The sequence below is a fragment of the Metabacillus arenae genome, from assembly GCF_014773385.1.
Lineage (GTDB): Bacteria > Bacillota > Bacilli > Bacillales > Bacillaceae > Metabacillus_D > Metabacillus_D arenae.
Genome location: NZ_JACXAI010000003.1, coordinates 115,344 through 173,014, shown reverse-complemented (window position 1 = coordinate 173,014; position 57,671 = coordinate 115,344). Strand labels below are relative to the sequence as shown.

General features: G+C 37.9%; 37 protein-coding genes, 3 pseudogenes and 2 riboswitches (2 of these 42 cut by a window edge). Of the genes and pseudogenes, 21 read left to right on the top strand and 19 right to left on the bottom strand.

The window, feature by feature from the left end; genetic code table 11:
- The 3 genes in view from IC621_RS04030 to IC621_RS04020 are tightly spaced (at most 31 nt apart) and all read left to right on the top strand, a layout consistent with a single transcriptional unit that may run on beyond the window.
- On the top strand, nucleotides 1-338 hold the 3' end of the coding sequence (locus IC621_RS04030; protein WP_191155983.1) for a Ger(x)C family spore germination protein. Its footprint begins 832 nt before the window's first position; only the last 338 of its 1,170 coding nucleotides appear in the window; the start codon falls outside the window, past its left edge; the stop codon is at nucleotides 336-338.
- A gap of 3 nt (nucleotides 339-341) precedes the next feature.
- Nucleotides 342-587 carry a hypothetical protein gene (locus tag IC621_RS04025; RefSeq protein ID WP_191155981.1) on the top strand — a complete coding sequence of 82 codons (246 nt, stop codon included), beginning with the start codon at nucleotides 342-344 and terminating at the stop codon, nucleotides 585-587.
- A 31-nt stretch (nucleotides 588-618) separates the two neighbouring features.
- Nucleotides 619-1,728 carry a GerAB/ArcD/ProY family transporter gene (locus IC621_RS04020; RefSeq protein ID WP_191155979.1) on the top strand — a complete coding sequence of 370 codons (1,110 nt, stop codon included), beginning with the start codon at nucleotides 619-621 and terminating at the stop codon, nucleotides 1,726-1,728.
- A 191-nt stretch (nucleotides 1,729-1,919) separates the two neighbouring features.
- Here the strand turns inward: IC621_RS04020 and IC621_RS04015 are convergent, their stop codons facing one another.
- Complete coding sequence (locus tag IC621_RS04015) at nucleotides 1,920-2,405, bottom strand: SRPBCC family protein (RefSeq protein ID WP_191155977.1); 486 nt, start codon at nucleotides 2,403-2,405, stop codon at nucleotides 1,920-1,922.
- Between the two features lie 440 nt (nucleotides 2,406-2,845).
- Between IC621_RS04015 and IC621_RS04010 the strand changes: the two genes are divergently transcribed.
- The 4 genes from IC621_RS04010 to IC621_RS03995 all read left to right on the top strand — a co-directional run bounded on the left by IC621_RS04010 (nucleotide 2,846) and on the right by IC621_RS03995 (nucleotide 8,280).
- On the top strand, nucleotides 2,846-4,456 hold the full coding sequence (locus tag IC621_RS04010) for a GMC oxidoreductase (RefSeq protein ID WP_191155975.1): 1,611 nt from the start codon (nucleotides 2,846-2,848) through the stop codon (nucleotides 4,454-4,456).
- 593 nt (nucleotides 4,457-5,049) lie between these two features.
- On the top strand, nucleotides 5,050-5,931 hold the full coding sequence (locus IC621_RS04005; protein WP_191155973.1) for an alpha/beta fold hydrolase: 882 nt from the start codon (nucleotides 5,050-5,052) through the stop codon (nucleotides 5,929-5,931).
- A 207-nt stretch (nucleotides 5,932-6,138) separates the two neighbouring features.
- Nucleotides 6,139-7,623 (top strand): xylulokinase, encoded by a 1,485-nt coding sequence (xylB, locus tag IC621_RS04000; protein ID WP_191155971.1) that lies wholly within the window; start codon nucleotides 6,139-6,141, stop codon nucleotides 7,621-7,623.
- A 222-nt stretch (nucleotides 7,624-7,845) separates the two neighbouring features.
- On the top strand, nucleotides 7,846-8,280 hold the full coding sequence (locus tag IC621_RS03995; RefSeq protein ID WP_191155969.1) for an SRPBCC family protein: 435 nt from the start codon (nucleotides 7,846-7,848) through the stop codon (nucleotides 8,278-8,280).
- A 259-nt stretch (nucleotides 8,281-8,539) separates the two neighbouring features.
- Here the strand turns inward: IC621_RS03995 and IC621_RS03990 are convergent, their stop codons facing one another.
- The gene (locus IC621_RS03990; RefSeq protein ID WP_191155967.1) at nucleotides 8,540-9,544 is read right to left on the bottom strand and encodes a DUF3231 family protein; all 1,005 of its coding nucleotides are present in this window, start codon (nucleotides 9,542-9,544) and stop codon (nucleotides 8,540-8,542) included.
- Nucleotides 9,545-10,030: 486 nt separating this feature from the next.
- Here IC621_RS03990 and IC621_RS03985 point away from each other — a divergent pair, with 486 nt between their 5' ends.
- The 4 genes from IC621_RS03985 (at nucleotide 10,031) to IC621_RS03970 (ending at nucleotide 15,927) form a co-directional block, all read left to right on the top strand.
- Nucleotides 10,031-11,557, top strand: coding sequence for a BCCT family transporter (locus tag IC621_RS03985; protein ID WP_191155965.1), 1,527 nt, complete (start codon nucleotides 10,031-10,033; stop codon nucleotides 11,555-11,557).
- Nucleotides 11,558-11,575: 18 nt separating this feature from the next.
- Entirely contained in the window at nucleotides 11,576-12,268 is a 693-nt protein-coding gene (locus tag IC621_RS03980; RefSeq protein WP_191155964.1) for a TetR/AcrR family transcriptional regulator, read from the top strand.
- Between the two features lie 26 nt (nucleotides 12,269-12,294).
- A complete protein-coding gene (locus tag IC621_RS03975; protein WP_191155962.1) occupies nucleotides 12,295-14,352 on the top strand; it encodes a CocE/NonD family hydrolase in 2,058 nt (685 codons plus the stop codon).
- Between the two features lie 714 nt (nucleotides 14,353-15,066).
- A complete protein-coding gene (locus IC621_RS03970; RefSeq protein ID WP_191155960.1) occupies nucleotides 15,067-15,927 on the top strand; it encodes a sulfurtransferase in 861 nt (286 codons plus the stop codon).
- A 799-nt stretch (nucleotides 15,928-16,726) separates the two neighbouring features.
- Here IC621_RS03970 and IC621_RS03965 read toward each other — a convergent pair.
- A pseudogene (locus tag IC621_RS03965) lies at nucleotides 16,727-17,067 on the bottom strand (Tn3 family transposase); the annotation flags it as partial.
- Between the two features lie 718 nt (nucleotides 17,068-17,785).
- Between IC621_RS03965 and IC621_RS03960 the strand changes: the two are divergent.
- The 3 genes and pseudogenes from IC621_RS03960 to IC621_RS26325 all read left to right on the top strand — a co-directional run.
- Complete coding sequence (locus IC621_RS03960; protein ID WP_191156136.1) at nucleotides 17,786-19,015, top strand: serine hydrolase domain-containing protein; 1,230 nt, start codon at nucleotides 17,786-17,788, stop codon at nucleotides 19,013-19,015.
- 598 nt (nucleotides 19,016-19,613) lie between these two features.
- A riboswitch (ZMP/ZTP riboswitch) is annotated at nucleotides 19,614-19,692 on the top strand.
- A gap of 193 nt (nucleotides 19,693-19,885) precedes the next feature.
- A complete protein-coding gene (locus tag IC621_RS03955; RefSeq protein ID WP_191155958.1) occupies nucleotides 19,886-21,085 on the top strand; it encodes a phosphoglycerate dehydrogenase in 1,200 nt (399 codons plus the stop codon).
- A 90-nt stretch (nucleotides 21,086-21,175) separates the two neighbouring features.
- Nucleotides 21,176-21,307, top strand: a pseudogene (locus IC621_RS26325) (LLM class flavin-dependent oxidoreductase); the annotation flags it as partial.
- 185 nt (nucleotides 21,308-21,492) lie between these two features.
- Here IC621_RS26325 and IC621_RS26825 read toward each other — a convergent pair.
- The 3 genes from IC621_RS26825 to IC621_RS03945 form a co-directional block, all read right to left on the bottom strand.
- Nucleotides 21,493-21,627: a hypothetical protein gene (locus tag IC621_RS26825; protein WP_263575981.1), complete on the bottom strand. Its 135-nt coding sequence runs from the start codon at nucleotides 21,625-21,627 to the stop codon at nucleotides 21,493-21,495.
- A 167-nt stretch (nucleotides 21,628-21,794) separates the two neighbouring features.
- Nucleotides 21,795-22,682 (bottom strand): 4-hydroxy-tetrahydrodipicolinate synthase, encoded by an 888-nt coding sequence (gene dapA / locus IC621_RS03950; protein WP_191155956.1) that lies wholly within the window; start codon nucleotides 22,680-22,682, stop codon nucleotides 21,795-21,797.
- Nucleotides 22,683-22,807: 125 nt separating this feature from the next.
- A riboswitch (Lysine riboswitch) is annotated at nucleotides 22,808-22,986 on the bottom strand.
- 309 nt (nucleotides 22,987-23,295) lie between these two features.
- A complete protein-coding gene (locus tag IC621_RS03945; RefSeq protein ID WP_191155954.1) occupies nucleotides 23,296-23,688 on the bottom strand; it encodes a hypothetical protein in 393 nt (130 codons plus the stop codon).
- Between the two features lie 854 nt (nucleotides 23,689-24,542).
- Between IC621_RS03945 and IC621_RS03940 the strand changes: the two genes are divergently transcribed.
- Complete coding sequence (locus tag IC621_RS03940; protein WP_224752299.1) at nucleotides 24,543-25,466, top strand: AraC family transcriptional regulator; 924 nt, start codon at nucleotides 24,543-24,545, stop codon at nucleotides 25,464-25,466.
- A 32-nt stretch (nucleotides 25,467-25,498) separates the two neighbouring features.
- Entirely contained in the window at nucleotides 25,499-25,945 is a 447-nt protein-coding gene (locus IC621_RS03935) for an SRPBCC family protein (protein ID WP_191155952.1), read from the top strand.
- 428 nt (nucleotides 25,946-26,373) lie between these two features.
- On the opposite strand, the gene IC621_RS03930 is transcribed toward IC621_RS03935, so the two are convergent.
- Both IC621_RS03930 and IC621_RS03925 read right to left on the bottom strand, forming a co-directional pair.
- Nucleotides 26,374-27,648, bottom strand: a complete 1,275-nt coding sequence (locus IC621_RS03930) for an IS110 family RNA-guided transposase (protein WP_191155950.1) — start codon at nucleotides 27,646-27,648, stop codon at nucleotides 26,374-26,376.
- Nucleotides 27,649-28,004: 356 nt separating this feature from the next.
- Nucleotides 28,005-28,457 (bottom strand): annotated as a pseudogene (locus IC621_RS03925) (tyrosine-type recombinase/integrase).
- A 1,128-nt stretch (nucleotides 28,458-29,585) separates the two neighbouring features.
- On the opposite strand from IC621_RS03925, the gene IC621_RS03915 reads away from it, so the two are divergent.
- Entirely contained in the window at nucleotides 29,586-30,059 is a 474-nt protein-coding gene (locus IC621_RS03915) for an SRPBCC family protein (protein WP_191155946.1), read from the top strand.
- A gap of 324 nt (nucleotides 30,060-30,383) precedes the next feature.
- Here the strand turns inward: IC621_RS03915 and IC621_RS03910 are convergent, their stop codons facing one another.
- The 4 genes from IC621_RS03910 to IC621_RS03895 form a co-directional block, all read right to left on the bottom strand.
- Nucleotides 30,384-32,894, bottom strand: coding sequence for an FIMAH domain-containing protein (locus IC621_RS03910; RefSeq protein ID WP_191155944.1), 2,511 nt, complete (start codon nucleotides 32,892-32,894; stop codon nucleotides 30,384-30,386).
- 1,201 nt (nucleotides 32,895-34,095) lie between these two features.
- On the bottom strand, nucleotides 34,096-35,358 hold the full coding sequence (locus IC621_RS03905) for an efflux RND transporter periplasmic adaptor subunit (protein ID WP_191155942.1): 1,263 nt from the start codon (nucleotides 35,356-35,358) through the stop codon (nucleotides 34,096-34,098).
- A 12-nt stretch (nucleotides 35,359-35,370) separates the two neighbouring features.
- Nucleotides 35,371-36,039 carry a hypothetical protein gene (locus IC621_RS03900; RefSeq protein WP_191155940.1) on the bottom strand — a complete coding sequence of 223 codons (669 nt, stop codon included), beginning with the start codon at nucleotides 36,037-36,039 and terminating at the stop codon, nucleotides 35,371-35,373.
- Nucleotides 36,040-36,474: 435 nt separating this feature from the next.
- Complete coding sequence (locus IC621_RS03895) at nucleotides 36,475-41,013, bottom strand: phosphodiester glycosidase family protein (protein WP_191155938.1); 4,539 nt, start codon at nucleotides 41,011-41,013, stop codon at nucleotides 36,475-36,477.
- 988 nt (nucleotides 41,014-42,001) lie between these two features.
- On the opposite strand from IC621_RS03895, the gene aceA reads away from it, so the two are divergent.
- Nucleotides 42,002-43,282 carry an isocitrate lyase gene (gene aceA, locus IC621_RS03890; RefSeq protein ID WP_191155936.1) on the top strand — a complete coding sequence of 427 codons (1,281 nt, stop codon included), beginning with the start codon at nucleotides 42,002-42,004 and terminating at the stop codon, nucleotides 43,280-43,282.
- A 265-nt stretch (nucleotides 43,283-43,547) separates the two neighbouring features.
- The gene (locus IC621_RS03885; RefSeq protein ID WP_191155934.1) at nucleotides 43,548-43,853 is read left to right on the top strand and encodes a hypothetical protein; all 306 of its coding nucleotides are present in this window, start codon (nucleotides 43,548-43,550) and stop codon (nucleotides 43,851-43,853) included.
- A 462-nt stretch (nucleotides 43,854-44,315) separates the two neighbouring features.
- Here IC621_RS03885 and IC621_RS03880 read toward each other — a convergent pair whose 3' ends face one another.
- The gene (locus tag IC621_RS03880; protein WP_191155932.1) at nucleotides 44,316-45,767 is read right to left on the bottom strand and encodes a YfcC family protein; all 1,452 of its coding nucleotides are present in this window, start codon (nucleotides 45,765-45,767) and stop codon (nucleotides 44,316-44,318) included.
- A 740-nt stretch (nucleotides 45,768-46,507) separates the two neighbouring features.
- Here IC621_RS03880 and IC621_RS03875 point away from each other — a divergent pair.
- On the top strand, nucleotides 46,508-47,905 hold the full coding sequence (locus IC621_RS03875) for an NCS1 family transporter (RefSeq protein WP_191155930.1): 1,398 nt from the start codon (nucleotides 46,508-46,510) through the stop codon (nucleotides 47,903-47,905).
- Between the two features lie 228 nt (nucleotides 47,906-48,133).
- Here IC621_RS03875 and IC621_RS03870 read toward each other — a convergent pair whose 3' ends face one another.
- From IC621_RS03870 to allC, 6 genes are all read right to left on the bottom strand, one after another.
- On the bottom strand, nucleotides 48,134-49,510 hold the full coding sequence (locus IC621_RS03870; protein WP_191155928.1) for an allantoinase: 1,377 nt from the start codon (nucleotides 49,508-49,510) through the stop codon (nucleotides 48,134-48,136).
- 133 nt (nucleotides 49,511-49,643) lie between these two features.
- On the bottom strand, nucleotides 49,644-50,519 hold the full coding sequence (locus tag IC621_RS03865; protein WP_191155926.1) for a fumarylacetoacetate hydrolase family protein: 876 nt from the start codon (nucleotides 50,517-50,519) through the stop codon (nucleotides 49,644-49,646).
- Nucleotides 50,520-50,657: 138 nt separating this feature from the next.
- Complete coding sequence (locus IC621_RS03860; protein ID WP_191155924.1) at nucleotides 50,658-51,836, bottom strand: amidase; 1,179 nt, start codon at nucleotides 51,834-51,836, stop codon at nucleotides 50,658-50,660.
- Between the two features lie 34 nt (nucleotides 51,837-51,870).
- Entirely contained in the window at nucleotides 51,871-53,214 is a 1,344-nt protein-coding gene (locus IC621_RS03855; protein ID WP_191155922.1) for a uracil/xanthine transporter, read from the bottom strand.
- Nucleotides 53,215-53,398: 184 nt separating this feature from the next.
- Nucleotides 53,399-54,640, bottom strand: a complete 1,242-nt coding sequence (locus IC621_RS03850) for a pyridoxal-phosphate-dependent aminotransferase family protein (protein WP_191155919.1) — start codon at nucleotides 54,638-54,640, stop codon at nucleotides 53,399-53,401.
- 14 nt (nucleotides 54,641-54,654) lie between these two features.
- Nucleotides 54,655-55,896, bottom strand: a complete 1,242-nt coding sequence (gene allC, locus IC621_RS03845) for an allantoate deiminase (protein WP_191155917.1) — start codon at nucleotides 55,894-55,896, stop codon at nucleotides 54,655-54,657.
- A 223-nt stretch (nucleotides 55,897-56,119) separates the two neighbouring features.
- Here allC and IC621_RS03840 point away from each other — a divergent pair, with 223 nt between their 5' ends.
- Nucleotides 56,120-57,671, top strand: partial view of a PucR family transcriptional regulator gene (locus IC621_RS03840; protein WP_191155915.1) — the 5' portion only. It continues 80 nt past the right edge of the window; the window shows 1,552 of its 1,632 coding nt (coding positions 1-1,552); its start codon is at nucleotides 56,120-56,122; the stop codon falls past the right edge of the window.

Here is a 57,671-nt window from a genome sequence, read left to right as displayed (position 1 = left end):
AAAAACCTCCCACAGTACATATGCTGACTAAAATAGAGGGAGTGGTTGGTGAACTGCGATGTACATCTATAACTACTAAAAAAGAAATCAAAAAATTAGAAAATCATATTAAAAAAATGGTAAAAGAGGACCTAGAAACACAGATCGAACATTTACAGGAAAAGAAAGCAGATGTTTTTGGCATAGGGAATAAACTTTATCAACAAGACCCGGCGTTGTGGAAAAAGTGGGAAAAAGATTGGGACGACATTTTTGCCGACATCAAATTTGTAGTTGATGTTGAAGTCAAAGTTCAAGGTACAGGCATGCCCCTTGGTGAAAAAGTAACGGAGGAATAGACATTGCTTGAAAAAACTCTCGTTCTAATGATCATATATTTGGGAATGATACTTTACGACGTTCCGAAATTAAAACAAGCAAATCGCCGTGAACGGATCATTTATGGAACGTTGATGATTTCGGTCATATATTTAAGTCTTGTTTTTGTAATGGATTTAGAATGGCCAACTCTAGATGATTTTGTTCACTTTATCTTTGGCAAGCCTGCCCAACAAATTGTGGATTATTTGATGTCATCTTCTAAATAATCATATTGTTTTACAAAAGGGAGGAAAGAGGATGAGGAAAGAGGAAACGGTTAGCAGCGGGCAAATGGCATGTTTATTTCTTTCTTTTATGCTTGGTTCTTCTCTTATCAACATGCCGCAGCCTTTAGCCGATGCAGCGGGCAATGGGGCGTGGCTTTCTGTCATAATTGGGAATGGATATGGGATATTCCTTTTAGCATGCGTCTATTATTTATATCGCAAAAATCCTGATTTAACCTTTATCGATTACAGCCGCAAAATGTTAGGGAAGTGGGTTACACTATGTATTTCCATCCCAATTATACTTCTTCTTCTATTAATGCTATCGAATATCGTCGTAGATATAGGAGGATTTCTTACAAATGCTATGATGAGGGAAACACCTCCTTATGTCTTTCATTCCTTGATTTTACTTGTGTCTGCAATGACAGCAAGATCAGGTATAGAAGTAATGACGAGAATGTTTGTCATGCTTTTAATCTACATGGTTTTATTTTCAGTAACTGTGTTAATATTGAGCATTCCATTTTATCAAGTGGGAAATCTATTGCCTGTCTTTCCAGATGGAATGAAACCAGTGATTCATGGTTCTTATTTGGTTTTAGGCTTTCCCTATTCAGAACTGGTTCTTTTTTCATTAATACTTCCTTTCGTTCGTAAGGAAAAGAACAACTCATTGAAAAAATATATGTTTTTAGTCTTGCTGATACAAGGCTTCATGTTCGTCATCTCTGTTGTTTGCTCGATTATGGCTTTGGGTCCGCTCGCCAGTACCTTTAAATTTTCAGTGTTTCAACTTGCACGTTTGATTAATATAAGAGAGATTATTACGAGAATTGAATCTTTTATTGGAATAGCCTTAATTGTGGGTTCCTATATGAAGGCATCCATTACACTTTTTATTCTGAAAGAGACCCTTTCAAGAGTGTTCAAATTGCATGATGAACGGATCATTATTTTTCCTGTTTCATTTGTAGCGCTGCTGCTTTCACTCACGATGTATAAATCAGAAATTGAGCATGCAGAGATCGTTTTGGTCGTTTGGCCGCTGTTTATTACGATTGTTGCCGTACTTCCTCTTATTTTCATTACCTTAATAACGTTACTAAAAGGAAAGAAAATAAAATCAAAGGATACTTAAGTCCAATTAATTAACTGGTTCTTCTTATTCCACTTATTTTCCTTCTTTGACGCTTCTGTCACTCTAACCTGCAACCAGGTCATTTACGATGTGTAAAAATTTTTTGGAACTTCTTAGTGTATATTTATTTTAATTGATTCATAATATAATCTGCTACTCTAATAAGTAGAGTGGTTTTGAAGAATCGATGGTCACTTTTCTATCTGTTTAACTGCTATATCATACTTTTCATACCATTTTTCCCATTCACCTTTTGGAAACTCTATAAAGCGACCATCTAGCAAAGCGGAAAAAACATCAAGGCAAACATGCCAACCTGATAAATCTTTTGATGTATGATCCGTTATTGTACCTATAAACTCTTTTAATACTAACAGGCAGCCTTCAGGCTTGGGATATAACTCAAAGCGAACACGGTCTTTACCCCATTCGTATTCCAACACGGAATATTCTTCGAAATCTAAAATCTTAATATCAATAAATGTGCCGGAACCGTCTTTCATATCAAATTTGATGGTTCCTCCATTTCGGAGGTCTTCTACTTGGAGATTTGGCATCCATCTTGCCAGCTTATCATTCTCCGTTAAAGCAGCCCATACCTTTTCGATTGAATGTTTTAATGGTCGATCATACCTGGCGACATAGCCATCCTCTACTTTTTCTATTACTGCTAACATTCGTCATTCCTCCTCATCTAAAAAATGTTCAAGTACAGAGAGTCTGTCTGACCAGAACTGACGGGATGGCTCTAGCCAATTATCATTCTTATAGTGTTTTTGCAGTCAAATGGTAAATATGCTTATGCGATTCTTTGCTGGTCGTGAAGAAGGCGGCTTTACGTAAGGGTTCCAATTGATGTCGGCCTGGTTTCATACAACTGTCATTAAAGAATACTCTCTTTTTTATTATAAACTAAAATCAATTGCACTTAGCCTTATATTTAAAGCTGCGGTCTTTCTCTGTATTCAAGCTGGGAAAGTCCGCTTAATTTTTCTTTGCGAAATCTCCTTTTTCTATCTATCTGAAGAGGGTACGACAACGCAAAAAAAATCATAAAAAATATACGTGGTTTATATACATTATAAAAGTAGTCTTTCAGTATAGGGGTGAGTAAATAATGAAGATTATTACGGCATTTAATGGAGATACACTAGAAACCATTGCAAAAAAATATCGAATCCAAATAGACCAGCTTATCTACCAAAATCCCCACATTCCCGGGACCGATTTAAATATCGGCGGTCACAAGGTCAACATTCCCTCTCCAACAGTGCCAATCAGAGTTTTTCCCAATATTCCCTCCTGCACTCCTCTGTTACCGACGAAATTACAGGATGAATTTATTCCACTTGCTTCTTTAGATAAGATGGCTCAAATTGAGTATGACGTGCTCGTTGTCGGAACAGGGGCAGGGGGAGGAGCAGCTATCTGGAGGTTATGTGAGCAACTTAGGAATACTGATAAAAAGATCGGCGTTGTGGAAGCAGGACCAATCTTGTTACAAACTCATGCAGGGAACCTTCCTACTTTAGCGAGCAGTTTCAATAACTATTTCTTAAATCCAAAAATTTTAAGGCCAATTGGTTATCTTCTACCCGAGTTGCCTGGTGCGAGGGAAATTATCGCACTTGGAGGAATGACTTTGTTTTGGGGACTTGCCAGCCCTCGTATGTACGATTCTGAATGGAATAATTATCCTATAAATAGAAAAGAACTGGAGTTTTATTATAATATCGCTGAACAAATGATGTTGGTTTCAAAAACAACATACCCGCTTACATATACATTCCTTGAACGTCTTTGGGAAGGTGGTTTTCCTGAAACAACTGTTACTCCGAAAGCCCTTAATCTGGAACCGGCCAAATATGGGCCAGTCGTAAATTTCAGTTCCATTTCATTTTTAGCCTCAGCACTTATGGAACGGCCGTTTGATTTGGCGATCAATTCAAGAGCCGTACAAATACTTACTGTCCAAGAAAAAGTCACAGGTATCAAAGTAATGACTCCTGAGAAAAAAGTTTATGAATTAAAAGCGAAAAACATAATCCTTTCGGCAAATGCTTTTCAGAGCCCGCGCCTCTTGCTTTCCTCCGGGATTAAGGGAAGGGCAATTGGTCATTATTTAACCATTCATTCTTTTTTGAGATCCAGCTTCCAAGTGAATCGACCTCTAATTGATACCCAGAATACTTTACAGGTGATCCATCTTCTGATACCGCAAACGGAAAGCCATCCCTATCAAATTCAGTTTGACATCTTAAAGGGATATGAAATACTAAATCAAACAGCAGAACATAATGTTGAAACGTATGCTTTTGGCAAGGTAGAACCTCGTTATGAAAACATGCTTTTCCTAGATCCGAACAGAAGGGATAAGTACGGGGTTCCAGAAATTCAAGTTAATTTTGCCTTCAGCGCAAAAGATAAGTTGATCATTTCCCAATTGAACGAAAGTATCATTAAAGCTGCTGCTGCTTTAGGATCAAGTATGCAGCCTGAAATCTGTTTAAGCTCTCCTGGAATCGACTTTCATGTAATGGGAACGTGCAGAATGGGCGATGATCCATCCACCTCAACAACCAACCGCTTTGGTCAAGTCCATAGCATGTCCGGACTCTATGTAGCTGACAATAGTATATTACCTAACACAGGAGCTGCCAATCCGACATTGACTACAGTTGCATTAGCGATTCGAACGGCGGATTATATCGCACGGCAATTAAGTTAATTAGTTTAGTTTAAATATAACAGACTTCTCATCATTTATCGTACCAATTTAGATAAGAGGGAGAAAAAGGAGACTTGTAATCTAGTGTGATAGAATATTAACATAATAGAATTCCATGATTTTGTAACTTAAAGTAGTCAGGACATTCCTACATAAAACCGAAATCTCTTTCTTTCGTTTTTATCTCTCCCAGCCAAGACCATTGTTTTAAATCATTCGACTGGTAAAGAAGAACACACCCGTAAAATCGCCACGCTGAGCTCCATCGACCATATAGAACTATTACATTACAAATCTATCTAATTGGGGGAGTAGACAGGTGTGTGAGTTTATTGCTTATTTTTATACAAAGGCTAATTTGTATTGTTTTTATGTTAAGAAAAAAAGAAAGATACTTGATTTTGAATAAGGTGTTATTTTTTAATTATCGACGCTATCCTCTATTAAGGATATCCGCTCTTTTTTAACAAAGGTCCGAATTGTTGTGGATCACCTTACTATTATTCATATAACTGTGAAACTTTTAAAGGTTGGTTTCCGTAGAGAATTCTACAGCTATATATAGAAGGTAATGATTAAAGAGGTGTTATACAGTGAAAACATCCATTTATAAAAGTGAAGAAGGAAAAAGAAAAATTGCAGAACACTATGAAAATTATATTAAGACTTTCACTTGCGATTTCGAAAGACTTTATGTCAGGACAAGTTTTGGAAAAACTCATGTACTTGTAGCAGGTCCAAGTAAAGGTAAACCTTTGTTTTTACTTCAAGGTGGCAATTGCATTAATCCAATGACATTATCCTGGTTCTCACCTCTGATAGAAGAGTATAGAATTTATGCACCAGATACAATCGGTCACCCGGGATATAGTGATCAAAATCGGTTATCAGCGAAGGATAATAGCTTTGCTTTATGGATAACAGAACTAATGAATTATTTTAATCTGGAAAGATGTGCATTTATTGGCCCTTCCTATGGTGCTGGAATCATTTTAAGGCTTGCGGTATTTATGCCAAATAAGATTGATTGTTCCATATTAGTCTCTCCTGCAGGAATACAGTTAGGTTCTAAATTAGAAATGATTAAGAATATCTTACTCCCTTTGATCCTGTTCAATACTTTTTCATCTTCATCTGAAAAATATCTCACTAAAATGACAAGCATTATGTCAGCTAATAGTATGAAAGAAATTGATAAACTCGTTATTGGAGATATCTTTAAATATCTTAAACTTGAACAAGAAATGCCTAAATTAACGGAGAAGGAGGAATTAATGCGGTACAACTCCCCAACTTTGATTATCGCAGGAGAAAAAGATATCTTTTTTCCAGCCAATCGGTTAAACGTTGCAGCAAGAAAAGTCATATCAAATTTAACAGCATTCAAAACAATTACTATGGGACATTTTCCTTCCGAAGAAAATTTAGTAGAAATTAACAATGAAATTAAAGAATTTCTAAATACTTACTATTAATATCAAGTTAAATCGAACTTCCACAATATGAGGTTTACACGATTAATTAAAGGGGGCCACCCAGTTTTTATCTTTTAAGAACTTCTGAATAAAGTTACTAGCTAAATCGGATAATTGTCATACACATGTGACGATGATGAGGTAAAAAAGCTCCGTATCATGTAAACTTCATAATAGAGATAACAATCTAAAGGAGCGAAAGCAAATATGCAATATCTCATTGGTATTGATTTAGGGACTTCAAGTATAAAAGCAATATTAATGGATGTAGAAGGGGATGTAATTGCACAAGCACAAGAAAGTTATTTGATTCAAGTGCCCACAATAGGTTATGCGGAGCAATCTCCTAACGTATGGTGGAATGCAGCTGTAAATGTATTGAGAACATTATTGGAAGAAGAAAATGTTGATCCATCTTTGATAGGGGGAATCGGGTTATCGGGTCAAATGCATGGCCTTGTAATGGTTGATTATAAAGGGGAAGTCATTCGCCCAGCTATAATTTGGTCTGATCAACGTTCAAAATCCCAAATTGAAAAGATAAATCAACTTATTTATGAAGAAAATGCAATCGACAAAATGCTTAATTCAGTTTCAACGGGTTTTGCCATTTCATCCTTATTATGGATAAAGGAAAACGAGCCAGAAAGTTATGAGAAAACCAATAAAATTCTCCTTCCGAAAGATTACATACGCTATAGATTAACGGGAGAGCTTGCAACGGAAGCAACTGATGCATCTAGTACTCTTGCATTTGACGTTGCTGAACGAAAATGGGCCACTTTTTTAATCAAAAAATTAGGAATTAAAGAAGAATTGTTCCCACCTTGTTATGAGCCATGTGAAATAGCAGGCGAAATAACAACATGTGCTGCTAAGGAGACTGGATTAAAGAAAGGGACTCCTGTTGTATTTGGCGGCGGTGATCAATTCATGCAGGCTGTAGGAAATGGTATTATTTTTCCCGGCATTGTTTCATCAAATATTGGAACAGGTGGACAAATTGCGGTAATGGTTGATAAACCGGCGTATGATTCGCAATTAAGAACCAATACATTTTGCCACATCAAACCTAACACTTGGAATATCCAAGGTTCGAGTTTAAATAGCGGTCTGTCCCTGAATTGGTTAAAATCAAACATTTTGAGAGAGAATGACTTTCGAGCATTAACAAAAATGGCAGAAAAAATTGCACCTGGAAGTGAAGGACTTATTTTTTTACCTTATTTAACTGGGGAAAGAACCCCACATTTAGATCCAAACGCAAAAGGCATTTTCTTCGGGTTGACTCTAAAACATCGTGATGATCATTTTGTGAGGGCAGTTATAGAAGGAGTGACTTATTCTCTAAGAGATTCCTTAGATCTTATTGAAGGATTAGGAATTCAGACTAATAGAGTCATTGCATCAGGCGGAGGAGGAAAAAGTAAATTATGGCTGCAAATTCAAGCAGATATTTTCAATAAGCCCGTGTATACTTCTAAAACAGGGGAAGAAGCTTGTGTAGGTGCTGCAATTATTGCCGGGGTAGGCGTCGGGGTATACCATTCGATTGATGAGGCTTGCAGAAAACTTATTTCATATAATGAAATGGTAATAGAGCCTTTACAAGATAATGTAAAAATGTATAGTCATTATTACGAATTATTTAAAGAGTTGTATAAAAGAAATAAGGACTTATTTGTATTTTGAGTATATACTCAAAATTGTCCTCATTTGAAGACTGGTGCAACAACTAATATTTGTTTAAAGGGACACCAAAAAGTGTTCTGGCGAGTAACCAAAAATAACTCTCTTGTTTACCCTAATGATAAAAAAACTACGTCAGCATAATGAACTGGCAGGAATTACTTATTTGGACGCCGAATACAACTATGAATCTAAATTTATTATAGTGAGGCGGCGGTAATTAAAATGGAGACAGGTAATAAAGTGACAATAACGGTGGAAACCACAATTCATGCACCAGTTGAAAAAGTGTGGGAATATTGGACTGAGCCACAGCATATAACAAAATGGTGTAGTGCTTCTGATGACTGGCATGCGCCACATGCCGAAAATGATTTAAGGGTTGGCGGGAGATTTCTTACAAGAATGGAAGCTAAGGATGGTAGCTTTGGATTTGATTTTAATGGAGTTTATGATGAAGTGAGAGTAAATGAGTTTATTTCTTATACTATGGAAGATGGAAGAAAAACTACGATCACTTTTATTAGTCAAGAAAACGAAACTAAGGTAATTGAAGCTTTTGAAGCAGAAACCACCAATTCCATTGAGATGCAAGAAGCAGGCTGGCAAGCGATTCTAGACAATTTCAAAAAATATTGTGAAAATTCTAAAGAAGATTAGGATAAAATGAATCGAGCATGCAGGTTTATTCATTTTATCGTGACGTGAGAGCTGGACTTCACAATCCGCCAATGGATGATGTAACTATATATAATTTGGCACAAACAGCACTAAATAAAAATGAACATATGTAAAAATCAAATTTGTTTTACAAGGGATAAGAGGGAGCCTTGAAGGGGTTCCTTTTTAATTTGAATTGACAAATACAAAATGAGCCTTTACATAAAGGACTCCGTTCTCATTAGTAAAAGGCTCTTTCTTATGTTTTATATAAATCGTGTCTGTTTATAGGTTGCGGTAGTTGTTCCATCCATCCTCGATTAATCATCATCTCTAATCCTTCTCCGCCATAATTCATTATTTCTGGTATAAGTATAGAATAATGAGCAACTAAATCTTTTCTCATTGCAGTAGACATAGAATATGACAGCAGATAAATTCCTGCCGCAGTAGTCGAAGTTATAAGAAACAGAATGAGTCGATCGGAAAATGGAGAAACGGTTGAAGCTGTAACTTCTATACTTACGGGAATGTTACCTAGTTGCTCTTCTTCTTTTAGAATCTTATTAAAAATGTCGATCTGTTTTTCAGATAATTTTTTCCCTTTTATGAGGTATTCCTTTATTTCCTTATCTTTCACTACCTGGATTAAACCCATTATTAGAAGTAAACCTATATAATTTCTTTCAGTCGTATAAAAAATTTCACCTAACTCTGATGAATTCAACGGTTTTTTATCACTAAACCATAAACTTAGAAGAGATTGTTGTTTTTTCATAAATTCTACTTCATTAGGATAGGGAATCTTAGGAGGTCTATCATAGATTCCTTTGGATAGCATTAAATTTAGGGATTTCTTATATAACCTAGTCCTCGTTTGCAGACATTCATCAAAAAGATCGACGACGTCGGTCCTTGCTACTTTTGTAAGAACGGTTGCGTAATAAGGAACTGTTAATTGACCCACATGATAAACAAAACTTAAAGCAAACAAATCTGTATAAAGTAATGGAGCAGATAAATCTACATCCTTGTCAGAGAAACCTTTAGGAATAGGAATACCTTCCTCTGTAAAGATTGTTTCAATTTTTTTAATATAAGATTGCCCCAAAAACAAAGCTTCATCTACAATCGGTTTTATTTCTAAATCTTGAAGATGCTGGAGAAAATGTTTATAAAAACAGATTGTGGCACTATTCTGGATGTAAGTAGTCCATAGTGCGGTAATCTCCGGAGTAGTTAGTTGTATATGATGTTCTTGCATGTTTTATCTCCTTATAGCGTAATGATGTTTGTTGTTATTTTTCGGAGGTTTCTTTTATCACTTCGTTGCATGTATTCGGCATGGATTCCGTATTAATCAGCCGTTTTTCCAACCCCTTTTTATTAACAAATATTTTTTTTTATTAAATTAAAGTGATTTTTGTACGAAATCAAAAACTCTTCAATATGGAATAAAGGTTAAAATCACCAAAACCATCCTTTTACTTAATATTAATGTATCCTGGAACACTTGAAAAATTCGAACAAACCAGATTATTTCATTTTTTATGTCAGAATAGTGGATAATTTTGTCTAAAGTTCATGAAAAGAAATAAGTGATAGATAGGTCCGATGTGCACACCAATTTGACATTCTTTTTTGCTGTGATAAAATGAACGTGTTCTTTCAGTGAACATGTTCATGAATGAGTATAATAATGAAAGGACGATAGTAAAATAAATCGATTTTGGGAGGAATGTGAAGTTGTATGAATAATTCTAAGATAGAAAAATCCATTTTTTGGCCGTCCATTGTTTTAATCACACTGTTGACGGCGTTGCTTGTGATTTATCAAGAGACTGCGGGTCCTGTTTTGGAAGAAATGCTGACCTCGATAACATCCAAGTTAGATTGGGCATTCGAGTTTTTGACGATTGGGTTGTTTCTTATATTAATTTGGTTGATGGTGGGGCGCTATAGCCGGGTAAAACTTGGGGGTGCACATGATCAACCGGAATTTTCCAAGTTCAGTTGGGGAGGCATGTTGTTTACAACAAGTATGGGAACCAGTATTATGTTCTGGTCCATTGTTGAGCCGCTTTATTACTACGCTGGGCCACCGTTTGGGATTGAAGCGAAATCGAACGAAGCAGCAGAGTATGCGGTAACTTACGGATTATTTCATTGGGGAATTTCAGCGTGGGCGCTTTATGCTTTGCCAGCAGTGGTTATGGCGTATAGTTTCTATGTGCTTAAGAATCCTTCCTTGAAAATCAGTTCTGCCTGCCGAGGTGTGCTTGGAAAAAACGCAGATGGCTTTATTGGAAAAGCGATTGATATATTAGTGATTTGGAGCATGATTGGAGGACTTGGGACATCACTTGGACTTGGGGTTCCGATGATTTCTGCCGTAATTGGAGACTTAATTGGAATCAAGCCATCATTAGGGCTGAATATTGTCATCATCATTATATGGACGATTATTTTCAGTTCTAGTGCGTATTTTGGTTTATACAAAGGGATTCGCAGGCTGAGTGACTTAAATGTTTACCTGGCTTTTGGACTAGCGATTTTTGTCATTATTGTTGGACCTACTTTATTTATTCTATCTTATTTTACAAACAGTTTAGGTTTAATGTTAGATAACTTTTGGAAAATGAGTTTATACACCGATCCGATTCAACAAGGTGGATTCCCGCAAGCATGGACTGTGTTCTACTGGGCTTGGTTTGCGGCAACGGCTCCATTTGTCGGCATCTTCGTCGCTAGAATTTCCAAAGGTCGTACGATTAGAGAACTCGTCTTTCATGTACTCCTTTGGGGTTCCATTGGGAGTTGGCTCTATTTCGGTGTCTTTGGCGGGTATACGATGGACCTTGAATTGAGTGGAAAATTATCATTAACAACCATTCAAGCCGAAGCAGGTGATCCTTCGGTAATCGTAGCCGTGCTGAATTCATTGCCTATGCCTGTTCTTGTATCCATTTTCTTTGTGGTTCTCGGATTCATCTTTTTATCAACATCTCTTGACTCAGCAAGTTACGTGATCGCAAGTGTGGCAACTCAAGAGTTGGGTCAGAATGCTCAGCCAGCCCGTTGGCATCGATTATTGTGGGGAGTTGTTTTATCAGCGCTTGCCATTAGTTTAACAATGTCTGGAGGACTAAATGTGGTCCAGACGTCTTCCGTCCTCGTCAGTGTTCCCGTTTTGATTGTGTACATTTTAATGGCGATTTCACTGATTAAATGGTTGAAGAAAAATGAAGAAAAGCATGTATATGTGAAAAATGAATAAGGGAAAGGAGGTCGAAAAATGAATGAGAGAAAAGAACTTCAACGTGCGCGCATGTTGCGATATTTTCTTGATGCAGCTTCAGAAGTGATTGAAGAAGAGGGACTAGCACATATGACGATTCGCAAAGTTGCCGACCGTGCTGGCTACACTGCTTCTACTGCGTACAATTATTTTAAGGATCTTTCTCACTTGAAATTTTTCGCATCCATGCGGTTTACGTCAGAGTATATAAGTGAACTTCCCGACTACATGGCCTTAGGGGAAAATACCGTAGAAAAATGGCTGTATTCATGGGAATGTTTTTGTAAACATTCCTTTGAACAACCTGATATTTATTCGGTCATTTTCATGGACAACCTTGGAACCTCCACGCAGCAATTGTTTGATGACTATTATGCGATTCATGAAAATGATTTGATTGGCTTTCCAGAGCAAATTCAATCAATCCTCATGGAACATGACTTTTCCAAGCGAAGTGCTCTTTACATTCAAAGTGCTGTAGAGGGAGGGTTTATCAAACAAGAAAATGTCGATATACTCGCAGATATGACGCTCATGATTTGGAAAGGCATGATGAATACGTACATGAACCACAGACGCAGCTATACAAAGGATGAGGCGATCAAACGGACGCTCCATTTAGTTACAGAATGTGTCATGAATGTAGTGGAGCCGAGCCGGCGCAAGGAAATTAAATTTGATAGGTACTAGATTTATGATTGGAAAGGATGACCAAATTGGTTTTTAATATCAAGGATTCTCAAAAACGCAGCATCAAAAATGATTTTCCACGAGAAGTGGAGAAAATTGAAAATATCTGGATTCCCATGTCAGATGGGTCGAAGCTGTCTGCATGCATATGGCTGCCGGTAGATGCGGAAAAGAATCCTGTGCCGGCTATTTTAGAATATTTGCCGTATCGAAAAAATGATTTTACAGCTATCCGTGATTCTGTGCGTCATCCGTATTTCGCGGGTCATGGATATGCAAGCATCCGAGTGGATCTTCGAGGCTCAGGGGATTCGGATGGGATTTTATTGGATGAATATTTAAAACAAGAGCAAGACGATGCGCTAGATGTGTTGACTTGGATTGCTGAGCAGCCGTGGTGTACGGGTTCAATTGGCATGATTGGCAAGTCATGGGGCGGCTTTAATGGGTTACAGGTCGCAGCGCGTAAGCACTCTGCACTGAAAACGATTATTACGCTTTGTTCAACCGATGACCGCTATGCAGATGATGTCCATTATCGAGGTGGCAATGTACTTGCCTCAGATATGCTTTGGTGGGCATCGACGATGTTTGCCTACAATGCAAGGCCGCAGGATCCAGAAGTTGTCGGGGCAAGATGGAAGGAGAACTGGCGGGATCGCTTAGAGAATACGCCACCGTTCGTAGAGGAATGGCTCCGCCACCAGCGCCGTGACGAGTACTGGAAACATGGTTCAGTTTGCGAGAACTACTCAGATATTCAAATCCCAGTATTTGCGGTCGGCGGTTGGCAAGACGGGTATACCGATGCGATCTTCCGCCTTTTAGAAAACCTTCCGAAAGAAAGCAAAGGTCTGATTGGTCCATGGGCTCATGAGTATCCAGAAGTGGCAACTCCAGAACCGGCGATTGGATTTTTACAGGAAGCTTTGCGCTGGTATGATCAATGGCTGAAAGGCATCGACACTGGCATCCTAGAGGAGCCAAAGTTAACTTCCTGGATTCAGAATAGTGAGCTTCCGGCTGTAATCTACGAGGAGCGACCAGGGAAATGGGTGGCTGATCCTTCGTGGCCATCTCCACAAGTAAAAGGACAAGCATGGTGGCTTTCAGATGGACGACTCTTGAACCAAACTCTGCAAACAGCAGGGGAACAGGTATTGGTTCCGAGTGTACAGGAACATGGTTTTTATTCAGGGGTTTTCTGCCCATTCGGACAACCAGGAGATTTACCCGCAGATCAACGATTCGAAAATGGCAAGGCTGTTACGTTCACATCTGAGCCATTAATGGAAACCGTGGACCTTCTTGGTCATCCAGTGTTTCACGCTGAATTATCAGTCGACGAGGAGGATGCTCTCATCGCGGTTAGGTTAATGGACAAGGCACCAACGGGGGAATCGACTTTGATTAGTTGGGGGATGTTGAATTTAACGCATCGTGATTCCCATGAGCACCCAGAAAAACTAGAGCCAGGGAAAAAATATCAAATTCAAGTAAAACTGGATGCACTCGGGCAGCAAATTCCGAAAGGACATAGATTGGAAGTAGCAGTGTCACCCACGTATTGGCCTTCAGCATGGCCGTCGCCAAAGCCCGTTAATTTGACGTTGTATACAGGGGAAGAAACCCGTATTGAGCTTCCGGTCCGCACGCCGCATCCAGAGGATAAAAATTGCGGACGATTTGCTCCGCCAGAAACAGCTCCTGTCATGGAACGACAAGTCATTCGCAAGGAAAATCGGACGCGGGAAGTGATTCATGACACAATAGGCGGTGAGTGGAAACTGGTTGACTTTTCGGATGAAGGAGAACGCCGATTGCCTATGAACGGTATTCAATATGGAAGTAAAAATAAAAACACATGGACGATTAAAGAAAATGATCCATTATCCGCCCATGTTAAATGTGACTGGGAACTAACAATGAGCAGAGACCATTGGCAAATCAAACTAGAAACATTCAGTGAAATGTGGAGTGATGATAAAAAATTCTACCTTGTCAACACTATGATTGCCTATGAAGGGGAAAACCAAGTATTTTCTAAGACATGGGAGACGGAAATAGATCGTGATTGCGTTTAAATTAGAGTCAGTTCTAGCTCATCTAGAGTTTAAAGCGGTTGAGTGAGAAAGACTCGCCCGAGTGTATTTCATTCAGATATTAGTCATTTCATGTATTAAAGTTTACGAACTGTAATGAAACTAACTAGTGAATAATTGAAGCAGTAGAAAAAAGGGTCTTCCTTACGGGGCTGTTGACAAACTAAATAGCTTCGTGGCTAGACACAGAATATAGTGAATAAAAAAGCAGATGAACACTACATTTAGTAGAAATTCATCTGCTTTTTGTTTAAATGGGCATTTGACAACATCCCTCTTACGAAGATCCTTTTTCATTGTCGATAAGACGCAATTTGGGGTAAAGATAGCATCAGGTGATTTTGGGAAAATTCAGTAAGCTAGGGGATATTTTTTAAAAATAGAGACAATTTTTAAAAAATGAGTAATAATAATAACCAAAACACTTTTTTAAATTTTCTGTCCCTTTGGTAAATTCATCTGCAGTTTCCCCTGGAAATTGAAAGATGTCTGGGGATTGATTGAACAACTTACATTAGATAACAAAGATATACAAGAAAGAGCTGATACAATAAACTACTTAAAGAAAGAAATAAAAACCAAAAACGAATGATTTTTTCAACCTGTATACTCTAATACTTTTGCATATTCAGTTATGAGCTTAGAACGTAAACTTTGATGATGAGAACCTATATTTTTTAGATAAGGAGAATGGTTATGCAATATATTGTAAGTACAGATTGGCTTGCTTTTGAAATTGAAAGAAATAATAAAAAGCTAGTCATAGTGGATACACAATTTAATTTGAACGATCCTGAGGAAGGGTATAATCAATATTTAAAGGGACATTTGCCTGGTGCAGTTTATGTAGATCTTGAAAAACATCTTTCAACGCCAATTGATAAACACGGAGGGCGTCACCCATTACCTGATAAAGACATATTGGCGAAAAAGCTTGGTGAATTAGGAATAAGCAATGATTCCAAGGTCGTTATATATGACGATCAAGGAGGAATGATCGCTTCTCGGCTATGGTGGTTATTGAACTACATAGGAATATCTGATGCAGCTGTATTAGATGGAGGCTTGAAAAAATGGATTAGTGAAAACAAAACCGTTACTAAAGTCGTGCCTAATCCTTCCCCGAAAACTTTACTTCCACAATTAAATAATAATTGGAAATGGGTAGATCATTTAGAAGTTAAGACGAAGTTAAATCATAAAGACACAATCTTAATCGACGCTAGAGAAAATCCACGTTATCTTGGCGAAATGGAACCGATTGATCCTGTAGCGGGACATATCCCAGGGGCAAAAAATTATTTTTGGAAGGACATTTTGAACGAAGAGGGGAGCTGGAGGGAAAAGAAAGAGCTGATCGCTCATTTTTCTAAAATTCCTTTATCTAAAGAAGTAATCGTTTATTGTGGGTCAGGAGTTTCTGCATGCCCGAACATTCTAGCTCTAAAAGAAGCAGGATACTCAAATGTTAAGCTATATGCTGGGAGCTGGAGCGATTGGATTTCGCATGCAAATTATCCGGTAGCTGTAGGGAATGAAAGAGAATTAGATAGGTAGATTAACGAAATAATCAGGCGCGCTCCTATCATCATGGAATAGCGTTTTTTTTTCATGGAAATCCAAGAAATTTATCATTTTCCTGTTATTCAAGCTCAATTCTATAAAAAGATTCATCCATTCATTATGGGGTATAAACCTATGGAACGATCGAATTCTTTCCTTTATTGCTGGAAAAAGTCAGTTTATGCGCTTGCCCAGGAAATTGCAAATAGATTATGAGCAAATCCTTGGTATTTGCAGTATCCTCATATAATCCTGAGTAGATCTTATCTCTGCAAAAATTCCTTGAATAGACGCCATATTGATTTTGATCCATTCACTTTCACGATGACAGGAATGTTAATATTAATGAAAGAAACTTGAAGATATAAACTTTTATCAAATCATGCGAAGACCAGCTTGAGAGAGCTTGTTAAGAAGGTCTATATGACAGGGAAGAGGTTTGTACACTTGATAAAGGAAAGAGAAGAAATTTTGTATAAGTACATTGAGCGAGTGGAGAAGGAAGTGAATCTTGAAAAGAAATAGCCGCAAACCTCAAGAGTTAGAAGATTTGTTTGAGGAGCTTCTTGAATTTGAAAAGGACAATCTTGCTTTATAAGTTTTTCAAAACATATCTTATAAAATCAAGGATTTCTGAAGTTATGTTTAAACAAACGTTTAATTAAAAGTTGATTTCTGCAAAAGCAAACTTCTTCACATGAAGCAATGTATCCTAACAGGGGGTTTAGCCGAAATACATGTAAAAATGGGTCATAGGATTACTTTTATTTCCAGTCGATGACCCCTTTTATGTTTATACCGGTATATTCTCCTCTACTGTTTGAAGGATGTTTTGTAATCGATGACATAATCACCAAAATGTTTAATGTGCCTTGTAAGGTATGGACTCAGCATAACAAGATCTTCTCGTAAAAACTTATACCCTTCCTTCATGAGAGACCATAAAATTAGCGCTATATCACCACCATTCTGAAAAATTACAGCATTAGCAACGGGATCATTATATTTAATATGTTTTTCTTGTTTTTCCGGATCATTTTCAGAAATAACCCCATCTCCACCGAAAAAAAGCCATTTTGAAATGCCGTTATATGCCTCAACTTTATTTGGACTTGCTGTTATTTGTTCCCGTAAAGTATCAGGCTGGATATCTGATTTATTTTTAAACAATCCATCAATAACATATACAGCTTCCCAAACACCACAAGGTATAACCAAAAATCAAATGGAATGGGTTTTGGAACATGAAATAAATAGATTTTAGTAATTTTATAGAGTCAAATCTAAAAGTTCCAAAACGTTGATTTATGGGGTGAATTTATTAAGCACACACAAAAGCTGAAGAGAGCTCTTTTATTTTTGTTTCGAAACCGGTCCATATTCTGGAAAAAGGAAGGGATTTAGATAGGGCATCTAGAAAGTTAAAGTTATTCGCAAAAAATGGGCAGTATTGAATTAGATATGTAGATAGATAAAGATATATAGCTACAAGTCATAAAGGGCGTATATTTCGAGGTGGATAAAGGCAGTATTTTCCCCCTGCTCTGATCCAATGGGGCGGGCAAGACAACGGTTGTAGAATAAACGTCCGATGAACACATGGCTCTATTCTAAGTGCAGGACATATCACGATTCTGATTACCCAGAAAAGGAGGTGAGTCAGATCATTGCCAATATTCAGTCTTTTTGATGAATTGAATACACCTTTTTGACAAAGGCTTCAAGCATGAATAACAAAAGAGAATCTGTAGTTGAAAACAATAGGGCTGATAAAAAGTAAAGAGAGGGAAACCAAATGCAAAAGAATACAACAGAAAATTTTAATTCATCAGAAAAGGAAAGGAGATCCATGATGGGACAAAGCAACAGCGGCTTCTCCGAAACAGGGCTGCGCAGAATGCGCGACGTGCTGGCACGGCATGTCGATTCCGGGAAGATTCCTGGGCTCGTCGCTCTAGTCAGCCGATACGGTGAGACGTACGTGGAAGCGATCGGCACGATGCGCCATGATGGTGGCGCGCCGATGCGCCGAGACACGATCTTCCGGATGGCGTCCACTTCCAAGCTGGTCGCAGTCGCACCGGTGATGATCCTGCTCGACGAGTGCAAGCTGCATCTGGACGACCCAGTAGACACATGGCTGCCCGAACTTTCAGACCGGCAGGTACTGAAACGGGCAGACGGCCCTCTGGACGACACCGTGCAGGCGCGGCGGCCGATCACCGTACGGGATCTGTTGACCTCCACGTTCGGGCTCGGAGTGGATTTGACGTTGCAGGGCTCCCCGATCCAAAACGCGATCTTCGAGGTGGGGATATACGACACGCCACTGGAGGAGTTGCCCGAGCCGGACGAGTGGATGCGCCGCCTGGGTACACTCCCGCTGAGCTACCAGCCCGGAGAGCGCTGGCAGTACCACATCAGCAATGAAGTGCTCGGCGTGCTTGTTGCCAGGGTCACGGGTCAGACATTCGAGACGTTCCTGCGCGAACGCATCCTCGATCCGCTGGGAATGAAGGACACCTGCTTCTACGTGCCCGCCAACAAGATTGACAGGCTGCCACCCGCCTACAACCCCGATCCGCAGACTGGAGAATTTATCGTGTGGGACGAGGCCACCGGCGGACGCTACAGCAAACCTCCGGCGTTCCAAGCAGGCGGCGGTGGCTTGCTCTCAACAGCCGACGACTATCACGCGTATTTACGGATGCTGCTGAACCAAGGGATGCACGGGACCAAACGGATCCTGTCCCGGCCCGCCGTTCAGCTGATGACCACCAACCGCCTCACGCCCGAGCAGCAAGCAGCCCGAGACGCCCTGGCCAAAAACAATGTCCATTTGTCGCACGGCCAAGGGCAGCACGGCGGCTGGGGCTTCGGGATGGCTGTGCGCACCTACCGCGGCGACTACGCGTCCATCGGCCAGTTCGGCTGGGACGGCGGAAGCGGAACTGCGGCATACGCCGACCCGGACAAACAGCTCACCGGAATCCTGCTCACCCAGGTCGGGATGTCCACCCCGGATTCGATGCATCTTATCCACGACTTCTGGACCATGGTCTACCAGGCAATCGAAGACTAACACCGAGACCGCGGTTCGTCGTTCGTTTAAAAAATGGCCGGTGAATTTCATCGACCTTATTGGGGCAGAATCAGGAAGTGACGCGGAGTTGGTTGGACGGAGTGGAAGCTGGCAGGGGCATGCCCGCAAGTCCTTGGAGGTCTATTCAAAGCTTGCAATCACCGATGCACAGCAGGGATATAACGAGGTCATCAATAAATAATTCCCCATATAATTACATCTACATTGCGGGTGGTGTCAGCTTCGCTGGTATTACCCCCAATAGGGGGCTTTAGCTTAGCAAGCCAAATTAAAAAGTCGGTTCCTAAGGAATTCGACTTTTTTAGGTTGAATTTCACAATTCGTGTTTCTTTAATACTATTTTTGATATTGTGCAATTTAGAAATAAAAGTAAGCCGATGACCCGTTTTTACACGTATCTCGGCTGAATCCCAACAGGAACTGTATTTCTTTCTAAAGTTTCAAATCTAGCGGTTCAATGTTAACATTCAAATAATAGTAAATTTTACCAAATCACCGAACGAAAAGAATTAAAATTGAATATTTTTAAATTTGTGGTTGAAGTTTTGTTAGAATTTGATAAAATAAAAGAAATGAAAAGACTATGTGTAACTGGCGAAACACGGTTAACCGTGAGGGAGCACATAGTGTCGCAGCCGTTCGCCTGGGCAGAGGTAAGGGATTTTATCCCTTACCTCTTTCTGTTTAATTGGAGGGGATATCGAAATCGAAACAACTTTTCTATTCTATTTATACAGAAAATACTGATATAAAAAAATGAGAATGGCGGCAATTTCCCTTGCTTAAAATCATGTTCATTAATATCTCGGGAATTTGAAAATAACCAAAAAGAAAAGAGGAGAAAACAATATGAGCACAATTACTTTAGACAAGTTAAAAACAATCAAAACTTTAAATAATATTTCAGAAAGCGGGCTAAATGTATTCAATAAGGATAGCTTTTCGGTCGACAATAACAGCGAAAACCCTGATGCCATTGTTGTTCGCAGCTTTAACATGCATGCAATGGAATTCGGCAATCAGTTAAAAGCAATCGCGCGGGCCGGGGCTGGTGTCAATAATATTCCGGTTGACAAATGTACAGAGGAAGGAATTGTTGTTTTTAATACCCCTGGCGCCAATGCTAACGCTGTGAAAGAAATGGTATTAACTACATTAATAGCATCATCTCGCAACCTTTTTGCAGGTGTGGCCTGGACAAAAACGTTAGATGGAGAAGGAGAACAAATTCCAAAGCTTGTCGAAGCAGGAAAGAAACAATTTGTGGGAAAGGAAATTAAGGGGAAAACTCTCGGTGTAATCGGTTTAGGCGCAATCGGTGCGCTTGTCGCGAATGATGCGCTTGATTTAGACATGGATGTCATTGGGTTTGACCCGTTCATATCTGTTGATACAGCATGGAACTTGTCCCGTAAAGTACAGCGTGCGATGACCATTGAACAATTGTTTGCTAACGCTGATTATATAACTGTACACGTTCCGTTGACCGATGGCACAAGAGGAATGTTCAACCAAGCAACATTCAGCATCATGAAGCCGGATGTTCATATTTTGAATTTCTCACGCGGTGATCTTGTGAATGAAACCGATATGGAAGCTGCACTTGAAAGTGGAAAAGTAGGAAAGTATATTACAGACTTCCCGAATGAACATGTGTTAAAAATGAAAAATGTCGTTCCAATCCCACACCTTGGTGCCTCTACGAAAGAATCAGAGGAAAACTGTGCGATTATGGCAGCTCGTCAGGTGAAGGACTTTTTAGAAACAGGAAACGTCAAAAACTCAGTGAATTTTCCAAATGCTTCTCTACCTTATACAGGAAAGCGACGTGTGGCGACTTTTCACCAAAACGTTCCAAACATGGTTGGGCAAATCACACAGACTATATCAAGCTATCATTTAAACATCGCAGACATGGTGAATAGAAGCCGAGGGGACTACGCATACACAATGATTGATATTGACAACGAAGTAAACGGCGATATCATTCCTCAATTGGAGGAAAAAATAAAGCAAATCGAAGGCATTGTGACAACTCGCATCATCTAATCATATTTAAATTTGATTATAAAAGGCTGCTGTTTTTTCCAACGGCAGCCTTTTCTTTTTTTATCGGAAATTTTATTCATCTAAGATAAGCTGCAGGTATCAGTTGGCTCAATGCCTCATAAAGAAGTGATGAAAGCGATAGAGCTGCTGGGGAAAGAGGTAGCGCCGAGGGTTCAGAAGCAAGTAGCTAGGTGGAAGGTGACGGGGAAGGGAAGTATGTAACTAAAGAGTATGTAAATCTTAACGAAAAAAATCTTGCTGTAAATTACAAAATGGAATATTTTCTTCTTAATATTTGATAATGCGAATAATGTGAATTTTAAAAAGACTGAGCTCATAAAGTAAATCGGAGTTCAGTCTTTTTGATTAATAATACGATTATTTTTTATTTTTATGAATTTTTATCTTTATTTATTTGGAATTCGGTTGTTTTGACTACCGTTTCCTCTAGAAAATTCGCTCACTCCAACATCATGCCCTTTTTCGATTGCTCTTTTTTCAGCTCTTGAGCGAATTTGACGCCCATCCGTTTGGTTGCCCATGTCATCATCTCCTTTACCTCATGATCATAAATAGCATTGGTTATTTTCATGAAAATATTTATAAAAAGGTAAAAAGGGATGTAAGATATTATATGGATTGCATAAAACATTATAAAGAAGTGGGGGAATTTCTGATAAAGAGAGAGAAAAATCTCTCTTTATCAGTTTTAACAAATTACGTTAATATGACTAGCTTGCAGTGCTTTTTCAAGCGCATTTTGCTCTTCATCGCTTAAAGGTACCATCGGCAGGCGAACCCCGCCAACATGTACCCCATTCATATTTAATGCAGCTTTAACCGGTGAAGGGCTTGGTGCAGCAAATAACGCATTCATGATTGGGAGCAGATTGCGGTGTTTAGAAGCCGCATGTAGGACATCACCCTTTTTATAGAGATTGATCATTTCTTGCAGGTCATTGCCAATGATATGCGAAGCAACGGAAACAACACCCGCTCCACCGATCGCTAATATTGGTAGTGTTAACCCATCATCACCGTTGTACAGCGTAAAATCATGAGGTGTTTTGCTAATGATTTCTGCCATGGCATCCAAGTCGCCGCTTGCTTCCTTTACTGATACGATATTACTAATTTGTGAAAGACGAACAATTGTCTCTGCTGAAATGTTTACAACACTTCGTCCTGGAATATTATAGAGCATGACTGGTAATGATGTTGATTCAGCAATTGCTTTAAAATGTTGATACAATCCTTCTTGAGACGGCTTGTTGTAGTACGGAGCAACGAGCATAACCCCATCGACTCCTACTTCCTCTGCAAGTCTAGTTACGCTGATTGAGGCTCTCGTGTTATTTGAACCAGTCCCAGCAATGACGGGAACTCTTCCATCAGCAGCCTTTACAACACATTTGAATAATTCTGCCTTCTCTTCGGTTGTTAATGTAGGAGACTCTCCCGTTGTACCTGCTACAACTAATCCATCAGTACCATTTGCAATTAAATAATCAACTAATGTTTTCGTCGCGTTAAAATCAACCTCGCCATTATGATCAAACGGGGTAACCATTGCAGTCAAAACTTGGCCAAAATTCATAAGGACACACCCTTTATAAAATTTTTTAATTAGCTAAGTAAGGGCCCTTCAAATAAAACGCAAAAAAGCAACAACGAGGGACTCGCTGTTGCAGTAGAAACAATATGTATTAAAATCGTTCCCGTGCGTAAGATAGCCCTCCATATAGTTTCCTATACGACAGTTCTGCATTTATTCAATAGCAGAACCAGCTTCAAGAACATGAGATTCTTTCTGCTTCGGCAAATACCCCTTTCCACAATGGTCAATGGATCTCATTCTCCTTACATTGTGTACTCATGATCTTTGCACCTCTATCCTCACTTCAAAAGATATTGAAATAAGAAAATATTTAATTGATTGTAATGTAACAGGAAATTCCTTTTCATGCAAGGGTTAATTAAATATATCTATGCAAAATGCTAGATAACTAATATGATTTTTAATAGTTAATCTACTTTCGAGGCAAGTTTACTTGCCCTCAACTTAAGAGTGCTCTTGGCTACTTTACATTGTGGTCTACAGCAAGAACCCTGTCATCAGGCCATATATGCGATTAAAAAAAGAAAAAACAAACATATAAGGTTATTATTTGTAATTGTTTATAAATAAAATGATTATATAATACTATGAATTATACTGCTGCTTCTGAATAATTTACATAAACAAAAACTTCTTTGTTCCCCATTAAAGCCTTTTGAAATCTTGCTAAAATCATTCTTGCTTCTTGCGTTAAGCCTATCTTATTTCCTTTTGTCCCATGAGAAGCAAATAAGACAGTTCCACAAAGGACCGTATCCCAATCAGTTATTTGAGGAGAAGGATCTCTTTTAATGACTAACGTAGGATGAGGATTCTCATTAAAAAGAAATCCGTCATCATACCAAATATATAATTGGCCCAATTGAATTACACCTAAGTTACCATCGATTTCTTTCTTAAAAATATTGTACGAATCACCAAAAAGATGCTTATAGATTATACTTCCTCCAGGACTAAGGGTAGCGTAGTTGAGTTTTTTTACCATTCTTTTTTCTCTCCTTATGTATATTTTTAATGCATTTCTTAATGCTTTTCATGAGGCTTGAAAATATTTGACCATATAAAAATAGTGGTAATACCCATAACACCAGCTTGTACTAAAGTAAATACCTCTTTAAATTCTTCGATCATTTCAATCTTCCTCTCTATTATAAAAGAACGTTTTTATCGATCTGTCTAGGACTTTTTATTTAACTCTAAATATCTATTATATACCATATGTAGGAAATTTAAAACAAAAAGATATATGTAATAATGGTAAAAAAGACGTATAATCTTTAGATATATAGACTCATCTTCAACTAAATGGAAAATGATGTATTCATACTTTTTATTAATTTGTTATTGTGGAAGAAGGAGAATTGGTGGTAGTTGAATTACAAAATTTTTTACGAACAAGAAATCAGAGAGAAAAAGAAGACAGCTTCAGGAGTTCGAATATAAAAAAAGGAATTAAGGGGTATGTATGAAAAATGAAATTTCCTACATACTTCAAGACCAGAAAAGAAAAATTTAAATTATAGGAAATCGGGGAAGGTGGAAAGTTTCAATATATATGATGAAATAATGAGTTTAGATGATTTTAAGACAAATAAAGACAATGGAAGAGTACAGAAAAAGGCATATTAGAGAAACTATTTGCTAGGGAAAGCCATGCGATTCATTCATGGAAAGCAGATATGCTCGGTAACTATATATGAATAAAAGAAACCGCACAGCCAAAACGCTCTGTGCAGTTTCTAAAATTTACCCTTACCTATCTAACAGTCCGTATCTACCTTTCTTAAAAAATAAATGTTATGTTTCTCTAAAAAAGCAAGAATAGTCAAGTGATGTATTATGATGTTTGATAAATTAATTAATGAAAGGAATGATTTAATGAATGCTATCAAAAATAAGGAGTTAGAAGTTATTATTCCTATTCTTGTTTATATACAAGCAAATTTACATGATGATTTAGTATTAGATACGGTCTCGAAAAAAGCAGGATTATCTTCTTTTTACTTTCATAGAATGTTTAAAAGTGTGGTTGGAGAAACATTAAAACAATATATTACTCGTATTAAATTAGAGCAAGCAGCGTTCGCATTGAAATATTGGGATGAGAAAGTTATTAACATTTCAACTGATTTGGGTTTTAAAAATTCAGAAACATTTACCAGAGCATTTAAAAAGAAATACAATATGACACCGAAGAACTATAAAGAACAGCCAATCCACATTAAAACAGATATAAATGTTGAGAATTCATACCATCAAAAAGTGTTTAGTGAATTTGAAATTTCCGCTGTCTCAATCAAACGTCTATGTCCGATTAATGTTGCTTTTATCAGAAGTGTCGGTCCTTACGAGGAAGTTGATCCCGGATCATTTGACAAATTAATTCAATGGGCTAAAAAGAATAATGTTTATAGGAAAGATCTTCTGCTTATAGGTGTTGGGCATGATGCGCCAAGTATAACACCTTCGAGTTTATTGAGATTTGATAGTTGCATAGAGGTCAATAAATCATTTTTTTCAGAGGGTGAGATTTCATATCAGCAATTAGGAGGAGGACAGTATGCAACTTTGACATATGTTGGTCAATATGGAGCTAATATGAAGCATGCTTATCAAAAATTATATCAAGAGATACACCAAGCACGAAATATTGATTTTGGTGGACTTCCTGTAATTGAAATTTATAAAACAACATTAATCAATCCAAATTTTCATTTAAACCAGACAGAAATATATGTTCCAATAAAAGTAAAGAAATTATAATGACCAATGCTGATAATTGGAGGTACAAAACATTGTTAATAACAAGTCAAACAGAGATTCAAGCCCCTATTGAGGTAGTATTCTCTTACTTAGAAGATAATGATAAACAAAAAGAATGGATGACAGGATTAGAAGGAACTGAGTATTTAACGAAGTTTGATATTAGTAATCCTGTTGGTGTTAAGTTTAAACAAAGGTTAAGAGAAGGAAACCGTATTCAAGAGTATGAAGGACAAGTTACTGAATACAATAAAAATAATAGAATAAGTATTCAAATGAATCATCCTTCTTTCTTAATCAATGTTTCATATAACCTTCAAGAAATTAGTCCTAATTCTAGTATTCTTTATATTACAGAAGAAGTAACAGCTAAGACTGTTTCAGGAAAGATATTAAGTATCCTTTTTCGTGTATTTATGAAAAAAGGTTTAGAAAAACAAATGAAGGCATTGAAACAGTGCGCTGAAAAACAATTATAATGTTTTTTGCAGTTTGTGAAGGAAAGTTCTTAAACTCCCTCAGTATAATACGTTTATCTTACGAATGCTCGCTTATTCGCAGGATTTCATCCTCCTAGGATTACATTTAATTGATTGTAAGGAGTAGATTCTGGACATTTGGCTACGTGAAGGCATAGTTAAATAGAAGAGTAGGGTTATACTCCATATTTTACCATATAATGTACCTCTCCACGCCGCCCCTGGAGGCTTTCCCTCCCATGTCTCAACGGGTCAATCGCCCTCTCATTCCTTCGTCATGCCTATCCAAGGGGTGGAGGCCAGTCTAGCTATAGGAATGGGTCAGAGCCCTTTTGTTTAAGTAACCTGGTACTCCGTACATATTTAGAAATCCTGCGAATAAGCCAACACTCGATCTACTTTCTTTTCAAGAAACCAAAAATATTAAATTAAGCTGCCAACTCCGTTAATGGTTGAACTTTCTTTGGACAATACGATTCGTTATTTCGGGCTATTCCTACAAAAATCCTGGCCAATTTACCAACCAGTTTCATAATGGATTTCATCTTTTTCATTTTCTTAACTTTCACGTTATTGGAGTGGATGACCTTAAACTCTGCGTTGTTCACCACCAGGCTCAAAGTGGCCAGGTAAAGAAAACGTCTAAGTCTTGACCTTCCGCGTTTTGATAGGACTACTTGTCCTTTCCACTTCCCGGAACTAGCTTCAGAGAGATGGAGCCCTGCGTGGCGGAGTAATGAATTGCCATGTGAAAATCCACTTAAATCTCCTGCCTCCCCTAAAATACCGGCTAATGAAATTTCACTAATTCCCTTGATATTAAGCAGCTTATCTGCGAAAGGGATTTTAGGGAGTTCTTCCTTGATTGCCAGCTCTACTCTGTCAAGTTGTTGAATCACAAGATCATACTCTTCGAGTAATTGTTCCAGATGGAATTTGTGAGCCTCAATGGCTTGCCTGGTACCGACAGATTTCCTGGATACATTGAGAAGTAAATAGGCTTTCTTTAACCCAGGCTGCCTTTTCATAAGCGACTTCCATCCGGTCACAATCTCTTCTGGCTGCAGGGAATCTAGTTCCATTGGAGTTGGAAAAAGCCTTAGTGTAGCGATTGCCCCTTTACTAGTTATGTCCTTAAAGACTTGTCTGAGTTCGGGAAAAACAATGTCCACCCAGCGATTTAATTGATTAACCGAGCTTACAAGCCTTTTAACAACGACATCCCTGTTTGACATAAGAACTCTAAGTTTTTCAAAAGGCTCAGAAGCATGTCTGACAAAAGAGTAGTAACCATTCTTCACCATGTCGGCTATGACCAGGGCATCTTTCTTATCACTCTTTGATTGCGTATTATCACGATTTTCTTTATTCCTTTTAACTAAATGTGGATTAACTGTCACTACCTCAATATCACGCTTTATTAGCCATTTTGAAAGGTTGATCCAGTAATGTCCTGTAGGTTCCATTCCCACAATGGATTCCTCTAATTTATGTAACCTTTTAAGATTATTAATCCAGTTTAATAAAGCTGAAAAACCGTCTTCGTCATTTTGAAAAGTGATTGGATCTCCTACAACGATTCCACGAAAATTGACAGCTCTGGCTACGTGGAATTGTTGGGCAATATCTACCCCAACGACAAGATGTTTGTCAGAAATTCTTTCGATTAGTTGATTTTGTTTGTCCTGCATTTTAAAATTCATGGTAAGGGTTCCTCCTAAGTTGAGTTAGAGTCGTGTCTTACTCATATCTTACTGAGGATCCCTTTTTTTATCAAAGCTCAAGAATAACGCTCTACAGGAATGCTATAGGGTTCTTCAACATAACAAGCAGTAAAAATAAAGAGCTTAAAATATGCAAGTTTTAATGCACTACTTGCGTATTTTGTCTCTTTTTCATTCATAAAAGATATTGCCGGTTATAGCATTTTTAATTACCATATACACTGATTACCTTTCCACTGGGTTTTATCAACCAAGTACTGCACAGAGTTCTTTACAGCAAAAAGATAACTACCCTATGATGGGTAGTTTCTTTCCGTTAAGAAATGAATAGGATTTTAAAAGATATTAAACGAATCAATGGCCTTCTTTTTCTGTTCAAACTCTACATGGGTATAAACTTCTGTTGAAGTGATACTTTCATGGCCTAATAATTCTTGCAGCGTCCGTAACTCCACGTTATTTTTATTTTCCTGCAGCATTAATGTCGCAAAGGTATGACGCAAATGATGCAATGAAAAGCGAGAGGGAGGAGGACCCGGTTTCCGTAAGGCATTTTTAACTATTAAATGCAAACCACGTGGATTGAGCGGATTTTTATCTTTGTTTAAAAAAACCGGTTCTGTCGCTTGATAACCTTCTAAAGACTCATTATAAGCAGAAAGAAGGGGAATAAGGAGCGGGTGAAGGGGTAATAATCGTTCTTTTTTGCCTTTCCCCTAAATCAGAATCGTTTGTTTGGATAAATCCAGCTGCTCCCATGTTAGAGATACTAATTCTGAGCGTCTCATGCCAGTTGTAGCCAACAGCTTAAACATCGCTTCATTACTTTGAAAAAGCCGAATTTTCCTGTTAAAGCGAGTGAAACAATTGTTTTAGATCACTAAGCGGATAAATCTGCGGTCTTGGGTTTTGGTAATAAAAGACATAGCCGTTGATTAATTATGATTCTGTAAAAAGGCTAAAAATTGATTTAAATCGTATGCGATGAGTAATTTTTTTCAATTTGAATGTACAAATTTAAACCATTATCGTTCAAAAGGAGGATTAACGTTCACATGAGAACGTTAAAGATTATCAGGATGTTCAGAAGGAACGTTCCGAAGTACCGATATTATAGGAACTTGAGGGGATAACACCATTCAAGGCGAAAATTTTACTAGTTTACATAATATATATTCTAGGAAGTTAAAGACTAAAATAAGATTTTGTCTCATAATTTAAGTTATCTTGTTATATTGAGACGGAATTAATTTTTCTTATTTTTAAAGGTTCACTTTACATTGACTTAACTCAAAAAATTAGTCAGTGGTATTAAATTTTGATCACATTCTTTTGTTTAATGATTATTCCTGCGATTTGTTCTTACAGTCTTTGATATGTTTTTTATCCTCCCTTCTATCCGAATAAATATTTCCTAATTATTTCCCGAAGTTGGTTTATTTTTGGATGAAACATTTAGTATTACCTTCATTAGTTCTTGTTTGACGTCGCAATAAGGTATCTACATCGAGCGGTTGATTCAAGGCTTTGTAGTTTTCTACCCGGCGTTCCTCAAATCCTCGTCCGGATTGAGATACCGGTTAGCTCCCACCCCCCAGATTTCTTTACACCGCAATTTATCCCGAAGCATTTGCAAAGCGCTTATCTCATAATTGATCCGATTGATTCGTTCCTGTCCCTTCTCGTCTTTTTCAATAATTATTTCCTTGTATGTGGTTCGAATCCCCCATCTATCGGAATATTCAAGTGAGCAATCTGAAAGAAATCAATGCATTATTTATTTGCTATGATTGAAAAAGGAGTTGATCAATGATGTCTTTAAAACTTACCCCTTATTTAAATATGGAAAGGAATGTAAGGGAAGCTACCTAGCGATATAGGTTTCAAAAAGTCAAAGTCATTTTGGAGGGATGGACGTGAACCAAAACAACGCAACAAACAAATTCGAAACGCAAGTAGGTGAACGCGAGATTGTGATCACTCGCGTATTTGATGCTCCACTCGATCTTGTGTTTGATGCTTGGACGAAAGAGGAGCACCTGTCGAAGTGGTGGGGACCTCGAGGTTTTACGACGACTTTTCAGAAGTTTGAAATGAAACCGGGCGGTACATGGCAGTTTATCATGCACGGTCCTAATGGCGTTGATTATCCCAACACCAACGTCTTTGTCGAGGTCGTTAAACCCGAGCGAATCGTCATCAAACATGCTGTATTTCCCCATTTTCTGGCGACAGCAATCTTCGAGGATCTTGATGGTAAGACCAAACTCACTTATAGCACAGTTTTTGAAGAAAATGCCGCTGTATTCGATAAGGTGAAAACATATGCCGTCCCGGGTGCCGAACAGACCATGGATCGTCTTGAGGAGCATCTGGAAAGTATGTCTTAAAAGTAAGGGGCCAGCATAGTATTGATGTCCATCGTATTGTTTCGAGGCTTCCGTAAAACAGCAAAACGCAAGGTTTTACGGCCCAAGGACGGCACAGAACACATTCCTAAAGGCTGCCAAAACTGTTGGCAGCCTTGCTGTGCTAACGGGTAGCATAATTCACTGCACACTTGTTTAGTGCAGTTTGAGATTGGACGCCAGTGAGCATTTCCCGTTCTTTTCCGATTCATGCACGTATAGAGCATCTGTGACGTCACCTGGTGTTTAATTTTTCGGAATTACCTTCATTGATTTTTTATTTGTAGGACTACCATAATCGATTACCTATTCATTCAAGCCATTTATATCTGTCAGTAATGCATCTTTCGCCCATTGATGATCTCCTGCATCCCATCTCTCGACCTGTTTCTTCATTTTTTCAAGCTGATGCTGAACCAACTTTTCATATCCTTTGGCATCAAAGTGTTTAGCGAGGCGCATATGAACGGAAAGTTTTATATATAATTTTTTAGGAACCTTTTTTTCGTTATAGAGCTTTTCAACGTATGCTTCAAATGAATCCAGTGTTAAATCAACTTTCACTACAACCTCATTTGATAGAACCTTCTTCCCTTTCCAATCCACTTCGGCTTGAACAGTAGACTCTCCTGAACGATAAGCAATAACTTGATCATTTTTCACTTTCAAAGCTTCTTCATTGGAGGAAATGACTGTATAGTTTGTTAAATCAATTTTCTCACTATTTTTTAATATACCCGTCACTTTAAGGTTTGATGTTTGGCCCCTTGTTAGATTCGTCTTTTCCATTTCTAATTGGACACTTTGCAAGTCGTCGGAAGCATCTGCCTCCATTACCTCAATTTTTGCCATTATCGTTCTGTTATCGTACTTAGAGAAATAAATATTTCCATCCTTCCCTAAGTCAAACGAAACGGCTTTAGTCACAAACTTAAAATCTAACGTATCAGGGTTGATGACGTATAATTTCACTCCAACTAACGCATAAAGCAATCCATCTTCTGACCACTTCAGGTCTATTTGATCCCATTCAAATGGATAAGGTTTTTCTTCCACTCTTACACTCTTTTCAACCTCAAGAGTATCAGGGTTTAAGGCAAACACATAACCAGTTGAACCGCCCCAAATATAGTCATCATTTGGACCAGCTGAAAGGTCGCCAATATGAATTGGTTTGTCCAGTCCTTCAATTTCTAAGTTTTTCTCATTAATTTTTTGCTCTGTAATTGGATCCCAAGTAAATAGCTTTGCTTGTTCGGCGGTCGGAACACTGCCTAAACCACCTTTAATTGTTGTTGATCCATAAACGAGCCCGTCTTTGTATGCCAAACCATTAATACTTTGATTCTCTACAATGTTGCGAAATACTTTATGGGTTTCTCCATCATAGACAGTAAGAGCTCCTCCCAGCCGCTGATAGGTTGCTATACTGCCGATAAACAGCTTTCCATCTCCACCTGTCATGGCATGCAAGCGATCTTGTTCATTCCCTATAGTAAATAACGTCGTCGGCTTCGCATAAGGATCAACACTAGGGTCAATGACATGAACAGAGCTGCTTGGGTAAGTCCCGAAATACACTTTATTGTCCATTGAATAAATAGAATCAGCCTGTCCAAGTGATATGCTTTTATTTTCTCCAGTTAATGGATTATAAACAGCACCTGTGCCGCCAGTCATCCCGCTAATATAGATTTTATCTTCAGAAAAGGCATGAATTTGATTTGTTACGTTGGCGGTTGGAGGAATAACAGATGGATAGCTAACAACCTTTTCTGTTTCAATGTTAAAAAATACGGTTCCCCCGCTAAAAGTCACGGTCACAAGACTTTTTCCCGGTAAACGACTGTCACCTTCAATTTCTACCCAGTCTGAGCCTCTGAATCCACTTCCATATTTCATTGATGTTTCACTTACTTGAAGGTTGGTCAAATCAACATACTTTACTATACCGTCAGCTATGAAATATACTTTGTTGTCCAACGAATCCGTAACATGCAAACCATTCACATTTGTTAACTTTACGTCCAGCCACTTTTCTTCTAAAGTGTCATAAATATACATGTTTTTTGAAGCTGAGTACCGTGCAAATACGTATCTCCCGTCTACAATATCTAAGTCATAAACAAAACCCGATTCATTTAACTCCTCTGCTATCTCAACCTTTTCACCTGTTTCCACATTAAGTTTAAAGATTTTATCATGAGCCGTTCCTGCATATATATATCCGTCATGATAATCCATTGACCGAACGTATTCCTGTTCAATATCGCCAATCATTTTCCCATAATCACGAAGCTGTTTCGTCTCTTTATTGTACTGAAAAACCTTTCCGCCTTTGAAGGTTCCGATATAGGCATTGCTGTTTTCATCTACAGCTAATGCCCACAAGGAGGAATCAGGAATTTCAGCCAGCGCTTCGATTGTCTTTGTTTCAGGAGAATACCCCCAAATATGCTTACCAGCTGCTACATAAACGGTGCCATCAGGTGCTACCTCATGATGCCACGAATCAGATGCTCCCTCTAATGGAATGCTTCGAAGCAATTTATTCTCATCGAGGTCCACTACATTAAACGTGGCCGGAACACCTTTAGAGGTTGTATATAGAACATCATGTCCATCCTCTTGTCCAACAGCACCGTCATAAATGGTTGGCGAACCATTTAATGGAGTAATTAAGTCTTTTGCAGGCCCATACTCCGGAAAAGTAAATTCCTCCGCTGAAGCAGATTTCGATTCAAGTGACAGATAAGGAACAAGCAACAAGACACTAAATAAAACTGCAAACAAAAATTTCCCCTTTTTTCTCCTCATGATTAAACCCCTTTGTTTAAAAGTAATGGACCGTTTAAAATTTCAGACTGTCGACTTTTCGTCATAAACCTAAGTATTGATACAAACTTTTTCCAAGTGAAAAACATGTTTCCTTGATTATTTTCGACCAATGGTGTCCCCATCACTCGTTTGTCTATAATGGGACTATTTTTATAAATCTGGTTCTAAACTGGATCAATACTAGCTTTTGAAAAGTTCAGCAAACAATCATACCTATCGTGCGATTGAAGGTTTAAAAATACTTTCTTTTAAGAAAAAAGACTATCTCCCCTATCTACAACCCAGCTTATCTGGATTGTTCTTTTTAAGTACATAAATACTGAGCGAAACAGTTCTACCTTACATCCCTCCTCACTAAATAGTTTAAACACTGAAGGAATATTGTTGGATTATATCTGGTTCATTATTATTTTACATGCAATAGATGGTTGTTACCAACATTATTTTTTTGAAAATTTAGAAAATAGTAATTTAATCCTAAATTTACATACTCTTATAGACTTGTTTTTTAGAAATAAATAGGGATAAAGCTATAGGTGAAATGCAAATTTCAGATTAAATTTTTCATAATTTGCTCTATGAAAGATCATAAAATGTTACCGTCCATAACTCTATAACAGGAAATTAAAATTGTTTAACTCACTTTTTTCACCTATAGAAAACTAGAAAACCACTTTACATATAATAAAGTGGTCCCTTTGTTATTCATTATCTAATATTAATCATATTGTTTGATGCCTTTTCACATCCTCTTAATAGCTTTCACCTTTGATAAACATTTTTTAATTTATCGAACTGATTTTTCATAAGTTTCTTTTTCAGGCACTTCCCAAACGCGGCATTCAAATGTAAGTTAGCCTTCGTATCCCATTTGGCTTAGTGCATTAAGACCTGAAACAAAATCAAGATGACCGTGGCCAAGTTTCTAACCATGGTTGTCTGCAAAATTTACATGACCCAAATGTTCTCCAGCATTCAAAAGACTTTCTTCAATGTTCAGTTCTTCATTGATCTGGGGTTTCAATAAAACGCCAAAAAATAAAACAGCCGCCGGCGTTAAAAGCGAGGCGGGTGTCCTCATATTCCGTACGGTTGACCAGCTTTGTCTTGCCTCCCAGATTCTCAGATTTTATCACTATTCCCGCCTCGTACCTCTCACAACTAAAAAAACACTCCTTTTTTATCGATACATCCCATTAACAATCAGCCTAGCGATTTGTTCTTTCGTATATAATTTTAACGAACTTTTATTTACCTGCTTCTCTTCTATCGGCATAAATATTTCCTGATTATTTCTCATTAAATTTGCTGGATTTGCGATAATTCGATCATTTTTGGCAAGACCTTCGGTGATTTCTTGTTTACCGTTTATTATCATACCTGTTTTAATTGCTTTCCTTTTCAGCCGGCCTTTTTCAATGACATATACATATTTTTCTTTTTGTAATGTTTTACTGTAAGAAGTTGGAATGACCACCACATCTTCTTTTTTCTCGAGGATGATTTCTACGTTCGTATGAAAGCCCGCCAATAATTCTTCTGATTGTTCTTTGAGCTCTGCAGTATAAGTATAATAGCTAGTTGCTTTATCAACAGAAGGTTCAGTAAGTGGAGTTGTTTCAATTTCCCTTATGGTTCCAGAGTGCTTCTGCCCTGGCTTTACATTAGGTGCTGCTATTATCTCTTGCCCTTCTTTTACTTTAATGATCTCTTCTTCTGTTAATTTACCGGTAATTAAGAAAGGACTATCAGATCTTATCGTCATAACAGTTTCCCCGTCACCAGACGCGTATGGATTCACTTCCGTGACCGTCCCGCTTAATTTGCTTGTAATCGTATAGGCTTCCTTTTCACTCTCTTTCATTGTGATTTGGTTCTCTACTTGCAGTCTTTCTTGTTCTAATTTTTGTTGTTCATTTTCTTTTTTTTGAATGGCTTGATTCAATTGCTGTTCTTGCATTTGTAAAGCTCTATCATCATCTTCATTATCTTCTTCATCAAATTCAGGTTCTGTATTAAACTGAGATTCTTCAAAAGTATATAGGTCGTCTATTTGCGATTGTAAATCGGCTATTTCGGTGTCTACCATTGATTCTTGAGTCTCTAGCGACTCGATTCTTTGCTCTAATAGCAAAATTTCCTGGTCTATTTTTTCTGAGTTATATTCTATAAGAGCTTGACCGCTTTCCACATGATCTCCTTTATTAACAAGCACAGAAGAAATCTCTCCTAATTTACCTTGAGTTGGAACAGAATATTCTTCTTCAGGCTTAACAACACCTTTTGTTGTAAAGGATTTTTTCAGATCCTCATGCTTCACTAATTTATAGGACTCTATGTATTGGGACCGCTTTACATTATCATTGGTAATAATAAGTACTATATTAACTGCTATGAATAGAAATAGAACGGATACTAATACATTTAAGATGACTTTTTTCAAAACAGTGCTCCTTTATATGATAATTCTTAGCTCTTCAATTATTATTCTAAAAACGGTGCCGCATAAGATGTATAATAGGTTCATACAAACTACTATAGTTAGACAATATTTTACAGACCGTTGTGATAGCTTGATTAGTGAGATAAGCTGAACCATAGCTGCCCATATAAAAAAGATTGAAAAATAGCTGATAAAATGAAGCATAAAGCTATGATCTGTGAGTAATTGGGTTAAAACACCCAACCCAAATGGTGAGCTCTCTCTCCCAATTCCAAGAAATAGTTGCAAAGGATAGAGCAAATATTTTTCTATTAATAATAAAGAAACAGAGAAAAGTTGTACAAAAAACATCTTTTTAAATGGGATATCATGAAAGAAAATCCAATACATGACTGTGAAAAAAAACATATAAACAAGTGGGAATAACAAGGATGAAACAAGATGGCCGATTCCAAACAAAACCTTCGCCATCTCAAGCTTCTCATTTTTAGTGGTATCCATATACCAATGAATCTGCTCTGTCCCAATTCCAGCATAACTGCTTATTAGAGCGATGATTATTGACAATCCTAATACAAGCATAAGTTTAGTAAAAAAACCTTTAATGTGTTCACCATTTCTAAATTCTTCGAAGTAAACACCAGGATTTATTATCCCTTTGAACAATCGAATTTCAATCAAATTTTTATCCTCCTTATGCATCCCAAGCTGTGTATATATCATTCTCATTTTATAGCAAAAATCAGCAAGATAAAACAAATTATTCTAATAATTAACAAGATTTTAAGGATATAAGACTTTTGGATTATAGGATAATAACTTCTTCCATAAGAAGACGCAAGAAGCTATTCTTTCGGTGGAAAGCGAGCGGCTGAAAGGTTGTCCTATTACCTTTAAAGCTGAATTGGCTTTTGACCCGAGGGTCTTGAAACGAAAATTTGCAACCATTAAAAAGAGGCAGTCCGAAAAGGACAAATTCATTAACAATTAAAAATCAAGAATGTAAGAAAACAGTTTTCTGAAACATGTAAAGGGGCAGCCAATATCCGAAAAATCGACTTATGGACAGCCCCTAATTACTTTTGATTATTCGTTTTTTTTGCTTATAATAAGCTTTTATTTTGAATGAGTTTTTTCTTCTTCCTTTGTAATCATATGCTCGTCAATCACACGACCATCTCTTGCTTTTGCAACAATTTTTATTCCGTCATCACTTACAGAAATATTAGAGTATACTTGTGTTTTTTCTTCAAAATAAACATCCATGTAATCCTGCGGAACAGCGTCGTAGAACTTGCTGCCAGTTGATCCTGCAATTAAGTAAGTAGTACCTCCATTCGCTTTCTTTCCATCTTTCAGAGGGAATGTGCGAACGTACGCGTGATCATGTCCCGAGATGGCAAGATCCACCCCAATTTCGTCAAAGACTTTTGGCCAAGCTTCCCTCACACTTTCACTTCCTCCTTGAGGATTAGAATAGTATGGAGAGCGATGATAAAGAACGATCTTCCATTTCTTTTTCGTCTTTTTCATATCCTTTTTAAGCCATGCTGCTTGTTTTTCAAGTCCTTTTTTGTCAGTTTCTGTATTTAAAACAGCAAAGTGAGCATTTCCGTAATCATATGAATAAACCGTGCCTTCGTAACCGTCGGGACCGTTTTGCGGCATGCGAAACAGATTCTTGTAGGTATCCACTCCATTTCCGATATTTTCGTGATTGCCCACTGCTGGTACGAATAGAGTTGAAGCTCCAAGTGCAGGGTCCTTCATCGCTTCAAAAAACGCGCTCCAGTGCGAATAAAGGTTTCCATCATCGATCATATCTCCTACATGCATCATAAACGCTGCATTAGGATATTCCTGTTTTGACTTTTTAAACAGCTCAGTAAAAATTCCAAACCCTGCTTCAGTCTGGTTGGGAGGAGCCTGTGTGTCACCCATTAACACAAAATGGAATGGTTCATCTTTTCCCTTCTCATTCATAACAAGGGAAGCTGGTTCGCTCCATCCCTCATCTGTCCCATCTCCAACACGGTATGTGTATGACTCACCAGGTTTTAGTTTCGTAACCCTTACAGTATGAGATTGGATTTCCCCTTCATTCATAGGATGCGGATTGCTATCGCCTTTAACTGTCTTAATTTTTCGGCCCGAAAAACCATTCCGTTTATAATCCTCTGTTCGTAAAATTTCAACAATTGACTTTGTTGTTAAAGGGGAGGTGGTCCAGTTAATGTTGCGGACATCCTTTTTATCGTCAAATGTAACAGTTTGACGCTCAGGTATATTCGAGCCAAGGTGCTTTAACACATTCAAGTCAATCACATGGCTGTATTTTTTTTCTCGACTTGCTTGAATTGATACATCCCCAGGAATAAGGGTAAGCTTTTCGGTTTTTAATTTTCCGCTCCGATCCGTAATACCCAAGGACCAGTCTGTAACCTCTATATCACTCGCCCTCACCCATCCAACACTTGTACCCAGCTTAATTTCCAGCCAATCCTGCTCTTTTTTGACTACTAATAGATGGGCATTTTTCTTAAGTGATGTAACAGTCTCCGATGTGGAATTAGATTCCTTGTATATTGTTGTTTGTTTGGCTATTACTTTACCTAGCTCATATTTCGGTGAAACAACTTGTATCTTAGCTCGATCTGCAGGCTTCCCATTTTCATCTTTCACTGATAATGTGGAGGGAAATCCTTGTGAAACTCGATCAACTGTCATTTGATAGTGAGCTTGGATTTCTTTTTTGATATCTGGAAGGAAGATAGAAGATTTCTCATGGCTTCCTGCAAGTTTAATTAACCCTTCTTTAAATTCAAGAATTGCCTCACCCTTCCCAGAGACAGGGATTGTAAACGGCACGTTACCCAACACAGCCTCTTCCTTAGTTTCAATGCTGTTTAAACCTTTTAGCTCAATTTCAATCGTTCCATCTTGACTAATTTGGTTTTTTACAATCATTTCATTTGTAATTTGTTTTGAAAAATCAACTTTATCCTGTTCTGGCTTCAAATTAGCTGGATTCACTTTCAATTTTAGCTTTAAATTGTCTATTTCCTTTAATTTCGTGGCGTTGAGTGCAATTGGAAAGTCTCCGCCGACATAAGCTTTTTCAGGAGTAGACAACATTATCCCTGGTTGACCTGCTTTTGTCTTGAACATCCACGTTTTTATTGTTTCATTTCCAAAATTGTCTTGAACGACTAGTGTAGCGATATGGTGACCGTCCAGCAAGTCGGTTTTTGGCTGGTAAGTAACCGAACCTGTCTTATCCTCATATTTATGCTCAACCTTTTTCCCATCTACAAGCAATGAAATTCGGCTTGAATTTATACCGGTTTCTTCATCCTTTGCGACAGCACTTATCACTGGTTTAGACTCCGATACTTCTGCTTGGTCTGCTGGCTGTTCGCCTGTAATGGCAGGATTTATTAGGTCGTCGTTTGTCTCTCCATAAACAGCGCGAATATTATCAACATAAATGGTACCAGCGTTTTTGTTGTTATTATTTGTTTCCATTAGGCGGATAGGAAGGTCCATTTTTAATGGCAGATCCTTTCCTGCAGGCAGGGCAGCTTCAACATATTTCCAGCCTGTCCAATCCATTTTGGCGGCAAAATCAATGGGAAAGGCACTGCCATTTCCGTCCCTCATTTGCGCTCTGAGCCAATGCCCCTTACCGTCTCCGTATACCCACATACCGATTGCTTCAGGGTAATCCTCAATCTCTATCGGTTGTTTCCTATGTGCATAGGCACCAGATGTGCCAATTGTCCCACTAAAATCGTAATTTAACTGGAGTGAGTGGTTATCAAATCGAGCTGGTTCCGGATAGGTCGTTTGTCTTATCGAGATCGATTTATAACGGGCTCCACTGTATGTCCAATTCTGAAAATTTTCTTCAAAATCTTCCAAAATGATCGGCATTTTCCCAACTTGGATTTCGATAGTATCAGTGACCTCTCCATATTTAACAGTAATCGTTCCATTTCCTGTCTGATTGCCGGCCTTGAACTTACCATTATCATCGATCTCTCCAATGTTGCCGGAAACCTGCCACTCAAAAAGATGTGGGTCTGCATCAACCTTTTTACCATTTAAAAGAGCAGTCGGTGCCAGGTTGACTTCGCTTCCCCGCTTAACAGTTAAGGAATCTTGCGGAAACTTTAACTCGCTTAGTTTGTCTGTTACGGTAATGACTGATTCCCCTTTTGAACCATTTGCATCTGCTACTGCAGATGCTTTCATCGCTGTATTTCCTGCAGTAAATAGACCTTCTGCATTCACACTGCCCAGCTTTTCATCGGATACCGACCAGTTGGGTTCCGTTGTTAATTCTTTTGGAAAATAGTTTTTATCCATTCCTTTTGCGTTTAGATCCTCTCGGCTTCCAGCAAGCATCAAAAGGTGATCGGGCTCAACTGCAAGCTGGCTCAATGCGGATGGCTCCGCAGAAGTAGTAACTAAAAGCGAGTTGGCAACAGGACGCTCGTTTCCATCTGAAGGTTGATTAACGACGCTGAGCCCCTGATTCCCCGGCTGTCTCACCGCAAATGTAGAGGAACCACCGCCATCAAGGTTCAATGCATCAACAGCTCCAAGCTCATACATCATATCTCTAAGTTCAAAAACAGTTGTTCCTTCTGAATAACCCGGCTGGCGTCCATCTAGTACGACAAAGAATATGCTCCCATCTGCACGAATGCCGACGGCAGTTCTTGGGGCGACTGCTGTCGTGAAGCTATTTGAAGGCAAATCCACTTTTTGGCCGCTTTTAACCAGGGTGTAATTACCGCTTATACCTTCCACAACATCCTGCCACTTTGCGTCAATCGTTGTTGTTATTTCTAATTCCTGTCCGGAAGTTAAAGATTTTACAAAATCAGAGGAGGCCCCATGTCCGGATATTACCAGTTTGCCTTCTTCTATTGCCTGATTTCCCTCACCGGCTATGGTTTTTTCGACTTTAGCCTTAACAATTCCTGGTTTATGTACGTCCCCTTCAACATTTGTTAAAACCGCTTCTGTTCCTGATGAATTGGTGCCCGTTGTTTTTAGCGGAGCTGAAAAAAGGACAAGCTGATTGGTTTCTCTTGAACCATTTATATGGTTGATTTCCCGATTAGTTCCATTTACCTGAAGGTCAATTTGCACATTTGGGACGCCAATTATAGCTGATCCATCTTTTTTGATACCGATTGTCTCATTGTTGCTTGATTTCAGAATCCTGCCATCTTGAATGACTGTGCCATTCGGAATACCTGTAGACATATTATAAAAGTCACCGTTAAATCCTCCTATGACGATATTTCCCGGCTGTGAAACAGCCTCTGCCTGCTTTCGGACAGGTTGCATGCCAAAATCTTTGCCATTCGGCAGTCCGGTTTCAAGAGAGAGATTCTCTTGGCTCGGGTCCACATTCATTATGAACACTTCTTGTCTCCCTCTTGTACTCTCAATTGTCATCGTTTCTTGCTCTGCCCCTGGTGCAATCATTTTTTCCCATTCATCAATAACTTGTCCAAGAGAATAGGACTCTGTTGTTTCAGCCTGGGCAATCTCTTGCGTGAGAATGAGACTGCCTAACGACATCTGGGTAAATAGTAATAAGGCAAGTAATAATGGTAAAAGCTTTTGTGACTTGATCACAATTATCCCTCCGCATAGTGTGTTTTAAATGCCTTTTCTAAGAGATTGTTGCTTTGAATGAGATAAGCGGAAGCCGATAGGCAAAAAAGGTGTTCTTTAGGCGGATTGCCTAATACTAAGAGGTTTAATTGCGCCTAAAGCTGGACAACGAAAGATTACTCTAAAACATTAATAATTTACTAAACTGCTATTATTACAATTAATAACGTAAAGGTAATCGCTCTATCGTCTATGCTTCTAGTCCCACATCTTACCACTTACCTGTTGGATTAGTTGGATTGCCCTCGCAACAAAATTAGAAAACAGCATTTTTAGAAGATATGACTCTCAAAACCTACCTCCTTTTACCAAGTTACCATCCAGAGGTTTTTAAAAGTTGAAGTCAATATTAAATATTTGTAAATTAAAGAAAATTAAGGAATTAGACCTAGAATGATGATAGTAAACACCTTGAAAAGAAAAATCAACAGAAACCCCGCTTTCATTTTTAGAAGGATTGCATTAAAAATCGGACGAGTTGTTGAATTTGAACACAGAACAGACGTTACGAAGCAAAAAATTAAAAGATTCATCCACTATTAACAGACATAAAACGTACGGCAACTGAACTTCCCCCTATCAAGCAGAAAATAAAAAAATCTTTTTCACCTAAACAACCCAATGCTTTGCTTTGTGTTGCCATTCACTCAATCCTTTTTACATAAAAATTGGTCAATTACTCTTTTTAAGCCAGATAGTATTTTTTTGAGCGATTCTCTTCCTCATGCTGGGTGATTTGAGCTAAATTTTACTTTTCCGTGCCAGATCATCCTTCTACGCCTATCGTTATAAAACGATCAATAAATATCATGAATATTTGGCTTTTTAAGGCCAGAAAAAATATTTACACAATTTTTCAGAAAATTGTTGACACTTTGTTTTTATTTGTTATATAACAATAAGTGAAATATAAATTTGTATTATAACAATCAAAAGGGTGTGGAGAGAAATGAATCGTAATGAACAAGTGAAAAGGCTGGAGGAAAGTTGGAAAGATCATAATCGTTTTAATGGGGTAGAACGGCCTTATACGGCGGAAGAGGTCGTCAAGCTTCGCGGATCTGTTCAAATTGAGCATACTCTTGCAAAAAGGGGTGCAGATCGTCTCTGGAAGCTGCTGAACGAGGAAGATTACATTAACGCACTAGGAGCATTGACCGGAAACCAGGCAGTGCAACAAGTAAAAGCAGGATTAAAAGCGATTTATTTAAGTGGCTGGCAGGTGGCTGCTGATGCGAACCTTTCAGGCCATATGTATCCTGACCAAAGCCTCTACCCTGCTAACAGTGTTCCTTCTGTTGTTAAACGGATCAATCAGGCGCTTCAACGGGCAGATCAAATTCAGCATATGGAAGGACAAGGAGAAATCGAATGGTTTGCACCGATTGTGGCTGATGCTGAGGCCGGTTTTGGCGGACCCTTAAATGTTTATGAATTGATGAAAGGTATGATCGAAGCGGGAGCCTCAGGAGTACATTTTGAAGATCAGCTTGCTTCTGAGAAAAAATGCGGCCACCTTGGTGGAAAAGTGTTAATCCCAACCCAAAATGCTGTGAGAAATTTAATTTCCGCCCGTCTCGCTGCAGATGTAATGGATGTTCCAACTGTTTTGATCGCAAGAACAGATGCAAATGCGGCGGAATTGATCACAAGTGATATCGACCCTTATGATCATGAGTTTATTACTGGTGAACGAACCCCTGAAGGGTTTTACCGGACAAAGACAGGGCTGGACCAAGCGATTGCCCGCGGACTTGCATATGCACCATACTGCGACCTAATTTGGTGTGAAACAGCTGAACCGAACCTCGAAGAAGCTCAGCGGTTCGCTGCCGCCATTCACGAGCAGTATCCTGGAAAATTACTTGCTTACAACTGTTCACCTTCCTTTAATTGGAAGGCGAAACTCGACGATGAAACAATTGAAAAATATCAAAGAGAACTTGGCAAAATGGGCTACAAATTTCAATTCGTTACACTTGCAGGATTCCATGCGCTGAATCACAGCATGTTTGAACTTGCTCTTGACTACAAAGAACATGGGATGGCAGCTTATTCCAAGCTGCAGCAAGCGGAATTTGCAAGTGAAAAAGATGGTTATACGGCAACAAGACATCAGCGTGAAGTTGGAACTGGTTACTTTGACGAAGTATCACAAGTGATCTCTGGGGGAACATCAACAACAACGGCGATGAAAGGATCGACAGAGACTGAACAATTCACTCATTAAATTGTTAGGTTGATAACGAGTAAGTTTATCAAGCTAGCAAACTGATTTTGAATGATGATGTTGGAGTTCCGAAAACTTTTTTAAAATTTTGTGATTGTTATGACTACTACAAATAATGCTTGTAGTAGTCATTATTAAACATTATAAAATATTATCTCAAAAAAATAAAATAATGAAGATGTTCGACAAAATCCCCCCCTTCTCAAAAATAAAAAACTGTTATATGATAATATGATAGTAGTATTCTTTTGAAGGGGGGAGAAAATTGAAGCAAAATCTTTTCTTTTTAATGTGCTGTTCCATGTTATTGTTTGTTATTGGCTTCAATACATTACCCCATTCTCAAATGAAACAACCTACTAAAGCTTTTATTGGAGCAGAGTCATTAGAAGGCACACACGCTTTTATAAAAAATGGAGAGGAAGAAAAAAAGGATCTTAACTTCGCGATTACAATCGCAACCTTTGTAGCAGCATTGATTTTGTCATTATCGAATTGGCAAAAAAATGCGAAACAAAAAGGATCCATTTCCTTTTTAAAGTCTGTGTTTTATCAATCATCCTATATCTAAATATGATGTTAACCTTCATAGTAATTTGGGGAAAGGAGGTTAACTCATGATGATTTTACGGATGATACTTGTCGCATTTTTTTCTCTTACTGCTTTGAATTTATTTTTATTTCAAGGGATTGAGATTATTCATGCGGTTATGGATATTTTTAATAAAAAAGCATAATGTTGGACTATAAAAAGGCATTATGAACTGTACCCTAATAATAAACAATTATAAAAAAACTATGAAACTAGAAAATGCCCTCGGTATTGAGCCGAGGGCATTTTCGTGAGTGTGGCAGCAGCTCCTCATACTTAAGAGGGCGAGCACAACAACCCGCAGGCAGTCGAAAAATGTTAGCTGCAGGATGAAGATGTTTAACAAAAAAGAGGATGTTAGTTCTTATTTTAAACTAACATTCCTCAAATAATTTTAGAATATTTAAGTTTGGCTATTACTTTAGTTATATGTTTTCACATTTAACCATTCCATTGAATAGTTTGAGCGATTAGAAGGAAAACGACGGCAAGTGAAAACCATATTAGAAACAATGGTAAGTAAAAGCGAGCCCATTTTTGCCACGAGACACCAGCTAATGCAAGTGTTGCCATAAAGTATCCCGATGTTGGAAATAAAATATTTCCAAGTCCATCACCAAATTGATAGGCTAAGACGGCAGTTTGTCTTGTTACCCCGATCAAATCGGACAGTGGTGCCATAATCGGCATAGTAACCAAAGCTTGTCCACTACCTGATGGTATTAAAAAGTTAAACAACATTTGTACAATAAACATCCCAATTGCACTAAATACCGCAGGAAATTCACCAACAAAAGCACCTAAGCTGTGAACAACCGTGTCCATCACCTGGCCATCTTCCATGACAACAGCTACCGCCCTAGCTATACCGATAATGATTGCACCAACTAGCACTTCACGAAAACCTTCATTAAACCCTTCACAAATATCTGTTAGTTTTAAGCCAGCAATCAATCCAACTACAATCCCCATGATAATGAACAGTCCTGACATTTCTAACATAAACCAGCCTTTAGCTAATACCCCATAAACAAGCAAGGAGAAAATGCCTATCAGCACAACAGATGCGGCCTTTTGTCGAGTTGTGGCATGACATTTGTTTATTGCCGATTTATTTAAATAGACAGTTCTTTTACGCGAATCTTCTTCATAAACCAAGCTTGCCTCTGGATTTCTTTTCACCTTTTGGGCATAACGAATAATATAAATGATTCCCGCTAGCACAAATACAACAAAAGCTATAATTCTTAACTCTATTCCCGAGAACACTGGAAGCCCTGAAATCTTTTGACCTAAACCTGTATTAATCGGATTAAGAAATCCTGTCATAAAACCTGCTGTCGTTGCCACTAAAGCTACAGCGGCAGCCACAACCGAATCATATCCTAAAGCAATCATTAAAGGTAAAATAACAGGAACATATACTAAACTTAATTCCTGAGTACCAATCAAACTACAGACAGTAGCGAACACAACAATTAATACCGGGATTAATACAATACTTCTACTCGCAAATTTCCTTGTTAGCCTATCTACCCCTATTTCAATAAGCCCTGTTTTTCGAATTACCGCAAAAATACCACCAATAATAAATGTAAAAAACACAACCTCACCAGCAGCTACCAACCCTCTCGGTATAGCTGTCATAAATTCCGTTAAACCAACAGCTGTCTGCTTGACCCTTTGATATGAATTAGGATCAATCGTTGTTCTTCCTTCTGGACCAGGAACTTGTTCATAAACACCAGCTGGAACGATATAAGTTGCAATCGACGCTAGTATAATAAATAAAAATAAAATTACGTAAATATGCGGCATTGCAAACTTCTTTTTAACAAATTGGGGTTCTTCATTAATTTTAATAGAACTCTGTGTACTTTTTTCTATTGCCATATTTATTCCTCCCTTTTAGTAGCCAATCTTTCTCTCTTTTTCTCTTGCGTCACTTAATGTTACTTATAATGTAATAAAATATAACATAATATATAACATTCAGTTTATATGATAATTTTTTATATTTCATTGGGAAATATGTGAATCTTTTGTTATTTCTTTGTACTATCTAACCAAAATTTAAAAGTGAACCCTTTAATTAATCGAATGAGGTTAGGAAATATAACTGTAAATGGTGTAACTAAGCCAAAATTAAAAAATTCTGTCTATGGAGTAATAGATAGAGTAATGGGATTTAGCAGAATGCATGATTAGTGGATTTAAAAACCTACAGGACCCAGTCTGAAGATTCTCTCTTTAGGATAAAGACTGTGACAACTAATATCACAAAGAAAAAGCTAAGCATCTCCATGAGAAGTGTTTGGCTTTTTCCTTTTTTTATAAAATCTAGGTATTTAGCTTTTCAACCAATACAAAAACTAAATTCCTCATTCCCTCCTTTTCTATTCAAACTATACATACTTTGTATGCTTCCCTCTTTGAGGCTACAAACACTTTTAGTTAAAAAGCACAAATAAATATCAAAAAATTCACATTTCTTCTAATGATTTTTAAAAAAAGATTATATAAACTTTATTCATGTCATTTTTATTAACGTCGGATGATATTTTATATAACGTAAAAATCATAATCAATACATGATTTTTACATGTATTAATGAAAAAGGAGTTGAGTCTGCAATGTCTACAAATTCATCAAGTAACATTATAGAAGAAACGCAGATCCACCATGCTACAGGTGAGGATGAATCACTAAAGCCAAAAGCCGAAGAGGGTAGGACGGTCGGTCCGATATCCTATATGTTTATGTGGGTTGGAGACGGCGTTAATTTAGGCAATATGACACTTGGAGCTAGTTTGGTTGTATCAGGAACCGCAACACTAAACATCTTTCAGACATTTGTCGCAGCCGCCCTAGCAATTGGTATCATATCAATTTTTTTTGCTTTAAATGACAGGCTCGGATATAAAACCGGAATACCATATGTTGTACAGCTCAGAATGTCCTTCGGGATGAAAGGCTCCATCATATCATCACTATTGCGCGGTATCCCGGCCATTATTTGGTACGGTTTTCAAAGTTGGATTGGCGGTACTGCCTTAAATGAAATTGTGAAGATTATTACGGGAGGCACCTTTGATAATGTTGTCATTTGCTTTGTAGTGATTCAGCTGGTGCAAATTGGGCTTTCGTTGTACGGCTTCCATGCCATTAAATGGGTGGAACTGCTTGCATCTATTGTTATTATGCTAGCGCTTGTCTATGTATTTGGCGTTCTTCTAACATCCCATAGCGAAGTTATTGTAGAAAAATGGGTTCATGCAGAAGGGTCATGGGGCTTGCCGTTCTTTGGATTCATAATGATGTTTTTGGGGAATTATGCGGCTATCTTTTTAAGCGCAGCGGACTATTCAAGAGAGCTCAAATCTCGTATTAGCGAAACAAAACGCGTTTTTTTGTACTTTTCGCCTATTTTAACAGCGTACGGCTTCGTACTTACAATCGGCGCAATGCTTGCTTCTGCCACCGGCATCTCTAATCCGGTAAAGGCATTTGCAATAGTGGTAGATAACCCTTATATTACAGTAGGAGTATCTGCATTTATTGTGATAGGTGCGGTCGCAGTAAATATGGTTGCCAATATTATTCCGCCGACCTATGTTATTACATTGCTTACAAAAATGAAATATAAAGCTGCTGTTACCATAACCGGACTGCTTGCACTTTGCTCATTCCCTTGGGTGCTTGTACGGGATTCTTCGGCAAAGGGTCTTGGTATGTTTATTCTTATATATTCCGCATTTTTAGGTCCGATTGTTTCTATTTTATTAGTCGAATATTATATATTAAGAAAGCAAAAAGTAAATGTTGCAGATTTGTACAAGGAATACGGTCCATTTGCTGGATATAATCCATGTGCGCTGCTTGCAATGCTAATCGGTGCCGGCGCCGCTTTTTTAAAACTGGAGCTGGGATGGATTATAGGTGTTGTTGTAGCAGGTATTGCATATATTATTCTGATGAAGTTTACATTTAAAGATTCAAAATTCAAAAAGGGTACGATCTTTGAGAAATAATTTAGGACAGATTGATTTACGGGATCAGTCTGTCCGGGTTATTCTTTAGGCCATCTTTTAGTAACATAGAAATAAGGGTTAATCCACCTCGTGACCATGGTAGCTTGAAGGGCATGACGTTTACCCCTATTGGGATGTTTTTGTTCTTAAACTGTAGGGAATCTAATTTAAGAAAAATAAGAGCTCTGATGCAAACATTTTAAATCTATTGCACCAGAGCCCACAACCTTATTTTATTGCCGCATACCCTGTAGGCTTCACCCAACCGCCAACGGACTGTTGCTCCACTATTTTTCCATCTTTAAATACTAAGTTGCCTCTACTAAAAGTACCAACGACTTGGCATGGGAAAGTATGGCCCATATACAAGCTTTCTTTATGTTTGGCATAATAATTTTCTTCCGTAACTGAATGAGATCTTTCCAATGTAACAATTGCTAAATCAGCGTCTGCTCCTTCAGCAATTTTACCCTTTCGATCCGAAAACCCAAATCTTTCCGCTGGGGCTGACGCTGTCCATTTTGCTACTGTTTCAAATGGTATATTATGATTTAAGGCAATCTCAATCATCGACATCAATGAAAATTGTCCGCCGCTAATCCCGCCCCATGCTTGAAATAGATTGTGAACTTTAGGATTTTTTAATTCATAAGGACATGGGGAATGATCTGAAGAGATCATGTCAAATTTATTATCTATTAATAGAGAAATTAATTTTTGCTGCTCTTCTTTCTCACGTAAAGGAGGGGCGCATTTAGCGATAGAACCTAGTTCTCTCAAATGGTCATGGTTAAACAATAAATAATGCGGACAAGTTTCAACCGTTATATTCATTCCCTTTTGTTTCGCCTCTTCGATTTTTTGAATCGTTTTTGCTGAGCTAATGTGTACAAAGTGAAGAGGGCAGCCAGTAAGTTCTGAATAGTAAATCGCACGTTCTACTGCCTCAACTTCGGCGATAATTGGACGCGACTCTATATAATCATCCGCACTGTATTTTCCTTCCTTTTCTTTCTCTTTTTTTAACCAGTTCGTTATCGCTGCACTTTCTGAATGGAGAGCTAAAACTTTGTTAAGTTTGGCGATGATTTTCATTCCATTTAACAATGTTAAATCATCGACTGCTTCAAACTCTTTGTTTCCTGTTGTAGAGAGAAATGCTTTGAATCCTATCACACCTGATTCAACAAGAGCTTCCAAATCCTTTTCATTTCCGGGTACGAGTCCACCCCATAAGCTAAAATCAACAAAAGATTTTTCATTTCCTAACTTTGCTTTTTCATATAGAGCATCTTGATGAACGGTTGAAGGAATCCCATTTAAGGGCATATCAAAATAAGTTGTACACCCTCCTGCGGCCATCATCATTGAACCTGTATGGAACCCTTCCCAATGTTCCCTCCCTGGTTCACTAAAATGAACATGTACATCAATTATTCCAGGAAAAACATACTGATTATTAGCATCCCATTTCAAATCCGCATCATTCGTTATTTCTTTTTTAATAACGGTAATTTTCCCATCCTTAATACCAATGTCAGTTTCTGATACACCTGTAGGAAGAACTACTTTTCCATTTTTAATAATGACATCTAAATGTTCCATGCTCATTTCTCCTTTAAATAAAAATTATGTTCCGATATTTATATCAACTTTATAATGGAAAAACATGATCCTTTAGAAAACTTTTAAACTCCTATCCTTACTAGCTTTTCAGTTAGATTGTAAATCTCGCGCTTTATACAAATAAGGAAGAACCTGATACAGGATTTTGCAACCGTTTAAATTCATGAATATTACACTCAACAACATCCCCATCACGAATAACTACAGATCCAGGCGTACCAGTCATAATAATATCACCAGGATGCAATGTCATGATGTTCGAAAAAAATGACACAATCCACCATGGTTGGTACATCATATTTGCCACGACATTCTGGTGACAAACTTCTCCGTTTAAAACAGTTTCTACAGTAATGTCCTTTAAAAAAGGAAATTCATCAACTGTCATAAAATATGGGCCAAAACTAAAGAATGTATCAAAACTTTTCGATCTCTGCAAATAACGAGGGTTTTTTACATGAATATCCTTTGCAGTCATATCTAATGTAGTGGTAAAACCAGCCACAACACTAGAGGCATCCTTTTCCTTAACATCTCGGCATGTTTTTCCAATAATAATTCCAAGCTCCCCTTCTGCTGTTACTTCGCTAGACTGAAGAGGCAGCTTAATAGATTCCTCCGGACCAATCAAACTAGTACCTGGTTTCAAAAAAATGACTGGTTCTTCCTCGGGAGGCCGACCAGACAATTCAATTGCCTTTTCCATATAATTCATGCCAACACCTAGGATTTTTCCCGGATTACGATAAAGGGGCGCACATCTTATTTCTTCAACTGGAATATCAGGAAAGTGACATAATTTGTCCTCTCCCTCTTCTTTATACCAAAGGTTTATTTCAGTTAATTGGTCTTTCTGTAAAATGCTAAAAAGGTCTGTATTCCAATTTTTACCTTCCATCTCGTTTATCGTTTTAATTGAAGTAACCTTATCTCGGAAAACGATTGCAGCGGACTCTCCACCTTCTGCTTTAACGGTTACAAGTTTCATATCCATTCTCCTTTTATAAATGTTTAATTACATCAATTTTAACTTTATTGCATAGGTTCCAAAATAAGCTAAAAGGGGCTAGTTATAAGCATATTCAAGAAAAAAGTAAAAAATCAGATGTTTCTTACCTTCTAATTTTTAGAAACTTCTTTTCTCTAAAAATTCATTCACCCAATTCAATAGTTTTAAGTCTTGATAACGATTAGCGATAAACGATAAACCTATCGGAAGTCCGTTCACTTCTGCTAAAGGAAGCGTAATCTGGGGTAACCCAGCTAAACCTGCTATACAGGACAGCTGCATTGTTTTTGCTCGATATTGCTCCGCTGTTTCTCCATGTAAATTTAATAACGGTGCTGCTCCGGGAGCAGTTGGAATCACTAACAGACCTTCTTCCCCCAAAAGATTTGACATCGATTGGCGGATTTTTTTCCTCAATTCTAAATTGGGGATGCAATCACTCTTTTTCAACGTACTTGTCCATTCAAATCTATCACCAATACCAGGTCCGAATTTCGGATTTTCCTCTCGGATCCATTCGCCGTGTTCACTCCAGATCTCTAATCCTTGGATAATTCGAAACGTATTCGACCACTCAGATAATCCCTCTTCGGAAATTTCAACCCACTTACTATGATCTGTTATCTTTTCTAATAAAGAATCAAATGCCAATAATGCTTCTTTGCTTTCTTTATCCAACACCGCCCATGCATCTTTCCCTAAAAAAATGGTGTTAAAGCTTCCTTCCTGACTTTTACCATCAATAAGAATACGTCCAACTTCAAGTAATAATTTCGGATCCCTGGCCATCCATCCAACTGTATCAAAGCTTTCAGCTAATGGAATAACCCCTTCTATTGGAACTGCCCCATGCGTAGGCCGAAATCCATAGATCCCGCAATAAGAAGATGGGATACGAACAGATCCTCCTGTATCAGTTCCCAAAGCAAAGTCTACTAACCCAGCTGAAACAGCTGCCGCCGATCCGCTGGATGATCCTCCTGGAATTCGGTCATGAGCCTTCGGATTTACAGGTGTACCGTAATGAAAGTTCTCACCATTCAAACTGTACATCAGTTCATCAGTATGTGCAGTTCCCGTTAATTTGGCTCCATGTTCAAGTAAACGATCAATTGCAGGGGCATTTCGAACGGCAGGATGATGTGTTCGAAGCCAATCAGGATTTCCTGCTCCACTCGTATGACCTTGAATCGCAAATACATCTTTTACTGCAAACGTCAAGCCGTTTAACCGTCCTGATTCTTTTGGTTCAATAATCAAGTCTTTATTAACGAATGCATTCCACTTATCATTCATTGCTGCTCCCTCCAAATTTTAAAAATCTTTATTATTATTTTCCTTCTTGAACATATTTGTTTAAGTGTTCTTGATCTTTTTTTGTCGTTAAAAACTTAAAATGAATATTTTCTAAAACAAGAGATAATAAAATGCCAACTAATAGTCCGTTGCTTAGTAACGGTTGCAAAATACTTGGAACTGTTTCGAAATAGGATGAAGGAAATGTCATAAGAATGATTCCAATGAATAAAGGAACAGCTAGACGATAAATATTCGCTGTATTTAAATGAATTTGAGCAAAATACTGAAGTGATGAATGCAGCAGCCTTAAATAGGCAACAAGTAAAACTGCGCTCCCAATACTTAAAGGAAGTTTAGCCATTAAATTACTGATTGCAGGTATCATTCCCATCAGCATGAACATCCCTCCACCGATCACAAAAGGAAGTCTCTCCAAAATTTTCGTTTGATTGAGAAAACCTATCGATGATACATATGGAGCATAAGGCACCATCCCGAATAATCCGGCAATCATAACGAACAACCCGCTTATCGTAAATGAATTTCTATAATGTTTTGATGTGGCAATGATTTTATAGATTCCATCCGTACCTTTTAAAGCCCCAAATGTATTAGATGTATTAATTAATCCAGCAATAACAGCTGTCACAATAATCCCTGCATCCAAACTAGGTGCACCAAGAAGGAAAAATTCAATGTCCATTATTCCAGCAACGTCTATTGCTTCTTTTTTATCAAACAACAACCCAAACAGGACCCACCCTCCAATGATCCCGATTAATAAGGAGTATCTGCTAAATGCAGGAGAAGCTTTAATGCTGAAAATAATAATGAAAGCAGCAACAGTACTAGATAATAGAAAAACAGGTATGTCAATATGTGATGTTTCTGAATGAACACCAAAAGGAATGCCAAGCATCCCCTTAAGGAAAATTGCATTCAACCTGCAACCTAATAAGAACATAAACACTGCCATTACACCGGAGTTAAACAACTTAGAAAAGTGCTGTGAAAGACCGCTTAATCCAATGATCATCGTAATGAATCCAGAGATCATAATTCCAACAGCCAGACTTCCTCCAAGTGCAGTCAACGACATCCCTTGTGAAGGAGCTGCGTAACAAAGACTTAAAATCACTCCCCACCATAATCCAGACTGCCCCTCCATAACCGATCGTTTATGTCCTAATAAAGCTTGTAAAATACACGCTAAACCTGTAAAGAAAAAAGAAAACTGAATTAGAGATATCGTTTTACCTTGAGGTAGCTGGAATGCTGCCCCTACCGTAATTGGAATGACAACAGTATTTGTAAAAAGAAAAAAAAGCCATTGTAATCCAGCAAGCCAATGCTCCATCTTAAATAAATTTTTCATAAAATTCACCTTCTATATATTTGGAAAAAAGCGAGATAAAGCCGGTCACTTTTAATAAATAGTTTGTAATTCTCCTTTTTTCCTTAGGCTGGTTCTAAACAAAAAGCTTGTTCACCTCGGCAACAAGATTCCACCTAAATCCGGAATCTTTTTTTCAACATTTCACAGGTTAGATGTTTTTCTACTATACTGCTGCTAAATTTGCAGATTCATATACATTAAGCGCAGCTTGTAAACCTTCCCCCATTTGGATCGATGCACCATGACGAATCAATACGGCTTCAAGAGCCGCCAGCACAAACAAGATGTTTTCTTTTCTGCAGCTGTATCCCATCGTTCCAATTCTCCAAATCTTCCCGTGAAGAGGCCCAAATGAACTTGCGATCTCTATTCCAAACTGCTGAAGCAGCATCGTTCTTACTGATTCGCCGTCGATACCTGCTGGAATGTTAATGCAAGTGACCATAGGCAGCTTCCAAGGAACATCATTAAATATTCCCAACCCCATTGCTTTAATCCCTTTTACAAGTGCTTTTTCATGTAAACGATGTCTTTCAAATCGTTCTTTTAACCCTTCTTGTAAAACGATTCGCACTCCTTCACGTAATGCGTAAAGCATTGATGTTGCTTCTGTATGGTGATTTAACCTTCTCGGTCCCCAATAATCCTGCAGCTGACTTATGTCAAAATAATTACTGCTAATTGGATGTTGAACTTCTGATCGATCTTGTTCTGTCGCAACCCCTTTTTCTACTTTTTTCCGAACAGCAATCACTTGTTCAACTCGGTCATTATACGTTATTGGTGCCATTCCAGAAGGAACAGACAAACATTTTTGCGTACCGCCTATTACTGCGTCAAGCTCCCATTCATCTACTTTCACATTTGTACCGCCAATTGTTGCGACAGCATCAACGATACATAATACATCAAGCTCTCGACATGCAGGACCAATCTCGTCTAATGGCTGCATACAGCCGGTTGATGTTTCACCATGGACGACCGCAAGTACTTTTGGTTTAACTTTTTTCATTTCGTTAATGATTTCCTGTTGATTGAATACTTCTCCCCACTCGCATTCCATAATGTGGATTTCCGCCCCGTTACGCTCAGCAATTTCCGTTAACAAATATCCAAATCTACCATAGATCGGAATTAACACTCTATCACCTGGTTTTAATACGCTGCATAACACAGCTTCAATACCAGCTCGAGATGTTCCATCAATAGGAAACGCCCAGTGGTTTTTGGTTTGGAAAACTTGACGAAGCATTTCCATCGTTTCATTCATCATCTGTGTAAAAGCAGGATCAAACTGCCCAAGTATTGGTGTACTCATCGCACGCAGCACTCTTGGGTCTACTTCAACAGGCCCCGGAGTCATAATGGTTCGTAATGGCGAATTTATTTCTTTAAAAGCATTCATTGCTTTATCCTCCTTTAATAAGCTAATTCATATAAAACCTTTATTAATAGTTGAATCCCTTTTTCTAAATCTTCTGTTCTCGTAAACTCATATGGCGAATGGCTTATCCCATTTTGACTTGGTACAAATAATAAAGAAGTTGAACAAAATGGACCAAAAACTTGCGAATCGTGACCAGCCCCGCTTGTCATTCTCTTAAATGGTATTTGTTCTCTTCTTAAAATTGATTCTGAAATTTTATTCAACTTTTCACACATCTTTACTGGTTTTTCATTCATCCAATTATGAATATGCAACTGAGTCTGATGCCTGTTCACAATCAATTGAAACTCTTTGAACACATCCTCACAAAATTTAGAAAGAACAATTTCTTGACTATGACGAATGTCAATACTAAATGTCGCCTTTCTTGGAATGACATTTGATACGTTGGGCTCCAAAGAAATTTGGCCGACTGTCACCACTAAATCTGTGGATGTTTCTTTCGCTTTCTGCATAAGCACTTGAATCAGCTCAGCTGTTGAATACATGGCATCTTTACGCCATGCCATCGGTGTTGTACCCGCATGATTGCTTTCTCCAGTCACCGTGATATTATATCGTCTTTGTCCGACTATATGACTGACAATCCCAATGGATTTTTCTTCTCTTTCTAACACTTCTCCTTGTTCAATATGCAATTCAATAAAGCAATCAAGGTCATTTCGCTTTGGCGGTTGATGGTTCCCTTTCCCAAACCCTGCTTGGTGCATTGCTTCTATAAAAGGAATACCCTTTGAGTCCTTCAAATGATGAACATCTTCAAACGATTTTATCCCAGTAATATTGCCAGAGCCCCAATATGTCATCGGAAAACGACTTCCCTCTTCTTCACATAAAGAAACAACCTCTATATTTTTTATCGGTGAACCGTAATGCTCATATAAGTATTGTACAGCTATTAAGCCAGCAATTACTCCATACGCTCCGTCATACTTTCCCCCATCTATGACAGTATCAATATGAGAACCTGTTAAAATGGTCGAAGCATTTTCTTGCTGTCCCGCTAATCTACCAAAAAGATTTCCAACGTCATCATAAAAGGGATGGAGACCAATCTCTTTCATCTGCTTTTCAATTGCTTCTTGAGCAGATAACCAATCTTTCGAATATAATTTCCGTGTAACTCCATTGTTATTCGTTTTTCCGAATGAAGCTAACCACTCCATCATTTCTTCAATTTGTTCGAATAAGGCAGGTGACTTCTTCTCGATCATTACCAACCTAATCCCCCTCTATTCTAATAATCATTTTTTCTATTAGTGATTGTTATATATATTGACATGATTCGTAATATAAATTGATTTTAAAATAAATACCTGCTAAAATCATTCACATAAATGTAGAAGATTTAAATAATTTATTGTTCATATTAACTAAATTTTTCAACTTAAAATATAAGATACTAGCAAATGTTCTTACAAAGGGGGATGGAAGAAAATGAGATTATACGAATTATTTGATCTTCCAGTATTTAAAGGAGCCGCCTTGATCGCAGGGAAACAAGGGATTGAACGTGAAGTGAATACAGTAAATATGATGGATGCCCCAGATATTATTCATTTTTTAAAGAAAAATGAATTACTCGTAACAACAGCTTTTCATTTCAAGGATGATCTTGATTCATTATTACAACTTATTAAAGAAATGGAGAAACAAGGATGTTCAGGATTAGGAATTAAAACAAAGCGATTTTTAAAGGAAATACCAGAGGCAGCTATATCACTTGCGAACGAACTTAAATTCCCACTCTTAGAACTTCCTGTTCATACTTCCCTAGGTGATATTGTGAATAAGTCACTAAGTTATATCCTTGATATTCGCACGAATGAACTACATCACGCAATGCAAACACATCAACAATTTACGAAGCATATTATGAGCGGACAAGGCATCTATAAAATTCTTGAAAGCTTATCAACTCTTATTCATTTACCGGTTATCTTGCTAAATCACCATTTACGGCCAGCGGTAAAACACTCTCAACATACTTCCATTTTTGAAAACTTTGAGGCATTAATGGCTAGCGGACATTATTTTCATCTTCCAAAAACAACGATGTCGTCATTCTCATTATTAAATGAAACCCGAGAAACGATTACTCTTTTTCCTGTTTACACGCATAAACAATATAGTTATCTGGCTGTATTAGGGTTTATACCTTTATCAGATCGTTCAACGATTTTAACAATTAAACAAGCAACGAATGTTATCGCATTTGAATTAATGAAAGAAAATGCATTAAAACAAAATACAAGACGCATTCAAAATGAGTTTTTTAATAACTTTATTAACGGTGCATATTCTACCAATGAGGAAGTAATCAGCCGAGGTAAAGAGTTTAGGTTATTAAACGAACAACGATATGTTTGTGCTGTGGGGAAAATAGAGGATAAAGAAAAGAATATTTCGTTTATGCAATACCAGTCAGAACAAGAACTAATTTACGATACAATCGAGTCAGAACTGGAACGGTTTCATCAAAAGGTTCATTTTTTCACAATAGATCATTCATACATCTTACTAATGGAACTGAAGGGCGGATGGAAAAATATTTCCCAATCATTCATTACACTATTAAAGAATATACAAACAAAGATCTTAAAACACTTCCAAGAGGAACTTTCATTTGGTATTAGCAATTACGCCGAACAGCTCATCCATGTTCCTGTCTCCTATAAGGAAGCAACTGACGCCTTATACTATGGAAATATGTCAGGAAAGAAACGATTTATTGAAATTTATCAACCAAAGGAAGTTCCAGAGATTTTACGCATGGTTCCTTATGATCAGTTAAAAAAGTTTTATACAGACACTTTCCAAGCATTTGCCAATGAACCGAAAAAAGATCATCAAGTACTACTTCATACATTGTCCGTTTATTTAGAAACACATTGTCAGCTGTCCGAAACAGCAAAGCGTTTATATGTACACCGCAATACTGTTATTTATCGTTTAGGAAAATGTGAGGAGATTATTGGTAGAAGTTTAA

Bases quoted from the DNA above. Each gene is read 5' to 3' on its own strand.
- IC621_RS03960 (WP_191156136.1), top strand. From the start codon at position 17,786: ATGGGACAAAGCAACAGCGGCTTCTCCGAAACAGGGCTGCGCAGAATG.
- dapA (WP_191155956.1), bottom strand. From the start codon at position 22,682: ATGAATTTTGGCCAAGTTTTGACTGCAATGGTTACCCCGTTTGATCAT.
- IC621_RS03880 (WP_191155932.1), bottom strand. From the start codon at position 45,767: ATGGCAATAGAAAAAAGTACACAGAGTTCTATTAAAATTAATGAAGAA.
- IC621_RS04015 (WP_191155977.1), bottom strand. From the start codon at position 2,405: ATGTTAGCAGTAATAGAAAAAGTAGAGGATGGCTATGTCGCCAGGTAT.
- IC621_RS03850 (WP_191155919.1), bottom strand. From the start codon at position 54,640: ATGAATGCTTTTAAAGAAATAAATTCGCCATTACGAACCATTATGACT.
- IC621_RS03870 (WP_191155928.1), bottom strand. From the start codon at position 49,510: ATGGAACATTTAGATGTCATTATTAAAAATGGAAAAGTAGTTCTTCCT.
- IC621_RS03860 (WP_191155924.1), bottom strand. From the start codon at position 51,836: ATGAATGATAAGTGGAATGCATTCGTTAATAAAGACTTGATTATTGAA.
- IC621_RS03940 (WP_224752299.1), top strand. From the start codon at position 24,543: ATGATGTTTGATAAATTAATTAATGAAAGGAATGATTTAATGAATGCT.
- IC621_RS03995 (WP_191155969.1), top strand. From the start codon at position 7,846: ATGGAGACAGGTAATAAAGTGACAATAACGGTGGAAACCACAATTCAT.
- IC621_RS04010 (WP_191155975.1), top strand. From the start codon at position 2,846: ATGAAGATTATTACGGCATTTAATGGAGATACACTAGAAACCATTGCA.
- IC621_RS03980 (WP_191155964.1), top strand. From the start codon at position 11,576: ATGAATGAGAGAAAAGAACTTCAACGTGCGCGCATGTTGCGATATTTT.
- IC621_RS03855 (WP_191155922.1), bottom strand. From the start codon at position 53,214: ATGAAAAATTTATTTAAGATGGAGCATTGGCTTGCTGGATTACAATGG.
- IC621_RS03955 (WP_191155958.1), top strand. From the start codon at position 19,886: ATGAGCACAATTACTTTAGACAAGTTAAAAACAATCAAAACTTTAAAT.
- IC621_RS03945 (WP_191155954.1), bottom strand. From the start codon at position 23,688: ATGGTAAAAAAACTCAACTACGCTACCCTTAGTCCTGGAGGAAGTATA.
- allC (WP_191155917.1), bottom strand. From the start codon at position 55,896: ATGATCGAGAAGAAGTCACCTGCCTTATTCGAACAAATTGAAGAAATG.
- IC621_RS03985 (WP_191155965.1), top strand. From the start codon at position 10,031: ATGAATAATTCTAAGATAGAAAAATCCATTTTTTGGCCGTCCATTGTT.
- xylB (WP_191155971.1), top strand. From the start codon at position 6,139: ATGCAATATCTCATTGGTATTGATTTAGGGACTTCAAGTATAAAAGCA.
- IC621_RS03875 (WP_191155930.1), top strand. From the start codon at position 46,508: ATGTCTACAAATTCATCAAGTAACATTATAGAAGAAACGCAGATCCAC.
- IC621_RS04020 (WP_191155979.1), top strand. From the start codon at position 619: ATGAGGAAAGAGGAAACGGTTAGCAGCGGGCAAATGGCATGTTTATTT.
- IC621_RS03930 (WP_191155950.1), bottom strand. From the start codon at position 27,648: ATGAATTTTAAAATGCAGGACAAACAAAATCAACTAATCGAAAGAATT.
- aceA (WP_191155936.1), top strand. From the start codon at position 42,002: ATGAATCGTAATGAACAAGTGAAAAGGCTGGAGGAAAGTTGGAAAGAT.
- IC621_RS26825 (WP_263575981.1), bottom strand. From the start codon at position 21,627: ATGGGCAACCAAACGGATGGGCGTCAAATTCGCTCAAGAGCTGAAAAA.
- IC621_RS03990 (WP_191155967.1), bottom strand. From the start codon at position 9,544: ATGCAAGAACATCATATACAACTAACTACTCCGGAGATTACCGCACTA.
- IC621_RS03910 (WP_191155944.1), bottom strand. From the start codon at position 32,894: ATGAGGAGAAAAAAGGGGAAATTTTTGTTTGCAGTTTTATTTAGTGTC.
- IC621_RS03970 (WP_191155960.1), top strand. From the start codon at position 15,067: ATGCAATATATTGTAAGTACAGATTGGCTTGCTTTTGAAATTGAAAGA.
- IC621_RS03865 (WP_191155926.1), bottom strand. From the start codon at position 50,519: ATGAAACTTGTAACCGTTAAAGCAGAAGGTGGAGAGTCCGCTGCAATC.